Consider the following 57,671-nt stretch of genomic DNA (forward strand, 5'->3'; position numbering starts at 1 on the left):
ACCCCACCGCCGTTCAGCCCCCGCGCCATGTACGCCGTCACCGCCGACACCAAAAACGAAGACCTGCTGGCCAACGCCTGCGAAACCCTCGCCTCAGCGAAAACCATCGCCCAGGAATTCGCCGGACTGGTCAAGCCATCGCAACGCCGGACGCTGATGGGGATTGCGCAACTGATCATGCTCGGGGAATTGGCAGTGAATCGGGTGCTGGATAATCTGGAGTTGCCGCAGTAGCAGAGATTTGTGACAAGCCTTGAATGAGGCGATCTGGATGTTGACGTCTTCGCTGGCAAGTCCGCGAAGGCGACGTCACAGCCAAAACAAGTCTTCAGGCTAAAAAACGCCGCACCGCGCAATCGGGACGGCGTTTTTAATGCCGGTTACTACGCAGTTAATATCTGCTTGGGCGCAATATTGCCGAAGCCCAGTTGCTTGCCATTGACGTAGCGCGTACCCCGCAAAATCTGCTCACCTTCGACCTCAACGAAGTCCTCATCCATGTACATCAACACGACCTTGGTCACTGGCGCAATGATTCCCGGGACCGTCAGATCACTTTGCAGCAGATTGAGCGCCCAATGAAACTGGATGACCGGCAAATCTCCGATTTCGATCTGACCCGTGTCATCCAGGGATCTGAAGTCTCTGCGTGCAGTCACTCGGAGCTTTCGCCCGACCTGCTCAAACTCCGGTTTGCCATAACGCACCTGCCGATGAGGGCCGGTCGCCCATTGATCGTTGTAATAACTGGGCGAGGTAAAGAGTTCGAACAGCGCCTGATTATCGCGGATGTTTCCCGCTGCACTGAACAGGTAGTTGTAGGAATAGTGGTTAGCCAGGCCGTCCAGTTCAGGCCTGATCGCGTTGATCGGGTTGTCGAGATAATCCGGGATATAAGCATTGGCCATCTGTTTGAAATGGGTGAAATCCAAATCCATGTCGAAAGTGACGGTGTAACGGATGGCCCGCTCTTTCGGGTTATGTTCCAGTCGCCCTGACACATATTCCAGGCCCATGCCCTCGAGTTTTCGGTAAATGCGCTCTGCCATGATCGTACTCTCCTGGTTCGGTAAACTTGCGCCCCTATCTCGAGGTCATGGACAGGGGTCCGTCTACTGTAAGAGTTGACAGGTGGACGGCATTTCCAGACCAACGGTCTCTGGACGACGTAGCCAACCAAAAGATATCTGCAAAGCCACCGCTCATCGGAAATACTCGATCACCTGTCAGATCTGACAGTGGCAAGAATTTCTGCTTCCTGCATCAAATGGAGCCTTCCGAGGCAATCACTCGAACGCAGGAGACATCCCCATGAACTCAGTTTCAGCAGTCACCGATCCAGCGGCGCCAAAAGTACTTGAAGCACATGGCTCTGCGGGCGATCAACTTGACTTCGATCATGTCTATTTCGCCCAATACGTCACTGCTCAAGTTCCGCACTTCACCGGCATGGCCCGCGGCCATACGGTTCGCATCACTTGGGAAAACCCTCGGCACACCTACCACTCGCAGGTGATCACCGTGGGAACCCCTGGCACTATCGACATCCGCATTCCTCGCATGGAGGTGATCGATAGCATTGGCCACACGGTGAAGGTCTTTTACACGGTGCGTACGGCCCCGGGCACGACCTTGATTCCTTCGCGCTATTTGCTGCTGCACATTCTCCCTCAGCCATTCGATCTCTTGGCACCGACCCTGTCGAGTGATCAGAAAACTGTTAGCGTCAACTACTCAGGCATGACGACTGGCTATACGGTACGTGTGCGCGCTACCGCCAACACGCTATGGGAAAGTGATACGCGACCTGTTCAGGCAGGTGTCACACCAGTCTTTACACTTCCTTCTGACTGGCGAACAAACAATCGCGGCGCCGATGCCCTGATCAATTACACCGTGTACAAATCGGGAAGTGGTGAGCGGTTGATGTTTTCGAAGGTGTTGAGGGTGCGGGTAGGCGAGGCGGTTCCTGAGCCGATACTCTTTGAGAATTTTGATGGCCAACCCCACAGCAGCATTACCGTTGGCCAGAGCATCAGCATCCCGAGCATGACCATCACACTCACTTCCGGAGCGGGTACAACCGGCATTCAAACTTACGGTGGTCCCATAGCAGGGATGCTCACCGGCCCAGCTATCGTGACAAACGCTGGCAACGAGCTTCCGACAGGGCGACAACTGATCACGCTTAGCCTCAAATCAGCCTACTCTCGAGTCAGATTTGCATACACCTATCAACGCAACGCTGCGGAAATCGGTTTTTCCGACGATGCTGGATATGTGGGATCGAGAAACCTTCCTGCGGACGCTTCCAACGGCCATAAGTGGATTGACTTTTCTGCACCCTCCGGCAGGAAAATCACTTCAATTCAAATCGTCTCAAGGGACTGGTCTTACCTGGATCACTTTCAATTCTGGGTTTGAATACTGGCGTAGGTCTGATCCGGACAACTGGACAATCAAGCAGAAAAGGGGGACGGATTTATTTGACCAATGATTTAAACAGGGGGGCTTGGTCGAGGTTTTCTGCTGGCCGGATTAGCCCTTTCCCGAGCAAGCTCGCTCCCACAGGGAAACGCATTCCAAATGCGGGAGCGAGCTTGCTCGCGTAGGGGCCAGTGAAGTCAGCGCAAATCGCCTTTTAAACTCAGGCGTTTAAAAGACACCTTCAGACACGCCTTTCAGGCTACAAATTCTTGCGCCATTGCCTACAGCTACGCCAGAATCCGCCGGCTTGTGCGCTTTGGGGGCGGATTCTATTGTGGTCCGGTCGCTGACGAATCAGCGATCGGGTTTAGCGACTCGAACTCAAGTCAAAGGTGCATCGGCGTTCCAGGCTTCGTTGCGGATCTGTATGTTCGCGATTTCGTCATGGTGGCTGTATGCGGGAGACCTTCGGGTCTGCCGGGTGCCTTTGACCGGTTCGCTAACCCGCGTACAGCCGCCACCCTCCCTGTTTAGCGACAGGTTGTCGCGGCTCCATTTCAAAGGAGCTTCACCATGATCAAACCCACACCCAACCCACCCGAAACCGACCCCACCTCCCCCTACGAATCCCTCGACTCAAAAAAACTCCACCAAGCCGCCGACCGCGCCCTCGACCACTACCTCTGCCCACCCGGCTCCACCCCACCGCCGTTCAGCCCCCGCGCCATGTACGCCGTCACCGCCGACACCAAAAACGAAGACCTGCTGGCCAACGCCTGCGAAACCCTCGCCTCGGCTAAAACCATCGCCCAGGAATTTGCCGGACTGGTGAAACCATCCCAGCGCCGTACCCTGATGGGGATTGCGCAACTGATCATGCTCGGGGAATTGGCGGTGAATCGGGTGCTGGATAATCTGGAGTCGCCGCAGTAGGTCGGCGCAATGATCGTTCCCACGCTCCGGCGTGGGAATGCAGCCCGGAACGCGCTGCGGCCCATCCCGAGCCCAACGCGGAGCGCCGTTAGGCACTTCTACGCACAGAGCATGGGCACCGAACCGCAATGACCATTCATCTGAATACCGCTAACACCTGTCAGGTTTGACAGGTGCGCAATATCTAATTAAACGCTCTGATGATTCCTGCCCTTTCCCCCGCGCAGGAGTTTCACCCATGACCATAAACCAGACACCCCACAACAATGTCCTGGCGTTGAATCCACCCCGGGCTCCTGAAGCTACCAGGCCGGTGATCGGCGCAGATTATGGTGTGCCCATACACGTATACGACCTCAAACCCATGGGCCTGACCATCAAGGTCGACCCTCCGCTGGCCGGGACAGTGAAAGAAGGTGACGTGATTCGCCTGTGGCTGAACAACGCCCGTACCGACGCCATAAAAACCATCGGGCCGGGCGAGGAAAATGACATCCATACCCTGTATCTGCCCAAAGGTTTATTACTAAAGAATCGCCTCAACACGCTTGTTTTCACCATCACCCGCGGTAGCCAGAACGAGGGCACGTCAACACCCGAGCTGACCCTGTTGTATAACGACATCCGCCCCGGCATGCAGGATCAGACGCCCGGCGACCGCGCACATTCCGAATTGCATTTGATCCTGCCGGACGACGTGCGCTACGACGGCATTGATGCCGAGCGCGCGAAGGAAGGCGTGCAAGTGTGTTTCGCCTACCCCTACTGCCGGGCGCATGACGTGATCCGCTTGAACTGCAACGGCAAGGATGTCGTGCGCATTGTCGCCCCCGGTGAAGCGCCTGCCACCCCGTCTGCCGAGCGGACAACGATTTGCGTAATGGTCGGGGAAGAGGTGTTTCAGCAAGCGGGCGACAGCCCGAACTTTGTCTTTTCCTACACTGTCACCGATCAGCTCGGCAACGGGCCGGATGCCGACTCGCCATACTCGGGCACGGTTGAAATCGATGTGCACCTAAAGGAACCGCGACTGGTCGCCCCCGATCTGGCCGAAGATCCGGACGATCCGAGCGATGACCCAAGCACCATCGATCTGGCCAAACTTGGCAGTAAAGATCTCACCGCCCTGGTGCACGCCTTCGCGCCGACATGGCAGCCCAACGACAAAATCCGCGTGACCTACACCGCCACCAAACCAGCAGCCCCGGTCGTGACGCACATCGTTGAGGCCGATGTCGGGCGCATTCCGTTCACCTACAAACTGATGGTGCCCAATGCCAAAGTGATCGCCGGTAGTGTGGTGCGGGCGAAATATGAACTGGTACGCGGCGGCATCACTATTGCGACCTCCAAGACCACCACGGCCGATGTAATCGGCGGCAGCACCATTGTGTTGTTGCCCCCGTTTCTGGTGGCACCGGCCGTTGACCCGATTGATGTACTGGCCTATCCGAACGGGGTGACGGTACGCATCGAGTATCTCGGCGCTTTAAAAGGAGACCGTGCACGACTGGTGGAGGTCAATGCACCAGCGGGCTCGCCGCAATTTCCATTGGTGGAATTCAATGCCAACAAACGGGTGAATACGTTGTTGAGTCCGGCATTTCTGGCGGCACGGCATGGGAAAGTGATTGAGCTGCGGTGGAATTTGAATCGCGATGGGGGGCAGGCTGGAAAATCAGATTCGCTAAAGGTAAGCGTATTGAAGATTGCCGATGAGGATCAGCGCCTACCCACACCGATCATCATGGCGGCTATAGATGATTCCATACTGGATCTGACCAGCTTTATCGGGGATACACGGGTGCTGATCCAAAGCTGGCCCTTGATGGCGGCGGGGCAGAAACTCTGGATACGCTGTGAAGGAACAGATGCAAGCGGAACCGTTCTCACGGAGCACATTCATCAAGGCGTATCGGTGCCCAATACTGGCAATCAGGATGGGCTCCTCTCGCGTACATTCCTAGAAAAATTGGCTCATAATTCGAAAGTTTATATTTATGTATCTGTAAACTTTGATGGAGTAGCCAATGCGAACACAGCAGTGCGCTTTCCAATAAAGTCATATTGCGTCATAGCTGCAATCCTGTCTGAGAATTTTGATTTGGTAGCGGGTAAAACACTTTTACGCGGCGATAGTTATGATATACCCAGCATGCTAATCGAATATGTGGAAGGATCTCTTCCGTGCATAATTGGCCCCATTCCCGCTGGAATGCATTTCCCTGGGAAAATAGAAGGCAACGCACTATCTTTGCATTATGGCAGCCTCGGCCAACCTACAAAAGTTTCTCTAAAATTCAAAACACCATACACTAAGGTCTCTTTTTGGTATATCGTGGCCGATTGGAGCTTCAGCGTTGTCCTATATAATATAAATGACGAGATCCTAGACATACAAACAGCCCCGCCAAACAATGTCGAGCCTAAACTTATACAATTGATTGCTAGTGGCATCGCAAAAATTGAACTGCGCACCGCCGCCCATGACTATGTCATTTTTGATAATTTTTCTTTCACTACATGACTACAGAAAGAAAAGTACGCATTTTTTTCATTATGCCAAGAATAAATGTCCGTCACCTTTTCTGCCAGGAAAAGGGGACGGATTATTACGTTCAACTTTGGTTAAAGATGGAAAGAGAGAGCTTGGAGCGTGAATTTCGACTGACAGGAATGGCCCTTTTGCGTGCAGGCTGGCTCCCAGAGAAATGCACTCCAAATGTGGGAGTGAGATTGCTCGCGAATGGACAGCTAATTCCATATGAATCGTCGTTGATGATCGTTCCCACGCTCTGCGTGAAAACGCCTCAACGGACGCTCCGCGTCCAGCTTCGGAAGGGACGCGGAGCGTCCCGGGCTGCGTTCCCACGCAGAGCGTGGGAACGATCAGAAAAAACGCCGCCCCGTTGAATCGGAGCGGCGTTTTTTCGTTTCGGCGTTTTGCGAACGGTTGCTCAATACCGAAGGATTTTCACTTTTCCATTTTTGGTCCTGGGCAATTCGAACTCGACTTCGCCGCCCACTTTGACCTTCGCATGCAGGGCATCAGGCACTGGAATGCTGAACCGGTACTCTTTGGCCGTCAGAAAAAAACCCGTGGCTTCGGCAAAGGACAGGCATCGTCCCGAGGGCTTCGGCGTGATGGTGCCTTTGCCGGTTTTTTCATCGTAGCTGCTGAAAATACCTTTCATCATCGTGCTCCTTGCACTCGCTAGCCTGACCGCGCCAAGTTCGCGGTGCCACCTTGCATCAAACTGCAAAATCACGGCGACTGCACCTGTCAGAGTTGACAGTGAAAGGCTATCTCAGACCAATGGCTGCAAGGCAAGGTCAGGAATCCCGACGCAAATCCGGCGGAATCGGCAAATCATCCTTCAACGGATCCGGCCGCTTGCCCTTGCCCGCCTGGTGTTGGCGGATCTGGTAGACGTAGGCCAGCACCTGCGCCACTGCCAGATACAGCCCGCCAGGAATTTCCTGCTCAAGCTCAGTTGAGTAATAGATCGAGCGCGCCAGCGCCGGCGATTCAAGCAACATGACGTTGTTGGCCACTGCGATTTCGCGGATTTTCAGGGCGATGAAGTCGCTGCCCTTGGCCAGCAGCACCGGTGCGCCGCCCTTTTCCGAGTCGTATTTGAGTGCGACGGCGTAGTGGGTCGGGTTGGTGATGACCACGTCGGCTTCGGGAATCGCTGCCATCATGCGCCGCTGGGACATTTCGCGCTGGGTCTGGCGGATGCGTTGCTTGACCTCCGGGCGGCCTTCCTGGTCCTTGTGCTCGTCGCGCACTTCCTGCTTGGTCATCAGCAGTTTCTTGTGCGCTTCCCAGAGCTGCACCGGCACGTCGACGGCGGCGATGATGATCAGGCCGCAGGCCAACCACAGCGTGCTCCAGCCCACCAGCAAGACGCTGTGGATGATCGCCATGTCCAGTGGTTCGTGGGCGATGCGCAGAAGATCATCGACGTCGGCGGACAGCACCAACAGTGCCACACCCAGAGTAATCAAAAACTTCGCCAGGGCCTTGAGCAGTTCGACCACAGCCTTGAACGAGAACATGCGTTTGAGGCCGGCGGCCGGGTTCATCCGGCTGAATTTGGGCGCCAGCGACTTTGCCGCGAACAGCCAGCCACCGAGGGAGATCGGCCCGATGATGGCGGCGAGCAACAGGGTGATCATCACCGGCTGAATCGCCAGCAAGGCGATCAGGCCCGACTCCAGCAAGAACCGGCCCATCGCGCCTTGGTCCATGACCACTTCGCGGGACAGGGTGAAGTTCAGGCGCATCACGTCCATCATTTCTTGCGCGAGCATGCCGCCGAAGATCAGCAGCGCAGAGGCACCGGCCATCATCACGGCCAGAGTGTTGAGCTCTTTGGAACGGGCGATTTCACCCTTCTCACGGGAGTCCTTTTTGCGTTTCTCCGTGGGGTCTTCCGTTTTGTCCTGACCGCTTTCGCTCTCTGCCATGACTCAGCGCGCCCGTGCCAGTTCGCGTAGCAACTGCAAGGCCTCGCTGGCCAGCGGTTGATACTGGTTGAGAATGTCCGCGAGCCCCACCCAGACGATGAACAGGCCGAGCACCAAGGTCAGCGGAAAACCGATCGAGAAGATGTTCAGTTGCGGCGCGGCGCGGGTCATCACGCCGAAGGCGATGTTGACTACCAACAGTGCGGTGACGGCCGGCAACACCAGCAGCAGCGCGGCGCCGAGGACCCAGCCGAGCTTGCCGGCCAATTCCCAGTAATGCGCAACCATCAAACCGCCGCCGACCGGCAGCGTGGTGAAGCTTTCAGTGAGGACTTCGAACACCACCAGATGGCCGTTCATCGACAGGAATAGCAACGTCACCAGCATGGTGAAGAACTGCCCGATCACCGCCACCGAAACGCCGTTGGTAGGGTCGATCATCGAGGCGAAGCCCATGCCCATCTGGATCGCGACGATCTGTCCAGCCACGGCAAAGGCCTGGAAGAACAGTTGCAGGGAAAAGCCCAGTACGGCGCCCACCAGAATCTGCTCACCGATCAGCAGCAGGCCGCTGAGATCCAGCGGGCTGACGGCCGGCATCGGCGGCAGCGCCGGGGTGATGACCACGGTGATCGCCAAGGCGAAATACAGGCGCACGCGCCGCGGAATCAGGGTGGTGCCGAACACCGGCATGACCATCAGCATCGAGGCGACGCGAAACAGCGGCAACATGAACGACGCCACCCAGGTGCTGATCTGGGTGTCGGTCAGCTGAAGCAGCGATTGCATGGCTTAGCCGATGACCATCGGAATGTTTTTGTACAGCTGGATGATGTATTCCATGAACGTCTGCACGATCCACGGACCGCCGATGATCAGGGTCACCAGCATCACCAGCAGACGCGGCAGGAAGCTCAGGGTCTGTTCGTTGATCTGCGTGGCGGCCTGGAACATCGACACCAGCAGGCCGACCAGCAGGCTCGGCACCACCAGAATGGCGACCATCATGGTGGTCAGCCACAGGGCTTCACGAAAGATATCGACCGCGACTTCCGGCGTCATGGCGAAACACCTCCAAAACTGCTGGCCAGTGTACCGATGATCAGCGCCCAGCCATCGACCAGCACGAACAGCATGATCTTGAACGGCAGCGAAATGATCAGCGGCGAGAGCATCATCATACCCATGGCCATCAGCACGCTCGCGACAACGAGGTCGATGATCAGGAACGGAATGAAGATCATGAAGCCGATCTGGAAGGCGGTTTTAAGCTCGGAGGTCACGAACGCCGGTACCAGAATGGTCAACGGCGCCTGATCCGGGCTGGCGATGTCGGTGCGCTTGGACAGGCGCATGAACAGCTCCAGATCGCTGGTGCGGGTCTGCGCGAGCATGAAGTCCTTGATCGGCACCTGAGCCTTTTCCACCGCTTGCTGGGCGGTGAGGGTTTCCGCCAGATACGGTTGCAGCGCGTCGTTGTTCACCCGGTCGAACACCGGCGCCATGATGAACAGCGTCAGGAACAGCGCCATGCCGGTGAGGATCTGGTTCGACGGCGTCTGTTGCAGGCCGAGGGCCTGACGCAGGATCGAGAAGACGATGATGATCCGCGTGAAGCTGGTCATCAGGATGACCGCCGCTGGAATAAAGCTCAGCGCGGTCATGATCAGCAGGATCTGCAGACTGACCGAATATTCCTGCGCGCCGTCGGCATTGGTGCCCAGCGTGATCGCCGGGATCGACAACGGATCGGCGGCGAACGCCAGCGGCGCGGCCAGCAACAGGAGCAGCGTCAAGACGATGCGGAGCGCACCCATTACTTCGTATCCTTTTGGTCCTTGCCAAGAATCTTCAGCAGATGCTGAGCAAATTCCGGCGTCGCTTTTTCGCTGGCAGTGGGGACTTCGACCGGCTCTTTGAGCACGTGCAGCGCGGTGATGGTGCCGGGGCTGAGGCCGAGCAGAATCTGCTCGTTGCCGACCTGCACCAGCATCAAGCGGTCACGCGGACCGAGCGCGCGGGAACCGATCAGCTCGATCACCTGGCCCTTGCCCGCCGGCCCCGCCTGTTGCACGCGGCGCAACAGCCAGGCGAGGAAGAAGATCAAGCCCAGCACCAGCAGCAAACCGAACACCAGTTGCGTCAACTGACCGGCCACGCCGCTGTTGACCATTGGCGCGGTGGCGGCAGGCGCGGCAGTGGTTGCGCTCGGCTCGGCAGCCAGCACGCTCAACGGCCATGCCAGCAGCACCCAGAGAAACCTTTTCACTCAGCGCAGCTTCTTGATGCGTTCGCTTGGGCTGATCACGTCGGTCAGGCGGATGCCGAACTTCTCGTTGACCACCACTACTTCGCCGTGGGCGATCAAGGTGCCGTTGACCAGCACGTCGAGCGGCTCACCGGCCAGACGATCGAGCTCGATCACCGAACCCTGGTTGAGTTGCAGCAGGTTGCGGATGTTGATGTCGGTGCTGCCGACTTCCATGGAAATCGACACCGGGATGTCGAGGATCACGTCCAGGTTAGGACCGTCGAGGGTCACCGGATCGTTGTTCTTCGGCACGCTGCCGAACTCTTCCATCGGCAGACGGTTGGAGCTGGAAGTGCCTGCGTCGGCAGCCAGCAGTGCATCGATGTCAGCCTGGCCGGCATCACCGGTTTCTTCCAGGGCCGCAGCCCATTCATCGGCCAGTGCCTGGTCGTCCTGCGCGTTCATATCGTCGTTCATCATGTGTCCTCGGCGGGCAACAATTCGGTTAAATACGGGGGTGAAAAGCGCCGCCTCAGCGACGCTCGATCGGCTCGATCACCTGCAACGCGAGGTTGCCTTTGTGCGAGCCCATCTTGACCTTGAAGGCCGGCACGCCGTTGGCGCGCATGATCATGTCTTCCGGCATCTCGACCGGGATCACATCGCCCGGTTGCATGTGCAGGATGTCGCGCAACTTCAACTGGCGGCGGGCTACGGTGGCACCGATCGGCACGTCGACATCGAGCACGTCCTGGCGCAGGGCGTTGACCCAGCGCTCGTCCTGATCGTCGAGGTCGGACTGGAAACCGGCGTCGAGCATCTCGCGCACCGGCTCGATCATCGAGTACGGCATGGTCACGTGCAGATCGCCGCCACCGCCATCGAGTTCGATGTGGAAGGTGGAGACCACAATCGCTTCGCTCGGGCCGACGATGTTGGCCATGGCCGGGTTCACTTCCGAGTTGATGTACTCGAAATTGACTTCCATGATCGCCTGCCAGGCTTCCTTCAAATCGACGAAAGCCTGTTCCAGCACCATGCGCACTACGCGCAGTTCGGTCGGGGTGAACTCACGCCCTTCGATCTTGGCGTGACGGCCGTCACCACCGAAAAAGTTGTCCACCAGCTTGAACACCAGTTTGGCGTCGAGGATGAACAGCGCGGTGCCACGCAGCGGTTTGATCTTGACCAGGTTGAGGCTGGTCGGCACGTACAGCGAGTGCACGTATTCGCCGAACTTCATCACCTGCACGCCACCGACAGCCACGTCCGCCGAGCGGCGCAGCATGTTGAACATGCTGATGCGGGTGTAGCGGGCAAAGCGCTCGTTGATCATTTCCAGCGTCGGCATGCGTCCACGGACGATGCGATCCTGGCTGGTCAGGTCGTAGCTTTTGACACTGCCGGGTTCGGCAGCATTATCGGTCTGTACCAGACCATCATCGACGCCATGCAGCAGCGCATCGATTTCATCCTGGGACAGCAGATCCTGCACGGCCATGTCGTGTTCCTACTGCAGTACGAAATTAGTGAAAAGCAACTGTTCGATGACCACTTTGCCCAGTTCTTTCTGCGCCACTTCCTGGACGCTGGCGGTGGCCTTCTGGCGCAACATCTCTTGTCCGACCGGGGTCGCCAGTGTGGCGAAATCCTGACCGGAGAAGAGCATCACCAGGTTGTTGCGGATAACCGGCATGTGCACTTTGAGCGCGTCCAGATCGGCCTGATTACGCGCCAGCATGGTGATGCTAACCTGCATGTAGCGCTGACGGCCGTTCTGGTTGTAGTTGGCAACGAAGGCCGGCGCCATCGGCTCGAAAATCGCCGCCTGCTTGCCGACCGGCGCTGCTTCAGCGGCCTCGGCAGGCTTGCTCTGCGCGCCGTGCATGAAGAACCACGTCGCCCCGACGGATGCACCAATGGCTACCAGCAACGCCAGCACGATCACGATGATCAGCTTGAGTTTGCCTTTGGTTGCGGGGTCTTTTACTGCTGCAGCTTCGCTCTTCGCCATGCCAATAATCCGTCACTAATCGGGGGTTTCACAGTCGCACGGCAAGGCAAGAGCAAGTGTTATGCCAGAAGTGTCGGAGGTCGAGAACGACGCTAAAGTCAAAAACACCCTCACCCCAGCCCTCTCCGGGAGGGAGAGGGGGCCGACCGAGATGTAATGGGGCTGGACATCGACCTGCACAACCGAGGTGATTGCAAGTTCAGGGCGGGAATCAACAGGTCGCCGAATGTCGAACGGATTCAGCGATGCTCGTTCAGGTCGGCGTAGTTCTTCAAGATTCCCCAATCGGTCCCCTCTCCCTCTGGGAGAGGGCTAGGGTGAGGGGGCTCTTGATTTGATCAGGCGTAATAGTCGACCGCGCTGGTGCCGATGACGCTGGTGGTCTGCGCGGCAACTTCCGCCACTGTAGCCGGTGCCAATTCTTCATCCACCGAATCAAGACGCCCACCCGCCGCGCTGGTCCGGCCACTCTGCCCCTGCTGCGCCTGCTCCTGACCTTGCTGCCCCTGCCAGCCACGGTTCTGGTCGGCGACGTTGACGTCGACCTGGCCCATGCCCTGCTGGTTGAACATGTCGCGCAGGCGGTGCATCTGGCTGTCGAGCGCTTCACGCACGCTCGGATGCGCGCTCATGAAGGTGACCTGGGTCTGCTGATCGGGAACCATGTTCACGCGGATATCCAGGCGCCCCAGCTCCGCCGGCTGCAACTGAATGTCGGCGGCCTTCAGGTTGACGCTGGACAGGTACATGACGCGGTTGACCACTTCTTCGGTCCAGCCGCTCTGGTGCATGGCGATCGGCTGATTCACCGGCAGCGCATTCGCGGTTTTCGGCGTAGCGGCCTGGGTCAGTGCCGCCAGACGGTTGGCGAAGTCGTCGACGCGGGTGTCGCTGGTCGCGGATTTCAAATCTTTCAAACCATCGTCGATCAACCCGCTGAAAGCTTGTTCGCCGCCCTGACTGGTGCTGTCCTTGTCGGCCTGCACGTCGAGCATGCTGGCCATGCCGGCGGCGAAGTTCTGCGCGGCGGTCAACTCGCCATCGGCCTGAGCCTGAGCAGGCGAGGCTTTCGGTTGCGCCTGGCTGGCGGCAGAAATATGCCCGCCCTGCTCCATCGCCATGCGCACGGCCGGCAGGGAATCGAGCGGGTCGGCTGTCGGATCAAATTCGCTGTCGGTAGCCGCCGGATCTTTGACCATGCCCGACACGACCGCCAATGCAGGCGTTTCGGTTTCCGGCTGGGCTGGGGTGGCGACTGCCGGGACCTGCACCACAGGCGCTGCCACCAACGGCTGAACGACTTGCGCCAAGGCCGGATCAAGCGCCGGATCTACAGGCGCGGCATCGGCCACAGGGGTTTGTAACGTTTCAGTGGTGTCATCGGCAGTGGCAGTCGCGTCGTCGCTCGTCGCCGCTTTGTCGGCAGGCAACGCTTTGCCGCTTTCGGCAACTGCTGGCTCGGGCGCGGCAGACTGGTCTTTGCCAATATCCTTTTTGCCGCTGCTGTCAGCGACTTTATCGCGTGCCGGCTTGACTGAATTATCGGCGCTTGCGGCAGGCTTGGCCGGCGCCTGATCGGCAAACACTCTGGCGAAGCTGGAAGCCTTGTCACCGGCGTCTGCGGCCATTGCCGACGATTTGGCAGAGGCGGCTTGCGCCTTGGCCTGAGCGGCGGTCTGAAGAAGAATGTTGGGGGTCGCAGGCATGACACGGTCTCCGCTGCACTGGGATCGTAGGTACAGTTGAGCAAGATGACTGCAAGTGCCGGGCCAGTTTGGCCAGACACTTGCGAAAAGCGCCGGGCGGCGACTTCAGTGGATGTGGGCGTGGTGCTTTTCGCTTTCGTACACCGGGCGTACTTCGGCGAATTCGGCATGGATATCGGCCACCAGTTGAGCGAGCGCTTCCGGACTTTTGTCCTTGGCATTCGACTCAAGGTCCTGGCACAACTCGGCCAGTCGAACCGCGCCCATGTTGCTGGCACTGCCCTTGAAGCTATGGGCTGCATCGGAAAGCGCTTTGGCGCTGGTGCTGTCCTGCAACTCGTGCAGGCGGCTTTGCGAATCTGCCAGAAAAGTCTCCAGCAATTCCGTATAGCCGTCCTCCATCACCTCGCGCAAAGTGTCGAGGACTTCGCGATCTACATGTGTGTCTGTCACTTGCTCACTCCTTGATCAAGAATGGGCGGATTATGCCTCAATCTCCCAGAAAAACTCCACGCTGGCACTACGACCCTGGTCAGACCAACTGGCGTTGCGCCCCAGTTGCCGGACCAGACCGATGCCGCGTCCCGACAAGCGGACGTTATCCACGGGCCGCTCCATGACCCGCGCCACATCAAAGCCCTTGCCGCTGTCCTCGACGCGGATGACCAGTCGCCCGCCCTCGCCTTGCGGCTGGACCTGCAGATGCACGCGCACGAAACCGTCTTGCAGCGCCTCCAGCCGCGCCGCGCGCATTTCATAGTAGCGGGCGAAACCTGCCGCATCGCGTTTAAGGCTGGAATCCAGCCCGAGCACGCCGTGCTCCAGGCCATTGGAATACAACTCGGCGAGCACGCTGTACAGCGCCCCGCTCTGCGCGCGCAGGCCATGCACCTCAAGCAGCAACTGCAAGAGGAACGGCAACGGATTGAAGCGCCTGAGCGTGGCGCCGCGAAATTCGAAACTGGCCGACCAGTCCAGCGGGCACGACTGGCCGCTGTCGGAATACACCGGCGCCGCGCCGTGCGTCTGCGCCGACTCAAGCAGACTGACCTCGACCATGCTCACATCATCACGGGCCTGTCCGCGAAAATCGCGCAGTGCCTGTTCGATATCCTCGAACAACCGATCCGGCTCGCGGTTCGCCGCAAACACCTGCTGCAAACGTTCGACACCGAACAACTGGTCATTGGCATCGCAGGTATCGATCACTCCGTCCGATAGCAGAAACACCCGATCATCGACGGCCATCGGATACACATCCGTACGGTCATCGAAGGCTTGCGCGCTGAGAATCCCCAGGGGCAAATGCCGCGCCGGCAAGGGCACGCGCTCGCCACTGGCCATGCGGTGCAAGTAACCGTCGGGCATGCCGCCGTTCCACACCTCCACCGAACGGCTCTGGAAACTCAGACTGAGCAACGTAGCGCAGCAGAACATGTCCACCGGCAGGATGCGCTTGAGCTTGGCGTTCATCTCACGCAGGGTTTCGGCCAGGCCGTAGCCTTTGGCGGTCATCCCATAAAACACTTCGGCCAGCGGCATCGCCCCCACCGCTGCCGGCAAGCCATGCCCGGTGAAATCGCCGAGCATGACGTGCATGTCGCCGGACGGCGTGTACGCCGCCAGCAACAAGTCACCGTTGAACAGCGCGTAAGGCGATTGCAGGTATCGGATGTTCGGCGCGCTCAGGCAACCGGAATGCGCGACCTTGTCGAACACCGCTTTGGCCACGCGTTGTTCATTGAGCAGATAGTCGTGATGTCTGGCGATCAGATCGCGCTGCTGCAGGACCGTTGCCTGAAGGCGGCGCAAGCGATCCATCGCCTTGATTTTGGCGGCGAGTATCACTTGGTTGTACGGCTTCGCCAGAAAGTCGTCGCCGCCAGCCTCCAGACACCGAGCCAGCGCTTCACTCTCGGTCAGCGAGGTGAGGAAGATGATCGGCACTAATGCTTCACCCGCCAGTGCCTTGATCTGCCGCGCCGCTTCGAAGCCGTCCATCACCGGCATCAGCGCGTCCATCAACACCAGATCGGGCTGCTGCTCTTTGAACGTTTCGACCGCCTCGGCACCATTGGCCGCTGTGAGCACCTGATGGCCCTGACGGCGGACGATGGTCGACAGCAGCAGCCGGTCGGCGGCGCTGTCTTCGGCGATAAGAATGGTCAGCGGCTCTTGCGCCTGCATGGGCGTCAACTGATGTCGAAGAGTTTGTCGAAGTTGGAAATCGCGAGGATTTTCTTCACATCGGAGCTGCTGTTGACGACACGGATATCCGACTCGTCGCCACCGGCATGATCACGCAGCAAAAGCAGCATGCCCAGCGCGGAGCTGTCGAGGTAAGTAGCCTCTTTGAGATCGACCACGATGGATTCGGGTTTGTGTGGGAGCCGCTCGTACGACTCGCGAAATTCCTGATGGCGACCGAAATCGAACCGGCCTTTGACGGCGATGGTGAGCTTTTTCTGGTCTGGAGAGACTTCTGTAACGACTGACATTGACTGGCTTCCTTGTCATTGACGAACCTGTACAAGGTGTAGCACCTGGATAGGGTTGGGGCAAGGCGCAACGGTTGAACAAGTGTGGGATCGAGCCTGCTCGCGAAGGCGTTCTGGCAGTTGACTACAGGGTTGACTGACACGGCGCTTTCGCGAGCAGGCTCGCTCCCACAGAGTTTGGCGGTGTGATTTAGAAGGCATCACGCCGTGGCAAACGCTGTGACAGTTCATCGAGCAGCTTCTGCTCGCGCTTGTCTTCCAGGCGTTGCGCTTCATCACGATAGCGCTGCACCAGTTTGCGCAAACCCTCGACGCGGGCAAACGCCTGCTGCCATTCCTCACGCGCCTTGTCGAGCTTGTTCTGGTGCCAGACCAGGCTCTGCCGTTGCTGGTCGACGGCGGTGTCGAGTTGCGCCAGAAACCCCTGAAAACCCAGCAGCCATTGCCCGGTCACGCCAGTGCTGCCGCGCACGATCCACTGCTGCGAGTAATCCAGACGAAAGGCATTGAGGTCGGCCAGTTTGCTTTCGGCAACTTTGACCTGGCCCTGAAAGTAGGCGAGGCGCTGCACGGCGGCTTTCTCGGCCTTTTCGGCCATGTCCACCACCGGTGCCAGGCGCGCGGCGCGGCTGACGGCCATGGCCGGTTACCCGCCCGCCGCAGGGGCGAACAGGGTTTCCAGATAGGCCTGGCTTTCACCCAGATTGATTTTGTCGTTGAGGCCCTGGCGCTGATACCTGACCAACTGCGGTTGCAGGGAAATCGCCAGATCGGTCTCGCGATCGCCACCGGCCACGTAGGCACCGACGCTGATCAAATCACGGCTCTGCTGATAGCGCGACCACAACTGCTTGAAGTACTGCGCGCGCTGCATGTGATCCGGCGAAACCACCGCCGGCATCACCCGGCTGATCGAGGCTTCGATGTCGATCGCCGGATAGTGACCTTCCTCGGCCAGGCGTCGTGACAGCACGATATGGCCGTCGAGCACGCCCCGCGCCGAGTCGGCAATCGGGTCCTGCTGGTCGTCGCCTTCGGACAGTACGGTGTAGAACGCCGTGATGGATCCACCGCCCTTTTCCGCGTTACCGGCGCGCTCCACCAGTTTCGGCAGTTTGGCGAACACCGAGGGCGGATAGCCCTTGGTTGCTGGCGGTTCGCCGATGGCCAGAGCGATTTCCCGCTGGGCCTGGGCGAAACGGGTCAGCGAGTCCATCAGCAGCAGAACGTTCTTGCCCTTGTCGCGGAAATACTCGGCGATGCGCGTGCAATACATTGCCGCGCGCATACGCATCAGCGGTGCGTCGTCCGCTGGCGAGGCGACCACTACCGAACGTTTGAGGCCTTCTTCACCGAGAATGTGTTCGATGAATTCTTTAACTTCGCGACCACGCTCACCGATCAGGCCGACGACGATGATGTCGGCCTCGGTGAAGCGGGTCATCATGCCCAACAGCACCGATTTACCGACACCGGTACCGGCGAACAGACCCAGACGCTGGCCACGGCCGACCGTCAGCAAACCGTTGATGCAACGGATGCCGACGTCCAGCGGTACGCTGATCGGATCACGGTTGAGCGGGTTGATGGTCGGGCCGTCCATCGGCACCCAGTCTTCGGCCTTCATGCCGCCCTTGCCGTCCAGCGCGCGGCCGGCGCCGTCGAGGACACGGCCAAGCATGCTCATGCCCATCGGCAAACGGCCGGTATCGGCCAGCGGCACCACGCGGGCGCCCGGGGCGATGCCGGCGACGCTGCCGACCGGCATCAGAAAGACTTTGCTGCCGGAAAAACCCATGACTTCCGCTTCCACCTGGGACGGGTGGTAGCTGTCGTCATTGATCACCATGCAACGGGTGCCCATGGCGGCGCGCAAGCCTTCGGCTTCGAGGGTCAGGCCGACCATGCGCAGCAGCCGACCTTCAAGGATCGGCGCGCCGGCAATCTCGGTGGCCTCGGCGTAGGTGCTCAGGCGCTTGGCGAAGCTGGTGCGTTCAAGGCGCATCGCTGGCGTCCGCGCGCGGCTCGTCAGAGTCGACAGCCACTGGGGTGTCTTCGGGAATGTCCAGACTCAAGTCCGGCGTTGCCGGGTGCAGGGCTTGCTCGTGCAATTGGTCGAACAGCTTGGCCATGACCTGGGTCACCCGCGATTCGACGCTGGCGTCGATGCGGCTGTGTTCGGTTTCAACCCGGCAGCCGCCCGGCAACAGCGACTCGTCTTCAACGATGCGCCAGGTTTCTTCGTGGCGTTCGCGCAGGGCTTTGACCTGGGCGAAATCCTGCGGATTGACGTATAGGCGCACGTTTTCCACGCCCAGCGGCAATAGCTTGAGGGCATCGCGCATGACGTGTTCGATCTGCGTCGAATCGATGGCCAGTTCGCGCTTGATCACCTGCTTGGTGATGTGTTGCACGAGGTCGACCAGCGACTTTTCAATCTGCGTATCTTGCTCGGCGATCGGTTCGAACAGGTTGGCCATCAACAGCTCGAGGCTGGCGATTTTCGCCGCCAGCGCTGTTTCGGCTTCCTGACGCACCTTCAGCGTGGTGCTGTGAAAACCTTCCTTTTCGCCAATGGCGAAGCCCTCGTTGTAAGCCTCCTGACGGATGCTTTCGAGTTCTTCCAGGGTCAGTGGCTGGACTTCTTCCAGCGGCACTTCTTCCATTTCCGGCGGTTCGGGCTCCGGCTCCGGCTCGGGTTCCGGTTTCGGCGGGTCGAAGCTGGGCAGCGCCCAGGATTCGAAACCACGAACATCGCGGGCGCGGATCAGATCCGTCACAGACTCGTCAGGCTTATCCATGAGCTTAGATCATTTCCTCGCCGCCCTTGCCACCGAGCACGATCTCGCCGGCTTCGGCCATACGACGGGCAATGGTGAGGATTTCCTTCTGTGCGGTTTCGACGTCGCTGACGCGCACCGGGCCTTTCGCCTCGAGGTCGTCGCGCAACAGTTCGGCAGCACGCTTGGACATGTTCTTGAAGATCTTTTCCTTGACGCCTTCGTCCGAACCCTTGAGGGCCAGTACCAGCACGTCCGAAGACACTTCGCGCAACAGCGCCTGGATGCCACGGTCGTCGACGTCGGCAAGGTTGTTGAAGACGAACATGAGGTCTTCGATCTGACCGGACAGGTCCTCGTCGACTTCGCGGATCGAGTCCATGAGCTGGCCTTCGATCGAGCTGTCGAGAAAGTTCATGATGTCGGCCGCACGCTTGATGCCACCCAAGGTGGTGCGCGAGGCGTTCGAGTTGCCGGAGAACTGCTTCTCGAGAATCTGGTTGAGTTCTTTCAACGCTGCCGGTTGCACGGTGTTCAACGACGAAACGCGCAGGATGATGTCCAGACGCACTTTATGGTCGAAGTTGCCGAGCACTTCACCGGCCTGATCCGGGTCGAGGTACGCGACCACGATCGCCTGGATCTGCGGGTGTTCGTAACGGATGACGTCAGCGACTGCGCGCGGCTCCATCCATTTCAGGCTGTCGAGGCCGCTGGTGTTGCCACCGAGCAGGATGCGGTCGATCAGGCCGTTGGCCTTGTCTTCGCCCAGGGCCTGGGTGAGCATCTTGCGCACGTAGTCGTCGGAACCGACGCCGAGGCTGGTCTGATCGCCGACGATGTCGACGAACTCGCTCATCACCTGCTCGACCTGTTCGCGATGGACGTTGCCCATCTGCGCCATGGCCACGCCGACGCGCTGAACCTCTTTGGGGCCCATGTGGCGCAGCACTTGCGCAGCATCGGTCGAACCCAGGGACAGCAGCAGAATCGCGGCTTTGTCGACCTTGGTCAGTTTGACGGTGGCGGCTCGGTTATCACTCATCTGCGTTAATCCACTCTTTCACGACCTGAGCCACGCGACCCGGGTCTTCAGCTACCAGACTCTTGATTGCATTCAGCTGCGCGTCATAACCCTCGCTCGGGCTCGGCAACAGAATGCTCTGCGGACCACCGAGGCTCACGCGGTCGTTGGCCAGTTCGCCGTCCAGGCCGCCCATGCCACCGAGTTCCACGTCGCTGCCCAGACCGGCCAGCTCCTTGCCTTTGCCACCGCCGGTGATGTTGTTGAGCACCGGACGCAGCACACCAAACACCAGTACGAGGATGAACAGCACACCCAGCACTTGTTTGACGATGTCCCAGAACCATGGCTGGGAGTAGAACGGAATATCGGCAATCACTTCGCCACGCTCGGCGGAGAACGGCATGTTGATCACGCTGACGCTGTCGCCACGGCTGGCGTCGAAACCGACGGCGTCCTGCACCAGACGAGTGAAGCGCGCCAATTCGTCGGCGCTCCACGGCGCACGGCTGGTTTCACCGTTGGCCGGGTTGATCTTGACCTGATCGTCGACTACCACCGACACCGACAGGCGATTGAGACGGCCCTGCTGCTGCTTGGTGTGGCTGATCGAACGGTCGAGCTCGAAGTTCTTGGTCGATTGTTGACGCTTGTCCGCCGGGTACGGCGCGAGCATTGGCTGGCCGGTGGCCGGGTCCATGATCTGCTGACCGTTGGCGTCAACCAGTGGCTGACCCGGCTGGATCATCCCGGCCGGTGCGGCGGTGCCACCGGTGGTCTGCGGCGCCGAGGCAGGCGCCGGTGGCTGGTTGCTCAGGGCACCCGGCACACCTTGCGGACCATTGCTGGCGGTACGTTGTTCGTTGACCGACTGCTCGCTGCGCAACGCCGGTTGGTCCGGGTTGAATTGCTCGGCAGTCGATTCGACGGCACTGAAATCGACGTCGGCCGAAACTTCAGCCTTGTAGCGATCGTTGCCCAGTACCGGTTGCAGAATGTTGTGCACGCGCTGGGTGAGCATGCTTTCCATGCGGCGGCTGTAATCGAACTGCTTGCCGGCCATGGTCATTTCCGAGTTCTCCGCCTGATCGGAGAGCAGGTTGCCCTTCTGATCGACGACGGTGATCTGCGATTTGCTCAACTCGGGCACGGAAGTCGCCACCAGGTTGATGATCGCCACCACCTGACCCGGCTCCAGCGAACGCCCGCTGTACAGCTCGACCAGTACCGAAGCGCTCGGCTTGCGCTCGTCACGGACGAACACCGAACTCTTCGGAATCGCCAGGTGCACGCGTGCACCCTTGACGTTGTTCAGGCTGGAAATGGTCCGCGCCAGTTCGCCTTCGAGGCCGCGACGATAACGGGTCGCTTCCATGAACTGGCTGGTGCCCAGACCCTGTTCCTTGTCGAGGATTTCGAAACCGATGTTGCCGTCGCTGGGAGTGACACCAGCGGCAGCGAGTTTCATCCGCGCACGGGACAGGTCGTCGGCCTTGACCAGCAAGGCGCCGGAATTGGGTTCTACGTTGTAAGGGATGTCAGCGGCGGCCAGGGTTTCCATGACCTGCTTGGCGTCCATGCCGGCAAGGCTGCCGTACAGTGGACGGTAATCCGGCTGCTGCGACCACAGCACCACGGCAAAGCCAATCGCCACGCTCGCAGCCAGACCGACCAACAGGCCGACCTGACGCAGCACGGTCATCTGGGAAAGGTTTTCCAGAAAGGACAGGCCGAACAGCGGCGGTTTGCCGTCGATCGGGGTGGCCTTGGCCGGAACGTTATCAGCGACTGCTTCTGCCATGACTTATTTCGCCCTTAAACCGGCATCTGCATGATGTCTTGGTAAGCCTGGACCAGCTTGTTGCGCACCTGGGTCAGAGCCTGGAACGACACGCTGGCTTTTTGCGACGCAATCATGACGTCGGTCAGGTCGACACCGCTCTTGCCGATCTCGAACGCGTTGGCCAGTTGAGTCGACGCCTGCTGGGTATCGCTGACTTTATTGATCGCCTGACCGAGCATGTCGGAAAAGCTGCTGCCCGCGATTTCAGGGACAGCGGCAGTCGATTTACGCGCAGACATGGCATCCACTTTCATGGCCTGCATGTCCATCATCAACCGATTAAATTCAATACCTTGGCTCATGGTCTACTCTCTTGGGCGGCCCGCAATTTTTTGACACTCACTCGGCGGGTACACAGGTATTAGCAACAAGGGTGCCAGCTAGTGGGCACCCTTCTGAGAAAAGCATCTGGAATGTTTTGCAGCATCAATCAGGTGGCGAACAGATAGCCTTCGACGTCCATCCCGGCGTCGCGCATTTGCGCCAGTTTGTAGCGCAGAGTCCGCGGGCTGATGCCGAGCTTTTCGGCAGCTTCCTTGCGCCGGCCACGCTCAGCGCGCAGGGTGTCGATGATCATCTGAAACTCCCGGCGGCGCAGGTCATCGCCCAGGGCGCCGGAGGAGTCCGCCTCGATTTCCACCTCGCGGATCACCGGTGCCGGGACCGGCAGCGGCGCAAATGTCACCGCACCGCTCAGGCAAAAATCCTGCGGCTGAATCAAACCGCCCTGCTGCAGGATCAGCGCGCGCTGAATGGCGTTGTCCAGTTCACGCACATTGCCCGGCCACGGGTACGCGGTCAGACATGCTTGAGCTTCGGGGGACAGCTTCGCTGCTGCGTGCTTCATTTTATTGACGTGTTTGGCCAGCAACTTTTCCGCCAGCGGCAGGATATCGGCAGTGCGTTCGCGAAGTGGACGCCAGGCCAGAGGGAAAACCGACAAGCGGTAAAACAGGTCTTCGCGAAAACGCCCCGCCGCCACTTCGCCGGCCAGATCACGGTTGGTCGTGGCGACCACGCGAATATCCAGACTGATCGGCTTGCGCGCGCCCACTCGCTCCACTTCACGCTCTTGCAGAACGCGCAGCAACTTGGCTTGCAGGCCCAGGGGCATTTCGGAAATTTCGTCGAGCAGAATGGTGCCGCCGTCCGCCTGCTCGAACTTGCCGGCCTGCGAAGCGATGGCGCCGGTGAACGAACCTTTCTCATGACCGAACAATGTCGCTTCGAGCATGTTGTCGGGGATCGCCGCGCAGTTGATTGCGATAAACGGCTGGCTCGCCCGCCGCGATTGCTGGTGAATGTAGCGCGCCAGCACTTCTTTACCGGTGCCGGACTCGCCGGAGATCAACACAGTCGAGTCACTGCGCGCGACCCGTGCCGCCAATTCAAGCAACTGCGCACTTGCCGGCTCGACGGCGACTGGACCATCCGCTTCGCCAGCGTCAATGCTGCCCAAGGCATGGCGCGCCACCAGATCGAGCAGCGCTTTGGGCTCGAACGGCTTGACCAGATAATCCGCCGCACCCTGGCGCATCGCATCGACCGCACGCTCGACGGCGCCGTGTGCGGTCATCAGCAGCACCGGCAATTGCGGCTGGCGCGCGCGCAGCAACGCGAGCAATTGGTGACCGTCCATGCCCGGCATGTTGACGTCACTGACCACCAGGCTGAAGGCTTGCTGCGCCACGGCCGTCAGCGCTTCTTCGGCGCTGCCGACGGCGTGATAGTCGTGGCCGGCGAGGAGCAGCGTATCGGCCAGCGCTTCGCGCAACGAACGGTCATCCTCGACCAGCAACACCTTGATGCCCATGACGTTTATTCAACTCCCTGTGCAGCGGAAAAAAGTGGCAGGCTGACCTGCGCGCAGGTGCCGCGCCCGACTCGCGAGCGCAGGGTCAATTCTCCCTGATGCGCACGGGCCACCGCTTTGACCACGGTCAGGCCGAGGCCTGTGCCGGTGACTTTGGTAGTAAAAAAAGGCTCGCCGAGGCGCGCCAAAACTGTCGGCTCAATGCCGCTGCCGCTGTCACTGACACACAAGCGCAGGGTGTTGCCTCTGGTGTAGCAATGCACTTTCAGCCGCGCTTCGCCGGCGCTGGCCTGAATGGCGTTTTCAATCAGATTCAGCAGCGCGCCGACCAGTGTGTCGCGGTTGCACAGCAGCTCACCGGCATGGCTGTCGCACTGCCAGCGGATCGGCAGATCCTGCACATGGGTCAGCGCCGCTGCCTGCAGCGATTGCATCAAGGCATTGGGCGAAATGCGGTCGGTCAGCGGTAATTCACCGCGAGCGAACACCAGCATGTCGCGCACTTGATGTTCCAGTTCGTGCAGACGCTCTTTCAGGCGCCCGGCAAAGCGTTGCTGGGTTTCCACCGGCAATTGCTGTTCGGTCAAATGGCTGGCGTAAAGCAAAGCGGCGGACAGCGGCGTGCGAATCTGGTGGGCCAGAGACGCAACCATGCGCCCCAGCGACGACAAACGCTCATGCCGTGCCAGTTGATCCTGAAGATGCCGGGTTTCGGTCAAGTCGTTGAGCAGCACCAACTGCCCCGGCTCGGCATCCAGCGAGCGGGTGGAAATCGACAGACGTCGACCGTTTTTCAAGGAGATTTCGTGACCGTCGTCTTCACGGGGAGCGAAGCAGCGTGCGATCACATGGCGCCAGAGTTCGCCTTCGAGTGGCGAGCCGAGCAGATCGATGGCGGCCGGATTGGCTTCGCGTACCAGACCGTGGCCGTCGATGACGATGACGCCGCCGGGCAGCAGGTCGAGAAGGTTTTGCAGGCGATTGGCCAGGCGTTCTTTTTCCGCCAGTTCCTGCATGCGTTGGGCGCTGACCACGGCCAGCTCACCCTTGAGTTCGGTGACCCGCGCTTCGAGCAGGCTGTAGGAGTCGGTCAGCTGGCTCGACATCTGGCTGAACAGCTGGAAGGCCTGCTCAAGCCCCTGACGACTTGCCTGCTCTACGGACGAGGGTTGCCCCACGATATTGGAGGCAGAAGAGATCTGGGCGGCTTGGGGCATTGGGCTCTCTCGCTTGGCTGACCGTCAGTGAAACGGAACGTTGCGAGGGCTATAGCAATACCCGTGCCTAAAAAAAACCGCTTATAAAATGAAGCGCTTGAAAAACAGGCGTCAATCATCCGCCTGTTCATCTCCTCCAGCCCGGCTCATGCCGTACTTGCGCATCTTCTCGACCAGGGTGGTGCGACGGATGCGCAGACGTTCAGCGGCCCGTGCCACGATGCCATTGGCATCGTCCAGCGCTTGCTGAATCAGGCCTTGCTCCAGACCACCGAGGTAGTCCTTGAGATCGAGGCCTTCCGGCGGCAGCAGTGCACTGGCGCTGAAATCCGGCGTATGGCCGTTGATCGCCACGCGCTCTTCCAGATCGCTGCGCAGGCTGTCGACCATCTGCTCGTCTTCGTCGTCGACGTAGCGGAATTTCTTCGGCAACTCGACCACGCCGATCACCCCGTACGGGTGCATGATCGCCATGCGCTCGACCAGGTTGGCCAGCTCGCGGACGTTGCCCGGCCAGCCGTGACGGCACAGCGACATGATCGCCGCCGAGTTGAAACGGATCGAACCGCGCTTCTCGTGCTCCATGCGCGAGATCAGTTCGTTCATCAGCAGCGGGATGTCTTCGACGCGCTCACGCAGTGGCGCCATCTCGATCGGGAACACGTTCAGGCGATAGTAGAGGTCTTCGCGGAACGAGCCGATCTCGATCATGCTTTCGAGATTCTTGTGCGTTGCGGCAATGATGCGCACGTCGACGCTCTGGGTCTTGTTGCTGCCCACGCGTTCGAAGGTGCGCTCTTGCAATACGCGCAGCAGCTTGACCTGCATCGGCAGCGGCATGTCGCCGATTTCGTCGAGGAACAGCGTACCGCCGTTGGCCAGCTCAAAGCGCCCGGCACGGCTGGTGATCGCGCCAGTGAAAGCGCCCTTCTCGTGGCCGAACAGTTCGCTTTCGAGCAGCTCTGCAGGGATCGCCCCGCAGTTGACCGGCACGAACGGCGCGTCGCGGCGCTTGGAGTGGTAATGCAGGTTGCGCGCGACCACTTCCTTGCCGGTGCCGGACTCGCCGAGGATCAGCACGCTGGCGTCGGTATCGGCCACTTGCTGCATCATCTGCCGCACGTGCTGAATCGCACGGCTGGTGCCGACAAGACTGCGGAAAAGATTGGGTTCGCGATGACGGCCGCGTTCGCGGGCCTGGTCGTACATTTCGCGATAGACCTGGGCGCGGTGCAGCGAATCGAGCAATTTGCTGTAGCTGGGCGGCATTTCCAGGGTCGACAGCACGCGGCGACGCTGGTCTTCAGGCAGGTCAACGGAAGAATTATCGCCCATTAACAAAACCGGAAGGAACTCATCCCAGGTTGCGAGTGTCTTTAGCAAGCCCAAAAGCGCGCCAGGAGCATTGACGGTCCCGATCAGTACGCAAATGACTTCACGACTAGACGACAAAGAGCCGACAGCCTGCTGCCAGTCATGGCTGCCGCAGGGTAAATTTTCTTCGCCAAGAAAATTCAGAATCACCGCCAGGTCGCGGCGGCGGACGCTATCGTCATCGATCAGCAGAATTTTGGTTTCACGCCACATGCAATAGCAACTTCCCTAGTCAACTCAATGCCCGAAAAATAAGGCAAGCGAGACGCTTGCAGGACACCATGTGCCTGTAGACGCCCTAAACCTGATAATAGCCACTAGTTAAGTCAAAAAACCGTGCACAGTCAAATTTATGGCGCACATCTCTGTTTCAACTGACGGTTAATCAACCAAACAGATGGTAAACCTTTGCAGCCTTTTGCGCTTGGGTGATCTGCGACATCTCGTTGGCTATCGCCTGCCGCTCGCCCATTGCTACCTCGAGAAGCTCTTTGTAGACGAATAGCAGCTCCTCAAGGTTGTCGCGCAGTGCTACTTCGTCCAGCGAAGCTTCCGCCATGACGTCTTCCATGCAGGAACGGCAAGCCAGATCCAACTCACCAATGGCTTCCCAGTTTCGTTCGGCCAATGCTCCGACCAACGCTTCACGGGTATCGGCTATTCGCTGCAATACAAGACTCATGGTGCTCTCCTTCAGAACTGCGGAGCCGGCACAGGCGCGATGGCGTCCCAGCCTTCTTTTACCGTTGTCAGCAGACCGGCCACTTCATCGAGGACACGCGGATCACTGCTGATGTTGGCCTCGGCGAGGCGCTTCATCATGTAGATGTACAGGCCATCCAGATCGGCCAGTGCCTCGGCGTTGTTCTCAAGGTCGAGACCTTCACGCAGGCCACTGACAATGCCGATGGCCTTGCTGATCGCCGTGCATTTGGCGGGGATGTCCTTGCGCTCGATCGCGCCCTTGGCCTGAGCAATACGGGCCAGTCCACCTTCCATCAACATTTGCACCAGGCGGTGCGGGCTCGCTTCGGACGTCTGCGCATGGGCGCCGACTTTCTGGTACTGCCGAAGGGCTAACATCGGGTTCATGTTCTACCTCATTGCCACGTTGACTCGTATAACCAGTGTATCGCCAACCGGCCCGAAAACTTTAGATCAAAAGACAAAAACCCGGCGCACGCCGATAAAGCGTAGCCGGGTTTTTGTCGTTACTGACTGTTACTTCGCCGACTGCTGCGCATTCAGCGAGCTGAAGAACGACGTGATGTTGCTCGCCGTTGCCTTCATCTGGCCGACCAGCAAGTCCATGGCGTTGTACTTGGCGGTCAACGTCGTCGTCAGGTTGGCCACGCGCAGATCCAGCGCCGCCTGCTGCTTTTGCAGGCTCGATGTCAGATTAGTCAGGTTGGAACTGCGCTGATCGAGCAGCCCCCCAGTCTTGACGTACGGATCAACCGCCGCAGTCATACGCGCCAACAGACCATTCTTGGCATCGGTGCCGCTGAAGAGCTGCTGAACCTGGCCAGCCATGCCTGGGATTTCCATACGCTTGTTGAACACTGCAGTATCGAGCGTCAGCAAACCGGTTTTGCTATCGGTCAATACGCCCATCTGCGAGAGCACGGACAACTGGCCTGCTCCGCCCGCCCCTGGATCTGTCAACTGAGCACGCACGTCCGCCATCAACGAACGCGGCAGAGCGTCACCAGTGAAGGCTGCGGAAACGGTCAGATTGCCGTCGGCATCCGGCGTTGCCTTGGACAAGGTGTCGATGGTTTTCTTCAGGGTGTTATAGGAATCGATGAACGATTGCAACGATGTCTGGATGCCGGCGGTATTGGTCGCAACCGAAACGGTCGCTGGCGTTGCGACGCCATTGACCAAGGGACTGGCGGCAGTCAGGTTAAGCGTCATGCCGCTGATCGCACCGGTCACGGTATTGGTCTTGCTGGTAACGGCCAGGCCGTCGATGGTCAGACTGGCATCCATCGCCAGCTTACCGACGGCTCCGGACGCACCGGCCGCCGGGCTGCTGCCCATTTCCTGGGTGCCATCGATCTCCAGACCAGCGATCCCGCTGACCTTCAGGTCCATGCCGGCACCCGTCTTGTTCGAGCTGAGCACCAGTCGCGACGAACCGGTGCTGTCGGTCACGATGTTGGCCGAAATACCGTTGCTGGCCTGTGCGGTGTTGATCGCATCGCGCGTGGACTGCAAGGTGGCATTGGCCGGAATCGCGACATTGTAATCAATGCCATTCTGACTGATTTTCAGAGTACCACTCGGAATGGCACTGGCGGCCCCGCCGGCGAAGGCGGCACTGGCGACTTTCGAGCCGGTGGCCAGATTTTTCACAACGACGCTATACGTACCCGGTACGGCGGTTTTATCCGATGTGGCACCGACAACAGTCGGCGTGTCCGAAGTCGCAGTAAAACCGGCAAACGCCGGGCTCGTTGCCTTGTTCAGATCACCCATGGCTTTCTGATACGCAGCCAGTGCACTTTTCAGCGAACCGACACCGGAAATCTTCAGGCTGTTGGTTTTGGTCGCAGTATCGATCTGCGTCTGCTTGGCAGACTTGTCGGCGTTGACCAGCGCGGTCACGATCGCGCCGATGTCCAGGCCGGAACCCAGTCCGGAACCCGGTAGAATTGGACTTGCCATGTGCATCTCCCTTCAGATTGTTGCCATTCTTTTGACCGTTACACGCGTCCTGAGAACGAACAAACACTATTCATGCCATTTATCAGACTTTGGCGTCGAACAATACATGACTTGCATTGGCGAGGCTGTCGGCCAGTTTGAGGGCTTCGGCGGAAGGAATCTGTCGAACGACTTCACCCGTCTCGCTCGCGATCACCTTGACGATGACCTTGCCGGAATGCTCGTCGATCGAGAACTCCAGATTACGCTTGATCGACTGGACGAACTTTTCTATCTCTTGCACCGCCAGTTTCAACTTGGCGCCGTCCGCATCCTGATCCTTGGCAGCGACCGGCGCTTCAGTCTTTTGGACTTTAGGCAGCTCTGACGGTTTGTCAGCAACCGGTGGCACTGGCTTGGGAGCCGGATAAGACACGTTAAGCTTTACGCTCATGTCCATGCCCATCACCTCTTAACGTAAAAAAGCGAGAGAGCACGACAAGCGCACTCCCCCGCTTAAACTCATTCCGAAATTACTGAAGCAGCTTCAGTACAGCGGAAGGCAGTTGGTTGGCTTGAGCCAGTACGGAGGTCGAAGCTTGCTGCAGAGTCTGCTGCTTGGTCAGGTTAGCAGTTTCAGCGGCGAAGTCGGTGTCCTGTACACGACCCTGAGCAGCGGTGGTGTTTTCAGTGATGTTCTGCAGGTTCTGGATGGTGCTGGTCAAACGGTTTTGCGAAGCACCCAGGCTGGCGCGGGTTGCACCGATGTTAGCGATAGCTGCGTCGATTGCAGTGATCGCGCTGTCGATGGCGACGGCAGCGTCAGAAGGGCTGGCGCCAGTCAGTACAACAGTGCCGCTGCCAACCGACAGGCTGACGGCGTCGAACTTGGAGCTCAGTACCAGGTCGATGTGGTTAGCCGAACCGGTGTTTGCGCCCACTTGCAGGGTCACAGTGCCAGCCGAACCGTCCAGCAGGTTTTTGCCGTTCAGGTTGGTCGAAGCCGAGATACGGGTGATCTCGTCGGACATCTGAGCGAATTCAGCGTTGGTAGCGGTCTGGTCAGCAGTGCCGTTGGTACCGTTACGGGCTTTAACAGCCAGTTCACGCATACGCTGCAGGATGTCGGTAGTAGCTTGCAGAGCGCCTTCAGCGGTCTGGGCAACGGAGATACCGTCGTTGGCGTTCTGGATGGCCTGGGTGTTACCGCGGATCTGCGAAGACATACGGTTGGAGATCTGCAGGCCAGCGGCGTCGTCTTTGGCGCTGTTGATTTTCAGGCCGGAAGACAGGCGCTGCATCGAAGTGGACAGAGCGTCGGAAGCGCGGTTCAGGTTTTTCTGAACGTTCAACGATGTGGTGTTGGTGTTTACTGTTAAAGCCATGACGAATTCCTCGTTGGTTGGGTACTGCGGCTTCCGGCCCTGGCAACCGCCGGGTATGGCCTAGAGAACCTTCGTAATAGTTATCGTCGGGATTGCAGGTTGCTTGAGGGCTTTTTGAAAAAATTTTGCCATCACCACGCCACCCCCGAGAAAACAAAGACTTAGCAGCACATCCAGCGCGAAAAAATGACGTCATAAAACCGCCTGTAACGCAAAGCCGCGGGCCAGCGCTGCGCAGCGGCTCAGCGCCCGGCGTTTTCCAGCAATTCAACCAACTCGTATTCCATGTAGTCAGCCAGCCCCAACCAATCCTGGCGTTCCTGACAGTTGAGCATCTGCATCAGCACCTGTGCCCACATCTGCTGAACATCCACCGCGGCAGACGCCAGGCATAGTTGAGCCTGTTCGAATACATCGACCATCGTCAGCGCCGCCTCAACGTCACGCCCAAGGCGAAACAACGCCGCACACTGACGACACTGATCCTGACACTGACCCAGCGCACTCATTGCACGAACTCCGGATTGAAAGCGGTCCCGGCAATCAATGCGCCGGCGCGGCTGCTGTTGAGAAATTCGACCTTTGGATGCGCAGCGATATAACGCTCGAGCACACACAGATAGCCGCGAAAATTCAGCTGAGTGCTGACGCGCTGACCGTGGCCATCGCGCACCCAGTGCCGCGCCTGATTCACCGGTGGTCCGAGATCGCCGTCATTCCAACCGGCGTGAGTCTTGTTCATCGGGAAAGCGAAGTCAGCGCCAAACAGGGTGATACGCTCGGAGCCCATCTTCACCGCAAGATCCACCGCCGGATGAATCACGCTGCCGCCGACGTGCAGCTCGCCGCGTGGATACTGTTCTTTCAGCTCGGCATAGATCGGGCTGACCGAATAGCCGCCATAGCGCTTGCCCTTCCATGCCTTCAATACCTGCGGGTCGCTCATCGGCAGGTACACCAGCGTAATGCCGTCAGACGTATCGAAGGGCAGATGCCGAAAGCCGATGCGCTGATCGATGCTCACCACCAGATCAGGCACGATGCCATGTTCGCGCAAAGGTCGATAAGCGGTATCAACACAGATGAACAACGGCCGCTCGGCAAGCTGACGGATCGCCGCCAGACGTTCGAAATGCTGCTCCAGTGTCGGCCCGGTGGCGATCACGTAGATTTCACGTCCAGCGCAACTGCCGAACAGCTGCGCGACATCGTCATCGCCAAGCAACACCGGTAGACATTCCTGCAAGCGTTGCCGGATTTCTGGCGACTGCGGATCGAAATCGCGATTGTTGAACGTCAGGTGCACTTCATTGATCAGCCGGTCGCGGATCTTCGCGTTGAAGTCATCGGCCAGCAGCATCTCGGCCGGCAAGGCAAAGAATGGCGTGAAGAAGTCAGGATGATCACCGGCGTAAAACAGTTCGACCCGAGGATCCTGCAGCCACTGGCGCTGATCGAGCAGTTGCAGTACCAGCGCGAACAGCGCGCCGTTGAGGATGTGCACGTACAGTTTTTCCAGGTCTGCGCGATCGAGCAGCACGCCGGGCAAATCGCCCAGGCCGGTGCCATAGACATGCAGATGCGGTTTTGCCGGCAGGCTTGCCGCCTGAACCTGCGCCTCATGCAGACGATCATGGCGACTGGTCAACTGAATGCCGTCAACGCTCAGCGTCGAGCCCAGCCCTTGCACGAGTTCGGCCTGTACGGACGCGCTGTCTTCAGCCATCAATCGCTCGAACAGCGCCGACCAGCGCCGTTGCAACACCTCGGCATTGGCTTGGAAAAACTCGCTCATGGCGCCTCGCGCTCCTTCTCGGGCAAAAAAATAGCGTTCAAGGTTAACCTTGAACGCTATTTTTGTATCAGTGCTTTTTGCTCGGGCTTACGGACGATAAATGATCGCCGAGCCCCATGACAGGCCCACACCAAAACCGCTCAGCGCAACGCGCTGCCAGTCGGAATCAAGCACGTGTTTTTCCAGCAGCAGCGGAATGCTCGACGACACGGTGTTGCCGGTTTCGACCATGTCCTTGATGAACTTCTCCGGCTCGCCTTCGAAGCGTCGCGCCACGGCGTCGACAATCGCCGCGCTGCCCTGGTGAATGCAGAATGCGTCGATGTCATCGGCCTTGAGATTGGAATCGTCGAGCAACTCGTGCAGGTGCGCCGGGACTTTCAGCAGAGCGAAGTTGAAGACCTGACGACCGTTCATGAAGAACACGCCGTTGCTGACTTTCAAGTGCGGTGCGCCGGAACCGTCGGTGCCGAACTTGGCCTTGCCCAGCGCCCAGGTCGGGTTTTCGCCCATCCACGTAGCGGTGGCGGCATCGCCAAACAGCATGGTGGTGTTGCGGTCTTCCGGGTCAACGATTTTCGAATACGGGTCAGCGGTGATCAGCAGGCCGTTCTTCAGGCCGGCGGCTTCCATGAAGCCCTTGATCGCGTAGATGCCGTAGACGTAACCGGAGCAGCCCAAAGAGATATCGAACGCTGCGACATTGGTCGGCAGGCCGAGTTTGTCCTGGACGATTGCTGCTGTGTGCGGCAGGCCTTCTTCGTCACCGTTTTGCGTGACGACAATCAACGCGTCGATCGATTCACGCTTCAGTTCAGGATTGCTGGCGAACAGCGCATTGGCCGCTTCCACGCACAGGTCGGAAGTTTCCTGCTCAGCGTCTTTGCGCGGCAGGAACGCCGAACCGATCTTGCCAAGGATGAACTCTTCATCCTTTTCGAATTTTGCACCTTGTGCGTAATTGTCCACGCCGGCTACAGGAACGTAGCTCGCAATGCTTTTTATGCCAATCATTACGGCTTCCCAATAAAAAACAGCCCAAAACCACCGCTCGCAAGGATTCGAGGGGCGCCGACAAACAGAAAACGGCCGCCACGACGGGCAGCCACGGGAAGCGCAAAGGGCTATCACTGGAACCGCAAAACGGGCCAGGCGCCATCTCCCCGGTCAATACAATACAGTGAAGATGCGCGTTATGACTCGCAGGTCACGCTATTTTGCCGAATCGATGGCAGATTGGCCTATTCGACCAGCGACCAATCCAGCGGCGTACCGCGCTTGATCGCGGTGCGCGCACGGCGTCCGAGGACGGCTTCGGTGTGCTTGGGCGGCAGACCGAGACCGGGACGAATGGCGCGCAGATTGTCGCCAGTAAAGGCTTCACCGGCGGCCATGTCAGCGGTGACATACAGCGAGCGGCGATAGACCAGCGACTTGCACTCGGCCTCGGTCGGACCGTACTGAACACGCCCCATCGCCTGCCAGGCACGCTCGGTTTCGACGACCAGACTGGCCAGCTCCGCAGGCTCCAGGGAGAAACTCGCGTCCACGCCACCGGCCGAACGATCAAGGGTGAAGTGTTTCTCCACCACCGTCGCTCCCAGCGCCACTGCGGCCACCGACACGCCAACGCCCATCGAATGATCTGACAGCCCCACCTCGCAACCAAACAGCTCGCGCAGATGCGGGATCGTGCGCACATTGCTGTTGAGTGGCGTGGCCGGATAGGTGCTGGTGCACTTGAGCAACACCAGATTCTTGCACCCGGCCTCGCGTGCGGCACGCACGGTTTCATCCAGCTCAGCAATACTCGCCATGCCGGTGGAGATGATCAGTGGTTTGCCGGTCGCTGCCACTCGACGGATCAACGGCAGATCGGTGTTTTCAAAACTGGCGATCTTGTACGCCGGCACCTCGAGGCCTTCGAGAAAATCCACCGCGCTGTCATCGAACGGTGTCGAGAACGCGAGCATCCCCAACTCCTTGGCCCGAGCAAAAATCGGCGCGTGCCACTCCCACGGTGTGTGGGCTTTTTCGTAGAGATCGTAGAGCGACGTGCCGGCCCACAGACTGCCCGGATCCTTGATGAAGAATTCACCTTCAGCCAAATCCAGGGTCATGGTTTCGGCGGTGTAGGTTTGCAGCTTCAAGGCATGCGCCCCGGCCTTGGCCGCCGCCTCGACGATTTGCAGAGCGACGTCGAGAGACTGGTTATGGTTGCCGCTCATCTCAGCAATGATGAACGGCGGCGCATCGGCACCGATGGTGTGCTGGCCAATCTTGAAACTAGACATGCGAGTGATCCTTCAAAACACGGCTGAACGCGCAGGTCTCTTGAGTGAACCCGGCGTCGCGGAAGACTTTCAATGAAGACTGATTGGCCGGCATGACCCGGGCAGTGATGCGTGTCAATTGTGGCCAGTGCGCAGCGACAAACGCTTCGCCACGGCTGAGCACCGCCCTGCCCCAACCGAGGCCGAAACGCCCTTCCAGCAGATAGATCGACACTTCGGCTTCGAACCCGCGCAAGTCGTAACGCAGCACCCCGACCGGGCCGTCGTCCGCCTCGGCGATCAACAGCAACCGTTGCGGATTGCGCAGGGTCGCTGTCAGCCAGTTCAGATGCTGAGTCCAATCGATCACACCGGTTTCCAGCGACCAGCGCCGTACCGCTTCAGCATTGCGCCCATCGAACAGCAACTGCGCATCGTCCAGCGTCGCCGGGCGCAGTTTCAGCACCACGCCGGCCAGCGCCGCCGCGACGCGTGCGGCACCGCGCCCGTCGACCAGTTGCCGCGAGCGCTCGGCGAGGCTGCGGCGTAGAAAATGATTGTTCACGACGAAGCCGACCGCATCACGCAACTGCTCGACGCTGACCTGCTCGCGAGCCCCCATGAACACATGCGCACCGGCAGCGGCCATGACTTCGCCGTTGGCCTGCTGATTGTTCGCCACGGCGATGCAGATGGTCGGCAAACCCAGCGCCGCGCGCTCCCAACTGGTGCCACCGCCAGCGCCGATAAACAGGTCGGCCTCAGTCATGCGCTGATGGAAATCACTGACGAAACTGTGCAGGCGCCAGTTCGGTCGCGTCTCGGCCAACGCTTGCATCTGCGTCCACGCCGGGTTGTCGGCGCCAGCGACGAAATCCACCTGCAACTCAGTGAAATCAGCCAGCGCCAGCATCGCATGGTGAGTCTGCCTCGCCGCGTCGAAACCGCCGAAATTCACCAGCACGCGCCGGGCCTTCGGTTTGATCTCGATGGCCTCGCAGTCGAATTCTTCGCGCAACATGGCGTAGCGCGGGCCGAGCAAGGTGCGACAGCCTGGCGGCAGCAGCGGCGCGTAGTTTTCACTCAAGCCAGAGAGGTTCTGATTGAGCAGCAGATCGACGCTGTAGCGCCGCGTGGCAAGATCATCCACGGCGGCGATTCGATGCGCCCAGCGCCGGGCAGCGGTTTGCCAGTGATGATCGAGGCCGTAATGGTCAACGATGATCCAGTCGAACGGTGCCTGCCCGTCCAGCAGCAGGCCTAGTGCATCAATGTCGAACTGCCACGGCAACATCGATTCGATGGCCTGCAGCGGGTCTTCATCACGATAGCGCTCGGGCAGCGCGAAGGTCTCGAAGCCTTCGGCATTCAAGGCTTCCAGTCGATGCCCGGGCAAACGCCGACAGGCGAATGCGACATGACTGCCCTGCCCGCGCAGCACCCGCGCCAAGGTCAGGCAGCGGGCAATGTGGCCGCTGCCAATGGTTGGCGAGGCGTCGGCGCGGATCAGCACCCTCATCGCAGCTCTCCGCCGGCCTTGAGCGCCGCGTAAAGGTATTCGGCGCGCTGCCAGTCTTCGGGGGTGTCGATATCCTGGACCAGATATCGCGGCAGAATCACCGGCAGGCTGGCTGGCGAATACAGCACATCATCGCGCAACCATGCCGCGCTGCGGCCCCAGTAAAACTGCCCGGCATCCTGAAACGCCTCGGGCAAGTCCTGCGAACGAGTATTGCGAAACTCGGGATACAACGCCGTCAAGGCGCCGTCCCCGTCGACTGTCAGTGCACGTTGTACCGGAAACGCGAAATCGCAAACCGAGAATGCAAATGATCGATGCGGATGCTGCTCCAGCAACTCCAAACCCTGACGCAGATAACGTGCCTGCAACAGCGGCGCAGTGGCGTAAATGCAGCAAGCGAAATCGAAGGACGGCAACTGCTGCAGTGCGTGCACGATGACCGCCGCAGTGCCGGTGAAATCATCGGCAAGTTCCGCCGGGCGCATGAACGGTACCTGCGCACCGTGCGCCCTCGCGATGTCGGCAATTTCGGCATCGTCGGTGCTGACCACGACCTGCTCGAACAAACCTGATTCCAGCGCTGTGCGGATCGAGCGGACAATCATCGGCACGCCCACGAACGGCAAGAGATTCTTGCGCGGGATACGCTTGCTGCCGCCACGGGCAGGGATGATTGCGACGTTGCTCAAGGGCGTTTTTCCAACAGGAACCAGGTGATGTCATCGGCCGGAAATTGCCGATCACGGTGATAGACGAAGCCATAGTCGAGCAGTTGCAAATCGGCATAGCGATCAAGCATTTCCCCGGCAAAATCGCGCTTGAACAGCTTGCCGCTGTTACCGCGGTAAGCGATTTCCATCGGTGCCGGATTGTAGTACTCGGCGATCAGAATGTAGCGCTGGCTCAGCTCGTACATCTGCGCATAGGCGCGCGGCAACAGCTCGGGAGCCAGATGGATCAGCACGCCTTTGCTCAGTGTCAGATCGTAGCGGCGCTCGACAGGAAAATCGAACAACGAGCCGTGCCAGATTTGCGCGATGTCCAGCGCCTGCGCCTGCACGCACGCGCTTTCGTTGATCTCGACACCGAACAGTTCGCAACGCGGCAATAACTGACGCAATGCCTGCAAATTGTTGCCGGCGTTGGTACCCAGCTCCAGCAGACTGTCGACGCGACCCGCGCGGCTCAGCGCTTTGGCGAAAAACCCTAGATTGCCCGCCACCAGCGCCTGGCCGACATTGCGCTCAACGTAATGGTTGCCGAACTCACCCTGCCAGAATCTTTCCTGCTCGCTCAGATCGCGCATACACAGTCTCGTCTACCGCCGCAGCGGTCATCGTTCGGTCAGTCGCCGCAGTTGCTCGACTACATGATCCTGCTGCTCATCGCTCAGCAAGGGGTACAGCGGCAAGCTGATGGCTTGAGCGTAATAGCGTTCAGCCTCGGGAAAATCGCCCTCGGCAAACCCCAGACCCTGATAGTAAGGCTGCAAGTGCACGGGAATGTAGTGCAGATTCACGCCAATACCGGCCGCGCGCAAACCTTCGAAAACCTGGCGGTGACTGAGGCTGAAGCGCTCGGTCTGCAAGCGAATCACATACAGGTGCCAGGCAGACTCCGCCTCTTCCTGCGGGCTCGGCAACGTCACCGGCAAATACGCCAGCAAGCGATCATAGCGCGCCGCCAGTTCCCGGCGCCGGGCGACAAACTCATCCAGTTTGCCCAGCTGTGACAGTCCCAGCGCCGCTTGCAGATCGGTGATCCGGTAATTGAAACCCAGCTCAATCTGCTGGTAATACCACGGTCCGTGGCTCGGCTCGGTCATGTGCTCGGGATCGCGGGTCATGCCGTGGCTGCGCAGCCGTCGCAGACGTTCGGCCAGCGCCGGGCGATTGGTCAGGACCATGCCGCCTTCGGCGCTGGTGATGATTTTCACCGGGTGAAAACTGAACACCGTCATCGCCGCGAAGTCGCCACAACCGACTGGACGCCCGGCGTAACTGGCGCCCACCGCGTGCGAGGCGTCTTCGATCACGGTGAAGTTGTAGCGCACGGCGAGATCGGCAATCTTGCGCATATCGCAGCTCTGCCCGGAGAACGCGACGGCGACGAGGACTTTCGGCAGCATGCCGTCGCGTTCGGCCTGTTCCAGCTTCGCTTCAAGGGCAAAGGCGTCGAGGTTCCAGGTCAGCGGATCGATGTCGACGAAATCAACCTCTGCGCCGCAATAGCGCCCGCAGTTGGCCGAAGCCAGAAACGTATTCGGCGAGGTCCACAAGCGATCGCCCGGCCCCAGGTCAGCGGCCAGACAAGCAATGTGCAGCGCCGCCGTGGCATTGCACACCGCCACGGAAAAATCGGCCTGGCAACGCGCGGCCATGGCCTGTTCGAAGCGTTCGATGGTCGGCCCCTGGGTCAGCCAGTCCGATTGCAACACCTCGACCACCGCATCGATGTCTGCCTGATCGAGGCTCTGCCGACCGTAAGGAATCATACCGACAGCTTCGCGTGCAGATCGGCGATCTGCCCCACTGAAAGGAAATGCGGGTTGGTGTCCGAGCGATACTCGAAATCCTCGTCCACGGCACGGCCACGCTCACCGAGTTTATCGACGGCGAAATCGACGTCGACGCTGGTAAAACGAATCGACGGCTGAATCGTGTAATGGTCGTCAAACTCAAGGGTCATGCGCGCATCGTCCAGCGGCACCATCAGTTCGTGCAGCTTCTCACCGGGACGAATGCCGACGTTCTTGTGCGGCAGATGTTCAGCCATGCCGCGCGCCAGATCGACGATGCGGATCGACGGGATCTTCGGTACGAACACTTCGCCGCCGTGCATGCGCGCGAAGCTGTCGAGGACGAACTGCACGCCGTGGTCGAGGGTGATCCAGAACCGCGTCATGCGCTCGTCGGTGATCGGCAATTCTTGCGCGCCTTCAGCAATCAGCTTGCTGAAAAACGGCACTACAGAGCCGCGCGAACCGGCGACGTTGCCGTAGCGCACCACGGCGAAACGGGTCTGCTGCTCGCCAGCAATGTTGTTGGCGGCGACGAACAATTTGTCCGAAAGCAGCTTGGTCGCGCCGTACAGATTGATCGGGCTGGCCGCCTTGTCGGTGGACAGCGCGACGACTTTCTTTACGCCGTTATCGATGGCGGCCGCGATGATGTTTTCCGCGCCGTTGACGTTGGTGCGAATGCATTCGGTCGGGTTGTACTCCGCCGCCGGCACCTGCTTCAACGCGGCGGCATGCACTACGTAATCGATGCCGCGCATCGCCTGACGCAAGCGCTCGGCGTCACGCACGTCGCCGATGAAATAACGCATGCACGGTGCATTGAACGTCTGCTGCATTTCGTATTGCTTGAGCTCGTCGCGGGAGAACACCACCACGCGCTTGGGCTGGTATTGCTCCAGCAAGCGACGGATGAAGTTGCGCCCGAACGAGCCGGTGCCGCCGGAGATGAAAATCGATTGTCCGTTGAACATGTTGTAGTTCCTGTCGGCCTGCTCAGGCGAGCAACTGCGCCCAATTGATCGAGGCGTTTTCGCCCAGAGTGAAACCTTTACCACTCAAGGCCAGGTTGGCGTTGTACGCCGGATCCTGGGCAAAGGCGTCGGGCCATTTTTCACGCAACGCCGCCAATGCTGCTGGCGCCTGTGGCAGCTCGCCGGTGTGCAGCACCTGCACCAGTGGCGTCCACACGGTGAGGTAACCGGCCTGACCGGCCTTCAGGCACAAATCGACATCAGCATAGCCGTCAGCGAAGGTCGCTTCGTCGAGGCCGCCAAGGGCATTGAACAGCTCTTTGCCAACCATCAGGCATACCCTGGAGACGGCCGAATAATTCTGCTCGACAACCAGCCGCTGCATGTAGCCCTCGGCCTTGTGTTGCTCGCCGATGAAAGGCGAACCCACGCCTTCGTTCAGACCAAGAATCAGACCGGCATTGGCGACTTTGCCATCGCGATCGACGAGTTTGGCGCCGACGATGCCGACCTCAGGACGCTGGGCATGGTTGAGCAGCGAATCGATCCAGTTCGGATTGACCACTTCGCTGTCCGCGGCCAGCAGCACCAGGTATTCACCCTGCGCCTGTTCGCTGGCGGCGTTGTACAAAGCGACTTCGCTCAGCGGCTGGTCGGCACGCAACACGTTGACCTTGGCGTGGCGCAGCGTTCCCAGCCAATCGTTGACCGCTGCCGACTGCTTGCCGTTGGCCGCCAGCAGCACTTCGTAGCGGCTGTAACGGGTTTTGAGCAGCACGCCCTCCAAGCAGCGGCGCAGTGCCGGCAAATCATCGATGACCGGCACAATGATCGAAACCAGTGGCTGCTCAGTGTGGCGATAATCGATCTGCCAGGTACCCGGCGCCGCCGAAGTGACTTTGGCCTTGTAGCCGCGATTGCCCAAGTGACGCAGCAACGCCTGACGCTCGTGGGCGTTTTCTTCCAGAGGCGCCTGCTCGGTGATCAGCAGCGGCTCGTCGAGATGCGCAAGACCGTCAAGTCCGCCCTGTTCGATGATGCGCAGCAACAGATCGAATTCCAGCGCCTTGCTGAAGTCGGCCTGATAGCCACCGGCCTCGAGCAGGACTTCACGACGGATCAGCCAATGCCGCGCCATCAGCGACGGCACGCTTTGCAGCAGATCCAGGTTGAAACCGGGGCGGAATACGGCGACCAGTGCGCCGTTTTCCTTGCGCTGGATTTCATCGGTGGCGACCGCACGCACACTCTCGGCACCCATCAGTTCAAGGCTGGCGCGCAACAGGCCGCTAGCGGTGAACTCATCACCGGCCTGAGCCAACATCAACCAGTCGCTTGGCGACTGCTGAGCGCTCTGGTTGAGTTTGTCGACGAGATTGCCGGGCGTGACACGGACAAAGTGCAGGGTGTTCTGCGCAGTGGTCGCTGCCGGTGCTTCACCAGTGGTGAACACGACAATCCTGAACGCTTTGCAGTGCCCCTCGACCAGGCTGTCGAGCGACACCTGCAACTTGTCGATGTCGTTGTCCAGATCAAGCAGGAAGATACCGAACTGCTGACCACCACCTTCGGCAGCCACGTGTTGGCTGATCGAATCGAGCTGCTCGATGGCAGGCGCACGTGCAGCCAGCCAATTCAACAAACGTCCCGATTGCATCTTGTCGAACGTGACCTGATGATCGTCGACCGTCAGCGCCTCGAGGCGGGCGACCCATTCATGCATGGCTTGCGCCGCCGTCTCGTCACCAAGCACGTGCAGCTGCGCGGCCAGACGCTTGGCAACCACCTGGTTGAACGCATTCAGATCATGCGCCTGCCACAACCGGTCGACCACGCTCTCCGGCGTATCGTTATTGCGCGCCTGGAGCAGATGCGCCTGACGCGTCCATGTGCCTTCCAGCCCCTCCAACTGGAGGCGACCCGCCGGCAGGGTGTGCATCATGAATTCAAACTGTTCCAGAAGATCGAAAAACGCCTGGTTGTAGAACGGCATCTCAACGTACTGCAGTGGGCCGAAGCGCCGATCAGGCCGCCGCAATTGCTGATTCCAGGTCGACTCGAAAATCAACTCGGCAGTCAGCGCCCGGCGGACCGCCAGACTCTCGGCCATCGCCGCAAAGCTCTCCAGAACAAATGCCTTGGCCTGCCCTGCATCGAGGTTCTGGATACCGGTCGGCAGCGAGACGAGGAATTCGGCAAACGCCTCTCGTTCGGCGACCGACTTGCCATCAACATAGGTCAGCGAGTGATACACGTCGGTATTGTGTTCGGAAACGCAGTAGTTGATCTCGCGTACCACATAGGGAATCGGCAGGATCCGTGCCTTGGCGCTCGCCAGCAGGAAATACACGTGCCCGATTTCCTGCCATTGGAAATTGGTCCCCGGCGGCAATGACGAGTGCCAGGTTTTCATCAGGTCGGTACGGGTCACCGCGTAGAACGGCGGGATGTACTGACTCATGTAGTCAATGACGCGATCCTGCGCCCGCTCGGACGAATAGTCTTCCTGAACCTTCTTGTCCCGGCGGTAGTAGTTCACGCCATCGGCCTTCGCCAGGTACATCAGGCAATAGCCGTGGCACATGCCATAGTCACGATTGGCCTGAAGAAAGCCGACAGACTCGCAGAGCGAATCGAACACGATGAAATCGTCATCCGCCGCCAGCACCATGTATGGCGTGCTCAGTTGCTCGACGCCATAGGCCAGTTTGGCCTGCATCCCCCAGTAGGCAAATTGCGGTACATGATGATAATCGACGGCGGAGAAATCGCCTTCCGGACGTTCCGGCGTGGAATCCAGCACCATGATTCGGCAGGGCAAGCTGCTGTAATACTTCACCGCACGGCGCAGGAACGCCGGCCGATTGTGAGTAATCAGCACCACCGTCAACAACTCGTTGAGCGGTAGCGTCAGTTCAGAACTGTACTTGCCTTGCATAACTTCTCTCCACAACCGGCGACTCGCCGAAACAACGCTGGGTAATGTTGCGAATTAACGAACGCGGCGCAGATAACCGTCCGGCGCCACGGTGATCAGCAGTTTGTTCTGCATCTGCCGATCGATCTCGAAATCCTTGTTCTCTTCCAGGTATTTCCACACGGCGGTTTTCGGGTTATCGCCATGACCCCACGGGCGATCCGGAAAAAAGTCCGCCGGCATGTCTTCAACCACGGTGTCCATCACCACGCAGTAGCTGCCCACCGAAACCAGCGGCGCGTACAAGCGCAGCTCCTCGAGTACGTGGTCGTGGGTATGGTTGGAATCGAGGACCAGAATCACTTTCTTGCCCTCGGCGATCGCGCGGACTTTCTGCGCGGTCGCCTCATCGATACTCGAACCTTCGATCATCTGGATGCGCTTGGCCATCGGGTGACTTTCGATGGCTTCACGGTTGTGCGGGCGAATGTCGAGGTCGATGCCCAGCACTTCGCCGTGGCCCTGCAGCTCCAACAGCGAGGCGTAATAGATGATCGAACCGCCGTGGGCAATGCCGCATTCAATGACCAGGTCCGGTTTGACCTGCCAGATGATCTCTTGCATGGCCATCATGTCTTGCGGCAACTGGATGATCGGACGGCCCATCCACGAGAAGTGGTAGCTGTATTTATGGCGGGCCGATTCGTTGAAGAAATCCCGGGCCAGTGCTACCACTTTCTGGTCCTCACCCTGGCGCGCGATCTCTTGTTGGCATTCGGCTTCGAAGGCTTTGTGGATGTTGTTTTCGGTCATCTTAATAATCTCAAGGGTCACTGAAACGAAGCGCTGTCGACGGCGTGATAGACGTAGCGTGCGCCAGTCATCCGCTTGATTTCTTCGAGGTAGTTGGAATTCATCACAAACAGATGGGCGCCTGCAGGCAGCGCATCCATGGCCTCTTGCGGCGAGGACACCCGCACGCCACTGAGCGGCAGGTAACGGCCCTGCTTGGCCGGGTTGATGTCGACGACGCGATCTACCGCCACGCCGGCGCGCTGCAAGGCCAATGAATAAATCACGCCCTTGGACGAAGCGCCCCAGATGGCCGAGCCCTGTGCCGGCGCGGATTGAATGATCTGCACGGCGCGATCAAGACTGGCGGTGAAGGTGGTCGACAGCGTCAGCAACGACGGCGTCTCGACCGGCGCCCGTTGCAGCGTCGAGAGATCGGCAACGATGTACAGATATTGGCCACCGAACAGATGCCCGGCCTCGAGCACGGTGCCGAACATTGCGCGCAAGTCGGCGAGACGGAAGTAATTGACGTGCTCATAGAACACGTCGAACCAGGCATTGTGCTCGACGATCCAGTCAAAGCACGGCACTTCGATATAAATCTGCCCGCCCTGATTGGCTGCAGCCATTTGCGCGAGAAACGCCAACGGATCGCTGATGTGCTCCAGCACATGGCGCAACACAATTGCGTCCGCCGCCAACCCCAGCTCGCGGGTGAACGGTGCCTTGATCACGTCAGGATTGTCACCTTCATACGAAGGGTCGATCCCGGTAATGGCGTAACCTTTGCCCCGCAGCATCTCAAGGAAATAACCTTTGCCGCAGCCGACCTCAATCAGGGACTGGCCCTTGAAGTGCCGGGCGAGGATCGCTTCGACGGCATTGAGGTGCGCCTGAAACTGCACCGAGTGCGCCTGTTCGTTCTGATAGTCGGCGTCATAGCTCAGCTTGTCGGCATCGAAGGCCTGGTTGAAGATCAATCCGCTTTGGCTGTCCTGTACCAGAACAATGTCTGCCGCCCCTGAGGCCCGCGCCTCTTCGGCGCTGGCAAACGTGCGGTTCTGCAATACCGGCAGTCCGGTCGCGCGATAAAGCTCATGCAGCATGTTCCTGCCCCTTCAGTTGCGAGATTCGCTGAGCATCACCCCAGAACGCCATTGGCTCATGGGCGGAATAACCGTAATGGCCCAGATTCAACTTGATCGTCGACTGGCGTTCGCGGACACGCTGTTCAACCAGCGCGCGTACGGAAATCGGCTGGCCGCTGCAGCAGTTGGTGACGCCGTCGACATCAGGCCGGCCGATCAGCGAAGCCAATTGCGCGGCCGCCTCGGTAATCTGCAGATAATCACGCAACTGGTCGCCCATCGACATATTGAACTGCGCCTCACCGCCATCGATGGCGCGGTCGAGGCTGGCCAGCAGGCTGTTGCTGTTCTGCCCTTCGCCATAAAGGTAAAACAACCGCGCCCATTGCAGGGTGAACGACTGCTCGCGCTGCAATGCTTCAAGGAACAGGCGCAAGGTGTGCTTGGCCAGACCGTAAGGCGTGCAAGGCTGGGGCAAGACCGACTCGGCCAACCGGCCGCTTTGCAAGCCGTATTCAAAGCAAGTCCCGGTGACCAGCACCTGGCTCACCCCTGCCACGACCGCACGCTTGAGAAACGCGTAATCGGCCGGCAGGTTGCGTTCGAAATGAAACAGCGCCTGATAGTTAGGCAGGCCGCTCCAAGCCAGATGCGCGACGACATCCACGCCATCAACCAAGCGCTCGACATCAAGGTCTGGCGCATGCAGATCGGCGGCGACAAATTCCACCTGCGCGAACCACGGCAAACTGCGAGCCGAGTCGAGGGTGCGCGCAACCGCACGCACTTTGAAGCCTTTGGAAAGCAAAGCGCTGATCAAGTGGCGACCGACGAAGCCGGTGGCGCCAGTGACCAGCACAGTGGTGGTGGTCGCCGTCAAAGCTCGACTCCCTGAAACTGTTTGTCGAGCAGCGGATGACTGGAATCCTTGGCTGACAAATTCTTGACGGGCAGCGGCCATGAGATCGCGAGTGCCGGATCAAGGGCCGACAAACCCGCTTCATGCTCCGGTGCGTAATCGGCATCGGTGAGGTACAGCACTTCCGATTCATCGGTCAGTGACTGGAAGCCGTGGGCAAAACCGGCGGGAATCAAAAAACTGAGGCCATCATCGGCGCGCAGTTCTTGCGCATGCCACTGCAAATACGTTGGCGATTGCGGCCGCAGGTCGACCGCCACATCCCAGACCGCGCCGCGCACACAAGTGATCAGCTTGGATTCGGCATAACCGGCTTTCTGAAAATGCAGACCGCGTACGCTACCTTGGCCCAACGTGCGCGAATGATTGATCTGGCGGATCGCAAAAGGACGTCCCTGGACGGTCAGACGACTCTGGCAGAACAGCCGGGCGAACCGCCCGCGCTCATCGCAGAAGACTTTCTGCTGGATGAGGTACAGGCCCTCCAATGGCGTTTTCTGCAAGGTGTAATCGCTCATGAACGCTCTCTGTACAGATTCAATTGGTTCAAGGTCACGGCGCGCATGTCATCGCCGTGTTGCCACGCCAGATGCCAGCCAAGGGTGTGCGTCAGGCATTGTTCCAGCGTCCAGCGCGGCTTCCATCCAAGCACCTGCCGCGCGCGGCTGCTGTCCAGACGCAGCAGACCGGCTTCGTGCAGCTCACTCGGTTCGATACGTAGACCGCGGGCCTGCGGCCAACGGTTGGCGAGCAGTTCGACCACTTCACCGACGCTGCACATGTCGGCCTCCCCGGGACCGAAGTTCCACGCACCGGCGTATTCCGGGCCGTACTCGTAGAGCGCAGCAGCCAATTGCAGATAACCGGCCAGCGGCTCCAGCGCGTGCTGCCATGGACGCACCGCTTGCGGGTAACGCAGGGTCACTGGCTCGTCGGCGGTCCATGCCTTCAATACGTCGGGAATCAGTCGTTCTGGCGCAAAATCACCACCGCCCAGCACATTGCCGGCGCGTGCGGTCGCCAGGGCCAAACCGTGCTCGGCATGTTTGTCCGCCGGAAAAAACGACGCGGCGTAGGACTGCGCGAGCAACTCGCAGCAGGCCTTGCTGCTGCTGTAAGGATCGTGCCCACCAAGGGCTTCGTCTTCGCGGTACGGCCACAGCCATTCCTTGTTGGCGTAGACCTTGTCGGTGGTCACCAGCACGCAGGCGCGCACGCCGCCGACCTGACGAATCGCTTCGAGCAGGTTCAGCGTACCCATGACATTGCTTGAATAGGTGCCGAGCGGATCGCGATAGCCTTCGCGCACCAGAGGCTGGGCCGCCAGATGCAGGACTATTTCCGGCTCGGTCTCGGCGATGATTTCCAGCAAGGCGCCGAGGTCACGCAGATCGCCGCGTTGATCATTGATGCCTTCGTGCACGCGCGCCAGTTCGAACAGGCTCGGCTCGGTCGACGGATCCAGAGAAAAACCGCTGACTTGCGCACCAAGGCTTTGCAGCCACAGGGTCAGCCAACTGCCTTTGAATCCAGTGTGTCCGGTGACCAGGACGCGTTTGCCACGCCAGAACTCCGCACTCAGGCCCATTGCTTCCATGGGGCCTCCCCGCTCTGCCACAGCGCTTCGAGATGGTTCTTGTCACGCAGGGTGTCCATGGGTTGCCAGAAGCCCGAATGCTCGTAGGCATGCAGCTGTTCCAACTCAGCCAGTTGCATCAACGGCTCGGCTTCCCAGCTGGTCGCATCGCCGGCGATGTAAGGCAGCACCTGCGGTGACAGGACGAAAAAACCGCCATTGATCCAGCCGCCGTCACCTCGCGGTTTCTCGGTGAAACCCATGACTTGGTGGCCTGTGCGTTGCAAAGCACCGTAACGACCTGGAGGCTGTACGGCCGTAACGGTCGCGAGCTTGCCGTGCGCTTCATGAAAACGGATCAGAGCGCCGATATCGATATCCGAGACGCCGTCGCCGTAGGTAAAACAAAAGGCTTTCTCGTCCTTGAGATAAGGCGCAGTGCGCAAGAGCCGGCCACCGGTCATGGTTTCTTCGCCGGTGTCGACCAGCGTGACGCTCCACGGCTCGCTGTAATTCTGGTGCACCTCCATGCGGTTCTCGCGCATGTTGAAGGTGACGTCGGAGGTGTGCAGAAAGTAGTTGGCGAAGAAGTCCTTGATCGCATAGCCCTTGTAGCCCAGGCAGATGACGAAGTCGTGGATCCCGTGGGCGGAATACTGCTTCATGATGTGCCAGAGAATTGGCTTGCCGCCGATCTCGATCATCGGCTTGGGCTTGAGGTGCGACTCTTCACTGATGCGCGTGCCGAGACCACCCGCCAAAATTACTGCCTTCATCGTCTCCCCTCTTGTTCTTCACCGGGCTGCGCATGGCTTTGTTGAGCGTAGCGGGCCTTGCGGCGACACCTTTTGCCGTTCCGGGCGCAAGTGCAATGACCGCAAGCGCTCGTTTTATGGCGATTTGAGGGGGACTTGCAGGAAACGCGCCAGCTCAGAGTCGAGGCGGTGGGGAACGGGCTGAGGATTTTGATTGAGGGCCTATCCGTTATTGCGGGTGCTGCCGCTGGCGGTTTCACCCTTACAGCAACAGCAACACCGCAGAAACGGATATTCACCCACCCCCCGAGAGCCTGGTCAGCCCAAAGGCCGCCAAGCCCAAAAACAAAAAAGGGATGAATCCAAAGATCCATCCCTTACTTCAACGATGCGCAAAAACTACCCGAACAGCGCAAACCCGTCACCACCCACCGGCAGCTCATACATCTGACCATCGGCCGTCTGAACATGCTCGATGGTCGCAAACCCCGCATACCAGTCCACCAGCCGCACACCGTTGTCCGGCACGCCACTGCTACCATCATTGGCACTGTGCAGATAAACGTCATCGCCAACACGGGTCACGCTCAACTGACTGGCGTCAGCGATCGTGTTCAGAATCAGCGTGTCGTTGGCATCCAGCCCTTCATCCTTGATGGTCACCAACGCAGACGTGTCCACCACATAGGTATCATCGCCCTGCTCGCCAAACCCGCTGCCGCCCAGGCCCGACGGGCCGGCGCCGCTGAAGATCAACACGTCGTTGCCCTGCCCACCATAGGCCACGCCTCGCCCGAGGGTAATGTTGTCATTGCCTTCATCGCCACTGACCCAGGTAAACAGACCATCGCGCGCAGCTATGATGACGTCATCGCCCGAGCCACCGAACAAGGTGTCGGACTGCCCGGCTGCATCGAGACCGGACGCCAGACCACCGTAGATATGATCGTTGCCATCGCCACCCTGAATCTGGTCGTCACCACCACCGCCTTCAATGACGTTGTCGCCCCACTCACCTTCCAGAACATCATTGAACTGGCTGCCGCGCAGGCCTTCGATGTCGATGTAGACGTCATGGAAGGCGATACCGCTCTGCGCTCCCCATTTCAGCGAGGCGCTCAAGCCTTCAGCACTGTCGTCATAGCTGACGATGTCGATACCGGCGCCACCTTCAAAGTTATCGGCCCCCGCCCCGCCCAGCAGCACATCATTCCCGGCCCCGGAAACGATCGTGTTGTCCCCGTCATTGCCGTAACCGGTGAAATCGCTGCTGCCGGTATAGGTCAACCGCTCAACGAACGCACTCAGCCTCAACTCGGACAGGCTGGTGTACACATGATCGGTACCACCCATGAAGCTGTCGTCTTCTTCGACAGTCACACCGGTGCTGTTGATCGTATAAACGTCATCACCGATACCGCCAGCCACCTTCACACCACTGGCATTGACGACAAAACGATCGGCGCCTGAGGTACCGATAACCTCTTCCACGTTGAGCAGTGTGTCACCAGCGAGGTTGCTGCCATTGCCGATCACGACATTGGCTACGTCGAAGGCGTAGCGGTAATTCACAGTGTCGTAGCCCTGCGCACCATCGATACTCATCGAGTCCTTGTGACGATAAATCACATCATCGAAGCCCGAGCCCTGAAGCGCCTCGATGCCGGTGAACATATCGCCATAGGCGATGGTCAGGCCGTCGTAGTTGGCGAAGTCTTCGACTCGCACCCCTTCAAGGCTGTCGCTGTAGCTGACGGTGTCGTAACCGTCTCCCCCGAAGAAATGATCGGCACCATCACCACCCCACAGCCAGTCGTTACCGGCACCCGCGATGATCTCGTTGTCGGTGTCGCTGCCGTAAGCCTTGAAATCACCGGTACCCGTGAAGGTCAGCTTCTCGACGAAGCCAGCCATCTTGATGCTGTTGAGGCTGGTGCGCAGTTCGTCATAGCCACCCCAGTCTTCCTCGACGATGGTCACGTCTTCGGCGCTGACGATGTAGACATCGTCACCGCTGCTGCCTTCCAGCGTCACGCCGGCTACCGAACTGCTGAACGTATCGTTGGAAAAGGTGCCGACGATCTTCTCAACGGATATCAGCGTATCGAGCTTGCCGTCGGGGCCGGTGACGGTGGTCGCACCATCGGCCAGTTCGACGTTGATTCCAGAGGGTATTGCGTAGTAAATCGCGGTGTCGAAGCCGTCACCGCCATCAAGCTCATCCGATCCCGTACTTGCCAGCAGGACATCATCCGACTCCAGTCCATAGAGTTGGTCATTGCTGTCGGTGCCCAGCAGGACGTCCGCTTCACTCGTTCCATTCACGACTGTCATCACATCTTCCTTGCGTTGTTGTTGAAACCGGATCCGTCAGTGTGGGCATTGCCTGTCCAGCGCGCATTCCCTCGCCTGATCGACTCGAACAAATCGTTGAGACCTGTAAAAAAGACGACCCGAGAGATCGCCTTTCAATGAAGCCTTGCGACAGATCAATCCGCCAGCCAGCCATACTCCCAATGCCGCAGGTTATCGCCGCGCAGCACGTAGTCGCGCAGCACCACCTCTCGCAATTCATCGCCCATGCGATAGCTGGCATCCGGGTCAGCCAGATGCATACGGATCGCTTGCAGCCATTCATCGGTCGTGTTGGTCTTGACCCGTGTGCACGGCAAGTAGCCGCGATAGGCCTCGGTGTCGGTGCAGACCACCGGGTAGCCGCAGGCGCCGTATTCCAACAGGCGCAGGTTGCTCTTGCAGTCGTTGAAGATGTGGAACTCGAGCGGAGCCAAAGCCAGATCAAGGTTCAGGCTGGCCAGTTTTGCCGGATACACATCCAGTGGAATCACACCGTGAAATTCGTGCATGTACGGCAGCAAGTCATCCGGGCACATGCCGAAGAACACCCAGTCGACTTCGTTGGCCAATTCACGCACCACGTCGGCGATCACGGCCAGATCGCCGTGGTGACTGGTCCCGCCCCCCCAGCCGACACGGGGCTTTTTCGAGGTGCGACGCTGGCTGCGCAGGTGTCCCCACAAGTCCTGAGCCAACATGTTCGGCACCACGCGTATGTCGTGGTGCATGTCCGACAGCGCGTTGGCCAGCGGCGCGGTTGAAACGACCACGCGATCGCACAGGCCGATCGCTCGGCGCACCATTCGCTCCATGTCCGACTTGCCCGGCATGTTGCGGATATGTGCATTGCGATGGGGAACGTCGATGACATAGTCGTCGAGTTCGAAAATCCGTCGGGCATTGAAGAACTTCTTCAGCGGCGGGATCTCATCAATGGCGTGCTCTGAGTAGCGCCCCTGCAGGACAATCACATCGGGCGCCTGCCGCTGGATATCGATGATCGACGGCAAGCCGTAACAGATGCGCCCTTCCACGCGGTTGGCCGCTTCCAGTTCGATCATCGGCTGGCTCATGCGATAGTGACCGATGGCTGAAGCGTTGATCGGAACCGCGAGCACGTTCGGCAGTTGCGCCTTGGAGAACGCGCTCCAGCCAGTACGCAGGCCCGGTTCAAGGCTGAAGTTGCTGGCGCCAACGCCCTGCAACGTCAGGTTGACGTTATAGGCCGGGTCGCGCGCAACCAGTGGCAGCCAGCGTTGATAGAAGGTGTCCTTCTCCTCGGCGTGCTGCGCTTGCTCTTGCTCCGTCGCCGCGATAACCGGCTGCGTACCCACCGCCAGCACGGCGTGCGGGTTCATCACCACCAGATAACCGTCGCGGCCAATGCGTAGGCACAGATCCACGACACTGAGCGTTTGCTTGAAATCCTGCTCATCAAGACCGCCGGCCGCTTCGAATACCGATTTGCGAATCATCAGGCAGTCGCCACCGACCGCGCTCAGATCATGCACAGCTTGCAGTCGGTGCATATACCCGTCCGACTGCATCGGCTGGCCGTAGAACGGCAGTCCCGCCGGCCCATTCAGCCCCAGGATGAGACCGGCGTGCAGCACGCCACCGTCCGGGTTGAACAGCTTGGCGCCCACCACCCCGACTTCAGGGCGTTGTGCATGATTGAGGAGCTCATCGAGCCAGTCGGCCTGGGTGATTACCGCAAAGGCGTTAAGCATCAGCACGTACTCACCGCGCGCCTGGCGCGCGGCGAAGTTGTGCACAGCGGCGGCATCGCCCTTTTGCGCATACCGCAGCACGCGAATCCGGTCGCTGCCCAACTGCGCCATGCCGTCCAGCCACGCCAGCGCTTCGGCGCTTTCGCTGCCGTTGTCGACCAGGAGCAATTCGTACTCGGTGTAGGCGGTTTTCTCCAGCAGCGTTTCGACACAACGCTGCAAGGCGGCAGTCTGGTCCTGAGTGACGATGATCACCGACACCAGAGGGCGCTGCGCGTGACGGTAGTCGACACGATTGAGCAGCCCGTTCTGGCGGATTTCATGAGCAATGCCGAGGCGCTGCAGATGAGCCTCGAGAATTCGCCGACTTTGCTCCACCACGCCAGGCTCGGTGAGCCATTGCGACAGGTCGAATTTCGACTCCAGCAATACCTCGGCGATATGACCGACAACCTGCAGGCCATCGCTTTCGACCATCCGCCAGAGCATGTCGTGTGGCGCCAGTTCGGCGAACGTTGGCGCAAATCCACCGAGGGCGAGGAAGCGTTCGCGCTGGAATGCCAGCGCTCGGCCGACGTACGGATAACTGCGCATGAGGTCGAGGTTGAAGTCCGGCTTGAACGCCGGTTCCGCCGATTCGCCGTCGCGCACGCTGCCTTCATCACTGTACAGACACGTCAGCGACCGCGAATGCGCGATGCGATCGGCCATCACCAGCAATGCCGGTGCCACCGGGCGATCTCCCGGTTGCAGCAGATAGAACCAGTCGGCGCCTTCGAGTTGCGGCAACAGCGTATTGATCTGCTCCAGACCGTCATCTTGCAACGGCATGTGGAACACGCGATCCTGCAACACTGCTTCGGTACAGGCTACGGACAGTACCAGCACCAGCTCCGGTGGATAGTCCTGTGCAGCGAGCGCTTGCAGGGTGCGCTCGAGACCGTCGCGGCTACCCTGCGCATCGATGACGATCGGCACGATCCTCGGCTGCTGCGGCCAGCCAGCAAGCGTTTCCGGCAACCATTGGCGCTGCGTCTCGGTCAGCACCCGACACGCCAGCCACTGCGCATAGAGCTCGCCGAAACTGAAGCTGTCGACACCCACACCCAGCTCCTGGCGGCTTTGCTTGGTGCCAAGGGTACGGCTCAGCGGCAGTTCTTCCCAAACGCGAGGCGACTCGTCGGCGCTCGTCAGTCGCACGTAGCGAACCCAGCCCTTTGCGGGCGCCGACTCGCCGCTGCGCACTTTGAGCATTTGCGAAAGCCACTCGCGCTCAACCTCGGCAGCATCCTTCATCGGTTGCTGCGCGCTCAGGCGCTCAGGGTAAAGTCGCTCGGCGCTCAGGACATTGTTCGACGTCACCATGTTGCCGCGCCGCAACAGACACACGTACAAGGCAAAATCCAGGGTCGCGACGAAGCATGCACCTGCTTCAGTCAGAGCGGGCAACAATTCGGCGACATCGGCACGCCGGAACAACGCACTGCTGAAGCCGCCGAGGACGTTGACCGGGAATTTTTCGAAAATGCTCAGCACATCGTCGCCTTTGAGCAAGGCGCTCACGGGTGATAGCGAGCTGTTTTCCAAACGGGCCGGCAGAATGATGTCGTTGGCGTCCCACAGCAGCCGCTGAGCGATCACCAGACTGACTTCTTCGCGCTGTAACTCATGGGCTTGCTGTTCGATACAGGCCGAATACAGCAGGTCATCGTCACACAGGAATTTGATGAACTCGCCGCGCGCCTGTTCGAGGCAGGCTTTCAGGTTGCCCACCAGCCCGAGCGTCTGTGGATTGCGAACGTAGCGCACCTGGGCCCCGGTTTGCTCCATCACCAAGCTGACGATGTCCTTGATCTCCTCACCACGACTGTCATCGCACACGACGATGTCGAGATTGCTGTAAGTCTGGCTGACGGCACTGTTCAGCGTGCGCTCGAAAAAGCGCGGATTGAAAGCAGGGATGGCAATGCTGACGAGAGGAAGTGAATTCACGGCGGGCTCACAGGCGGTACGAGCCCGCTCGCAAAAACGAGCCCTTGATACCGCAAAAAATCATTAACAGAGGCACAACGTTGGCGGGCGCTCACGCACCCGCCAATCATCAGATCTTGTTGAACAGACCCAACTGACTGATCTTGCTGAACGCCAGTTGCGCGGCTTGCAGCATGGTCTGTTGCAGCGTCAGGCGGGTCATGACTTCAGCCGGATCGGAATCACGAATCGAACCCTGGGTCGTGCTGTTCGCCGTGGTCAGGCTGTCGTTGGTGATGGTCTGCATGTCCAGCGCCTGGCCGCGGGCACCAATGGTGGTGACTGCGGTGCCGATCTGGTTGGAAGCGGCATCGATGTTGCCGAGGCCCGCCTCCATCGCGCCCTGCAATTTCTGCTTGGCAACCGGATCGCCATCAACTGGCGTGTTCAGCGCGGTGATCATCTGGCCCAGGGTGTCGAGCACGTTCTGGGTCTGGTGATTGTTCGGCTGGATCGAGAACTGATCGCCTGCGGCCGGCGTGTTGCCCAGCGCGAAGGTCACACCGGCAGCGGTGGCGTTACCGCCGGCAACCGTGCCCGAAGAAACCGGCTTGCTGTCGGCGGTCACTGGCGCGGCATACAGATCGAAATCGGTGGCGCTGGTGAACTTGAGCACCGCGCCGCCCTGCGGGAAAGCTGCGGTGTAGGCTGCCTGATCGGTGATGGTCGAACCGGTGATCACGCTGGTCGACGGGTTACCCGGATTACGCGTGGTGGTGAACGAGTCCGGCGAGGCCGACAGCTGAAAACTGTGCCCTGCGATAACGGCGTCCGGGTTGGTATCGCCGGCCTTCAGGTTGACGTTCAGCTTGAGGTCGACGCCGCGGAAACTGACGGTCTGATTGGCGCCGCTGCTGTTGCTGATCAGGCCGTTCTGGCTGGCCTCGGCGGTCACATCGTTGCCCAGCGCATCGGTGATTTTCAGCTGGGTGCTGCTGACGAAATCGATGGTGTACGGCTGCCCGGCAGTGAACTTGGCATCGTAAGTGGCGGCAGTGCCGACGGTGCCGTTGGACAGCACGACACGGCCGTCATCGACGGCTGGCGCGGTCATTTTGGTGTTGGTGCGGCCGGTGTTGATGGTCTGCTGGAACGCGTCCCAACCGGTGGTGTTGGTGCCCACGGTCATGCCGTCGCCGATGCCCAGATCGATGGTGGTCTGGTCGCCGTTGTAGCTGAACGTGCCGTCAGAATTCTTCGAGTACGGCGCGGTATCGGTTTTCGAACCGGAGAACAGGTAGTTGCCGTTGGCATCCTTGGCGTTCATCAGGCCCAGCACCTGCTGCTGGATCTCACCCAGTTCCGAGGCGTACGCCTGGCGATCCTTGTCGGTGATCGTGCCGTTGTTCGCGGCCAGCGCAAGTTCCTTGGCCCGTGCCAACGCCGTGGTGATCGAATCCAGCGTGGACTCCTGCACGTTCAACGCACTTTTGGTGGTGTTGACGTTGGTCTTGTACTGATCGAGCATCGCCGCCTGCTGGCCCAATTGCAGCAAGCGCCCGGCACCGATCGGATCATCGGCGGCAGTGTTGATGCGTTGCAGGCTGCTCGCCTCGCTCGCGGTGGCGACAGCCTTGTTGAAGTTACGCTGATAATCCGAAGCTTGCGTTCCGTAATACTGGGCGGTGGAAATGCGCATGAATTACGACTCCTTAAAGGCTGTTGATCAGCGTGGCGAAAGTTTCCTGCGCAGCTTTGATGATCTGCGAAGACGCTGTGTAGTACTGCTGGTACTTGACCAGGTTGCCGGTTTCTTCGTCCAGGTTGACCCCGGAAAGCGAATCGCGGGCACCCTTGGCGTTCTCCAGAATCGCCGTGGTTGCGGCGCTGTCGGACTTGCCTTGGGCGGTCTTGGTACCGACGTTGGTCACCAGGGTGTTGTAGGCGTCGGTCAGGCTGATGCCCTTGCTCGCCGAACCGGTGTCCACGGTCTGTTTGGTTTGCAATGCGACCAGTGCCTGGGCGTTGCGGTTGTCCGAAGACGCCGCGCCGGTCAGGTTCATGGTGAAGGTTTCACCCGTCTTCGGCGTGCCGCCGACGGTGGTCTGCACGGTGAAGGTCTTCTGCACGTTCGGCGTGACGGTAGTGTCCATCACCGGGTTGCCGCTGGCATCGACGATGCCGACTTTCAGATTCAGCGTGTTCGACTGGCCAGGCACGATGGTACCGGTGCCAATGGTCGCGCCCTTGGCGTCGACCAGGTTGTACGATTGGCTGCCGCCGCTGGCTGCGCCGAACACCAGTTTGACCGGCGTCGAATTCTTCAACGCTGCCTGCATGTCAGCCTGGGCGGTCGGGTTGTAGATGTCGATCTTGTCGCTGAGCGTCGGCTGGGTGTAAGTGCCCAGACCGTTGGCGCTGGCGACGCCGGTCAGCGGACCGGCCGCAGCGACTTTCTTCGGATCGGTCAGGACCGTCTGAATGCTCGCCGCGGCGTTGCGGGTCGGCGTGACTTTAAATGAGTCACCCGCGCTCAGCGCGCCGCCATTCAAGGCCAAGGTGAAACCGTCGATCACTGGCGGCGGATTGGTCGTGGTGCTGAATGCGCCCAGATCGGTGCCGTCGGAACGCTTGACGGTGTAATCGGTGGCGCTGGTGAAGGTCACCTGATAATCGCTGGTGGTCAGCTTGCCGGTGTCCTTGATGGTCACATCGAGGTTGCCCGAACCGGCGCTGTTGCCATCCTTCGCAATGCTGCGCTGACTGATCAGGGCGGCACTGTTGATGTTGTTGAAAATCGCCGCGCCGAAGTCACCGTTCTTGTCGATGCCCTGGGCTTGCTGGCTGTTGATCTGATCGGCAATCACCAGAGCGACGCGACCGAGCTCGTTGAGCGACGGGTCGAGGACTTCCTTGCGATAGGTCAGCAGACCGCCGATTTCGCCACCGCTGATCACCGAAGTAATGTCGATGGTGCTCGAACCGCGATCCATCTGGATCGACATGCGCGACGGGTCGGTCTTGCTCGCAACCATGCTCAGGCTGTTGGTGGTGTTGCCGATGACCAGCGGCTGACCGCTGCCGACATAGATGTCGAAGCTGGTGCCGCGCTCGACGACCTGGGCACCGGTCAGCTCCGAGAGCTGACGCACGGCTTCGTTACGGCTGTCGAGCAGGTCGTTCGGCGCCCCGCCACTGGTGGAGATTTCGCCGATCTTCTGGTTGAGATTGGCGATCGCCGTGGCGAGCTTGTTCACCTGGGCGGTCATGTCGCCGAGGCTGCCGTTGATCGTGGTGTTCTGATCGTTGAGCTGCTTGGCCAGGGTATTGAAGCGGCTGGTCAGCGCCTGCGCGCCGGTCAGCACCGACTGACGCGAAGTGTCATCGGTGGCCGACGTCGATACGCCCTGCATCGAGGTGAAGAATTTCTGCAGCACACCGGTCAGGCCGGTGTTGGTGTCCGACAGCATGGCGTCAAGCGGCGTCGCCTGCTTGAGGAACGCGGCCGATTCGCTGTCCAGCGAAGTCGCGGTGTGCAGCTGCGATTCCAGGTACGAGTTGTACACTCGGCGCACGTCAGCCAGGGTCGTGCCCGTGCCGATGAAAACGCTGCCGTACTGCTGCGAGGACTTGGTGCCCTGCACGGTTTGCTGACGTGAATAACCGGCGGTGTCGACGTTGGCAATGTTGTTGCCTGTCGTAGCCAGAGAGGACTGGCTGGCCGACAGTCCCGACATCCCGATATTGAGCAAACTCATGGTTCAGACCTTATTACCTGGTGCCTTATAAAGGCGTGGTGGAGACACCCGCCGCAGCGTAGTTTTCAAAACTGTTCATCTGCTTGGCAATTTGCGAAATCTTCGTCGCGTAGTTCGGGTCGGTGGCGTAACCGGCCTTCTGCAACTCGCGTACAAACTGTTCTGGGTTATCGGCCGACTTCAGCACTTCTTGATAGCGATTGTTGCTCTGCAGCAACGTCACCAGATCGTGGAAGCTGTCCTTGTACGAGGCGTAGGAACGGAACTCGGCCGTCTCCTTGACCATCGCGCCATTGCGGAACTCGCTGGTGATCGCGCGGGCCGAATCGCCCTTCCAG

Annotated in this window: 53 protein-coding genes (1 of these 53 running past the window's edge); 4 read left to right on the forward strand and 49 right to left on the reverse strand. The window is 59.7% G+C overall.

Going from position 1 to position 57,671, the window contains the following annotated elements:
- Positions 1-234 (forward strand): DUF6124 family protein (locus tag V8J63_RS20030; RefSeq protein ID WP_442963534.1); only part of this gene is annotated, 234 nt, incomplete at its 5' end.
- Between the two features lie 149 nt (positions 235-383).
- Here V8J63_RS20030 and V8J63_RS20035 read toward each other — a convergent pair.
- A complete protein-coding gene (locus tag V8J63_RS20035) occupies positions 384-1,049 on the reverse strand; it encodes a hypothetical protein (protein ID WP_336464541.1) in 666 nt (221 codons plus the stop codon).
- A 262-nt stretch (positions 1,050-1,311) separates the two neighbouring features.
- Between V8J63_RS20035 and V8J63_RS20040 the strand changes: the two genes are divergently transcribed.
- The 3 genes from V8J63_RS20040 (at position 1,312) to V8J63_RS20050 (ending at position 5,887) form a co-directional block, all read left to right on the forward strand.
- Positions 1,312-2,424: a hypothetical protein gene (locus V8J63_RS20040; protein ID WP_336464542.1), complete on the forward strand. Its 1,113-nt coding sequence runs from the start codon at positions 1,312-1,314 to the stop codon at positions 2,422-2,424.
- Positions 2,425-3,000: 576 nt separating this feature from the next.
- Positions 3,001-3,360: a DUF6124 family protein gene (locus V8J63_RS20045; RefSeq protein WP_336464543.1), complete on the forward strand. Its 360-nt coding sequence runs from the start codon at positions 3,001-3,003 to the stop codon at positions 3,358-3,360.
- 238 nt (positions 3,361-3,598) lie between these two features.
- On the forward strand, positions 3,599-5,887 hold the full coding sequence (locus tag V8J63_RS20050; protein WP_336464544.1) for a hypothetical protein: 2,289 nt from the start codon (positions 3,599-3,601) through the stop codon (positions 5,885-5,887).
- Between the two features lie 430 nt (positions 5,888-6,317).
- Here the strand turns inward: V8J63_RS20050 and V8J63_RS20055 are convergent, their stop codons facing one another.
- The 48 genes from V8J63_RS20055 to flgJ form a co-directional block, all read right to left on the reverse strand.
- Positions 6,318-6,554 (reverse strand): hypothetical protein, encoded by a 237-nt coding sequence (locus tag V8J63_RS20055; protein WP_122611575.1) that lies wholly within the window; start codon positions 6,552-6,554, stop codon positions 6,318-6,320.
- Between the two features lie 139 nt (positions 6,555-6,693).
- Entirely contained in the window at positions 6,694-7,833 is a 1,140-nt protein-coding gene (flhB, locus tag V8J63_RS20060; protein ID WP_076566597.1) for a flagellar biosynthesis protein FlhB, read from the reverse strand.
- A gap of 3 nt (positions 7,834-7,836) precedes the next feature.
- Entirely contained in the window at positions 7,837-8,622 is a 786-nt protein-coding gene (fliR, locus tag V8J63_RS20065; RefSeq protein ID WP_336464545.1) for a flagellar biosynthetic protein FliR, read from the reverse strand.
- 3 nt (positions 8,623-8,625) lie between these two features.
- The gene (gene fliQ / locus V8J63_RS20070) at positions 8,626-8,895 is read right to left on the reverse strand and encodes a flagellar biosynthesis protein FliQ (protein WP_016771067.1); all 270 of its coding nucleotides are present in this window, start codon (positions 8,893-8,895) and stop codon (positions 8,626-8,628) included.
- Positions 8,892-9,650 carry a flagellar type III secretion system pore protein FliP gene (fliP, locus tag V8J63_RS20075; protein WP_071171446.1) on the reverse strand — a complete coding sequence of 253 codons (759 nt, stop codon included), beginning with the start codon at positions 9,648-9,650 and terminating at the stop codon, positions 8,892-8,894. Before fliP ends, fliQ begins: the two co-directional genes overlap by 4 nt.
- Positions 9,650-10,102, reverse strand: coding sequence for a flagellar biosynthetic protein FliO (fliO, locus tag V8J63_RS20080; protein WP_024012109.1), 453 nt, complete (start codon positions 10,100-10,102; stop codon positions 9,650-9,652). The genes fliP and fliO overlap by 1 nt, the downstream gene beginning before the upstream one ends.
- Positions 10,103-10,561 (reverse strand): flagellar motor switch protein FliN, encoded by a 459-nt coding sequence (gene fliN, locus V8J63_RS20085; RefSeq protein ID WP_016771070.1) that lies wholly within the window; start codon positions 10,559-10,561, stop codon positions 10,103-10,105.
- Positions 10,562-10,616: 55 nt separating this feature from the next.
- Positions 10,617-11,585 carry a flagellar motor switch protein FliM gene (fliM, locus tag V8J63_RS20090; RefSeq protein ID WP_003222890.1) on the reverse strand — a complete coding sequence of 323 codons (969 nt, stop codon included), beginning with the start codon at positions 11,583-11,585 and terminating at the stop codon, positions 10,617-10,619.
- Positions 11,586-11,594: 9 nt separating this feature from the next.
- Positions 11,595-12,098: a flagellar basal body-associated protein FliL gene (fliL, locus tag V8J63_RS20095; protein WP_016771071.1), complete on the reverse strand. Its 504-nt coding sequence runs from the start codon at positions 12,096-12,098 to the stop codon at positions 11,595-11,597.
- Between the two features lie 338 nt (positions 12,099-12,436).
- The gene (locus tag V8J63_RS20100; protein WP_336464546.1) at positions 12,437-13,804 is read right to left on the reverse strand and encodes a flagellar hook-length control protein FliK; all 1,368 of its coding nucleotides are present in this window, start codon (positions 13,802-13,804) and stop codon (positions 12,437-12,439) included.
- Positions 13,805-13,909: 105 nt separating this feature from the next.
- Positions 13,910-14,257 carry an Hpt domain-containing protein gene (locus V8J63_RS20105; protein ID WP_197891262.1) on the reverse strand — a complete coding sequence of 116 codons (348 nt, stop codon included), beginning with the start codon at positions 14,255-14,257 and terminating at the stop codon, positions 13,910-13,912.
- A gap of 30 nt (positions 14,258-14,287) precedes the next feature.
- Positions 14,288-15,991, reverse strand: coding sequence for an ATP-binding SpoIIE family protein phosphatase (locus tag V8J63_RS20110; protein ID WP_269670127.1), 1,704 nt, complete (start codon positions 15,989-15,991; stop codon positions 14,288-14,290).
- 5 nt (positions 15,992-15,996) lie between these two features.
- Entirely contained in the window at positions 15,997-16,302 is a 306-nt protein-coding gene (locus tag V8J63_RS20115; RefSeq protein WP_016771075.1) for an STAS domain-containing protein, read from the reverse strand.
- A gap of 190 nt (positions 16,303-16,492) precedes the next feature.
- The gene (gene fliJ / locus V8J63_RS20120) at positions 16,493-16,942 is read right to left on the reverse strand and encodes a flagellar export protein FliJ (RefSeq protein ID WP_016771076.1); all 450 of its coding nucleotides are present in this window, start codon (positions 16,940-16,942) and stop codon (positions 16,493-16,495) included.
- Positions 16,943-16,948: 6 nt separating this feature from the next.
- On the reverse strand, positions 16,949-18,307 hold the full coding sequence (gene fliI, locus V8J63_RS20125; RefSeq protein WP_016771077.1) for a flagellar protein export ATPase FliI: 1,359 nt from the start codon (positions 18,305-18,307) through the stop codon (positions 16,949-16,951).
- The gene (fliH, locus tag V8J63_RS20130) at positions 18,297-19,103 is read right to left on the reverse strand and encodes a flagellar assembly protein FliH (protein WP_136492203.1); all 807 of its coding nucleotides are present in this window, start codon (positions 19,101-19,103) and stop codon (positions 18,297-18,299) included. The genes fliI and fliH overlap by 11 nt, the downstream gene beginning before the upstream one ends.
- 4 nt (positions 19,104-19,107) lie before the next feature.
- A complete protein-coding gene (gene fliG / locus V8J63_RS20135; protein ID WP_016771079.1) occupies positions 19,108-20,127 on the reverse strand; it encodes a flagellar motor switch protein FliG in 1,020 nt (339 codons plus the stop codon).
- Positions 20,120-21,907 carry a flagellar basal-body MS-ring/collar protein FliF gene (gene fliF / locus V8J63_RS20140; RefSeq protein WP_071171439.1) on the reverse strand — a complete coding sequence of 596 codons (1,788 nt, stop codon included), beginning with the start codon at positions 21,905-21,907 and terminating at the stop codon, positions 20,120-20,122. The genes fliG and fliF overlap by 8 nt, the downstream gene beginning before the upstream one ends.
- A 14-nt stretch (positions 21,908-21,921) precedes the next feature.
- Complete coding sequence (gene fliE / locus V8J63_RS20145; protein ID WP_016771081.1) at positions 21,922-22,251, reverse strand: flagellar hook-basal body complex protein FliE; 330 nt, start codon at positions 22,249-22,251, stop codon at positions 21,922-21,924.
- A gap of 128 nt (positions 22,252-22,379) precedes the next feature.
- Entirely contained in the window at positions 22,380-23,762 is a 1,383-nt protein-coding gene (locus tag V8J63_RS20150; RefSeq protein ID WP_122880896.1) for a sigma-54-dependent transcriptional regulator, read from the reverse strand.
- 5 nt (positions 23,763-23,767) lie between these two features.
- On the reverse strand, positions 23,768-24,979 hold the full coding sequence (locus V8J63_RS20155; protein WP_130889176.1) for a sensor histidine kinase: 1,212 nt from the start codon (positions 24,977-24,979) through the stop codon (positions 23,768-23,770).
- A 111-nt stretch (positions 24,980-25,090) separates the two neighbouring features.
- Positions 25,091-26,566 (reverse strand): sigma-54 dependent transcriptional regulator, encoded by a 1,476-nt coding sequence (locus tag V8J63_RS20160; protein WP_016771084.1) that lies wholly within the window; start codon positions 26,564-26,566, stop codon positions 25,091-25,093.
- A gap of 172 nt (positions 26,567-26,738) precedes the next feature.
- Positions 26,739-27,035 carry a hypothetical protein gene (locus V8J63_RS20165; RefSeq protein WP_016771085.1) on the reverse strand — a complete coding sequence of 99 codons (297 nt, stop codon included), beginning with the start codon at positions 27,033-27,035 and terminating at the stop codon, positions 26,739-26,741.
- A gap of 11 nt (positions 27,036-27,046) precedes the next feature.
- Positions 27,047-27,445 carry a flagellar export chaperone FliS gene (gene fliS / locus V8J63_RS20170; RefSeq protein WP_024012101.1) on the reverse strand — a complete coding sequence of 133 codons (399 nt, stop codon included), beginning with the start codon at positions 27,443-27,445 and terminating at the stop codon, positions 27,047-27,049.
- A gap of 129 nt (positions 27,446-27,574) precedes the next feature.
- A complete protein-coding gene (fliD, locus tag V8J63_RS20175) occupies positions 27,575-29,023 on the reverse strand; it encodes a flagellar filament capping protein FliD (RefSeq protein ID WP_130889177.1) in 1,449 nt (482 codons plus the stop codon).
- A gap of 82 nt (positions 29,024-29,105) precedes the next feature.
- Positions 29,106-29,462 (reverse strand): flagellar protein FlaG, encoded by a 357-nt coding sequence (locus V8J63_RS20180; protein ID WP_024012099.1) that lies wholly within the window; start codon positions 29,460-29,462, stop codon positions 29,106-29,108.
- Between the two features lie 73 nt (positions 29,463-29,535).
- On the reverse strand, positions 29,536-30,387 hold the full coding sequence (locus V8J63_RS20185; RefSeq protein WP_073472782.1) for a flagellin domain-containing protein: 852 nt from the start codon (positions 30,385-30,387) through the stop codon (positions 29,536-29,538).
- A 242-nt stretch (positions 30,388-30,629) separates the two neighbouring features.
- Positions 30,630-30,896, reverse strand: a complete 267-nt coding sequence (locus V8J63_RS20190) for a hypothetical protein (protein WP_122611582.1) — start codon at positions 30,894-30,896, stop codon at positions 30,630-30,632.
- Positions 30,893-32,182: a motility associated factor glycosyltransferase family protein gene (locus V8J63_RS20195; protein WP_336464547.1), complete on the reverse strand. Its 1,290-nt coding sequence runs from the start codon at positions 32,180-32,182 to the stop codon at positions 30,893-30,895. Before V8J63_RS20195 ends, V8J63_RS20190 begins: the two co-directional genes overlap by 4 nt.
- A gap of 87 nt (positions 32,183-32,269) precedes the next feature.
- Positions 32,270-33,196, reverse strand: a complete 927-nt coding sequence (locus V8J63_RS20200) for a ketoacyl-ACP synthase III (protein ID WP_016771093.1) — start codon at positions 33,194-33,196, stop codon at positions 32,270-32,272.
- Positions 33,197-33,423: 227 nt separating this feature from the next.
- The gene (pseI, locus tag V8J63_RS20205) at positions 33,424-34,476 is read right to left on the reverse strand and encodes a pseudaminic acid synthase (RefSeq protein ID WP_130889178.1); all 1,053 of its coding nucleotides are present in this window, start codon (positions 34,474-34,476) and stop codon (positions 33,424-33,426) included.
- A complete protein-coding gene (pseG, locus tag V8J63_RS20210; RefSeq protein ID WP_336464548.1) occupies positions 34,469-35,974 on the reverse strand; it encodes a UDP-2,4-diacetamido-2,4,6-trideoxy-beta-L-altropyranose hydrolase in 1,506 nt (501 codons plus the stop codon). The genes pseI and pseG overlap by 8 nt, the downstream gene beginning before the upstream one ends.
- A complete protein-coding gene (pseF, locus tag V8J63_RS20215; protein WP_125925356.1) occupies positions 35,971-36,666 on the reverse strand; it encodes a pseudaminic acid cytidylyltransferase in 696 nt (231 codons plus the stop codon). Before pseF ends, pseG begins: the two co-directional genes overlap by 4 nt.
- A complete protein-coding gene (locus tag V8J63_RS20220) occupies positions 36,663-37,283 on the reverse strand; it encodes a pseudaminic acid biosynthesis-associated methylase (protein WP_125917834.1) in 621 nt (206 codons plus the stop codon). The genes pseF and V8J63_RS20220 overlap by 4 nt, the downstream gene beginning before the upstream one ends.
- Positions 37,284-37,310: 27 nt before the next feature.
- Positions 37,311-38,471 (reverse strand): UDP-4-amino-4,6-dideoxy-N-acetyl-beta-L-altrosamine transaminase, encoded by a 1,161-nt coding sequence (gene pseC, locus V8J63_RS20225; RefSeq protein ID WP_125925355.1) that lies wholly within the window; start codon positions 38,469-38,471, stop codon positions 37,311-37,313.
- On the reverse strand, positions 38,468-39,469 hold the full coding sequence (pseB, locus tag V8J63_RS20230; protein ID WP_125925354.1) for a UDP-N-acetylglucosamine 4,6-dehydratase (inverting): 1,002 nt from the start codon (positions 39,467-39,469) through the stop codon (positions 38,468-38,470). The genes pseC and pseB overlap by 4 nt, the downstream gene beginning before the upstream one ends.
- 22 nt (positions 39,470-39,491) lie before the next feature.
- A complete protein-coding gene (locus V8J63_RS20235; protein ID WP_125925353.1) occupies positions 39,492-42,407 on the reverse strand; it encodes a glycosyltransferase family 2 protein in 2,916 nt (971 codons plus the stop codon).
- A gap of 54 nt (positions 42,408-42,461) precedes the next feature.
- Positions 42,462-43,199 carry a cephalosporin hydroxylase family protein gene (locus V8J63_RS20240; protein WP_125925352.1) on the reverse strand — a complete coding sequence of 246 codons (738 nt, stop codon included), beginning with the start codon at positions 43,197-43,199 and terminating at the stop codon, positions 42,462-42,464.
- 17 nt (positions 43,200-43,216) lie between these two features.
- Positions 43,217-44,287 (reverse strand): class I SAM-dependent methyltransferase, encoded by a 1,071-nt coding sequence (locus tag V8J63_RS20245; RefSeq protein ID WP_125925351.1) that lies wholly within the window; start codon positions 44,285-44,287, stop codon positions 43,217-43,219.
- Positions 44,277-45,149 carry an NAD-dependent epimerase/dehydratase family protein gene (locus V8J63_RS20250; protein ID WP_232245474.1) on the reverse strand — a complete coding sequence of 291 codons (873 nt, stop codon included), beginning with the start codon at positions 45,147-45,149 and terminating at the stop codon, positions 44,277-44,279. The genes V8J63_RS20245 and V8J63_RS20250 overlap by 11 nt, the downstream gene beginning before the upstream one ends.
- Positions 45,146-45,706: a dTDP-4-dehydrorhamnose 3,5-epimerase gene (rfbC, locus tag V8J63_RS20255; RefSeq protein ID WP_073472805.1), complete on the reverse strand. Its 561-nt coding sequence runs from the start codon at positions 45,704-45,706 to the stop codon at positions 45,146-45,148. The genes V8J63_RS20250 and rfbC overlap by 4 nt, the downstream gene beginning before the upstream one ends.
- Entirely contained in the window at positions 45,703-46,785 is a 1,083-nt protein-coding gene (rfbG, locus tag V8J63_RS20260; protein ID WP_122611595.1) for a CDP-glucose 4,6-dehydratase, read from the reverse strand. Before rfbG ends, rfbC begins: the two co-directional genes overlap by 4 nt.
- Positions 46,767-47,540, reverse strand: a complete 774-nt coding sequence (gene rfbF, locus V8J63_RS20265; protein WP_039761130.1) for a glucose-1-phosphate cytidylyltransferase — start codon at positions 47,538-47,540, stop codon at positions 46,767-46,769. The genes rfbG and rfbF overlap by 19 nt, the downstream gene beginning before the upstream one ends.
- Positions 47,541-47,918: 378 nt before the next feature.
- Positions 47,919-49,853 (reverse strand): calcium-binding protein, encoded by a 1,935-nt coding sequence (locus tag V8J63_RS20270; RefSeq protein ID WP_125925349.1) that lies wholly within the window; start codon positions 49,851-49,853, stop codon positions 47,919-47,921.
- Between the two features lie 155 nt (positions 49,854-50,008).
- On the reverse strand, positions 50,009-53,596 hold the full coding sequence (locus tag V8J63_RS20275) for a glycosyltransferase (protein ID WP_336464549.1): 3,588 nt from the start codon (positions 53,594-53,596) through the stop codon (positions 50,009-50,011).
- A 109-nt stretch (positions 53,597-53,705) separates the two neighbouring features.
- Positions 53,706-55,274, reverse strand: a complete 1,569-nt coding sequence (locus V8J63_RS20280; RefSeq protein ID WP_130926653.1) for a flagellar hook-associated protein 3 — start codon at positions 55,272-55,274, stop codon at positions 53,706-53,708.
- A gap of 13 nt (positions 55,275-55,287) precedes the next feature.
- The gene (gene flgK / locus V8J63_RS20285; RefSeq protein WP_336464550.1) at positions 55,288-57,333 is read right to left on the reverse strand and encodes a flagellar hook-associated protein FlgK; all 2,046 of its coding nucleotides are present in this window, start codon (positions 57,331-57,333) and stop codon (positions 55,288-55,290) included.
- Positions 57,334-57,358: 25 nt separating this feature from the next.
- Positions 57,359-57,671, reverse strand: the end of a protein-coding gene (flgJ, locus tag V8J63_RS20290; protein WP_336464551.1) for a flagellar assembly peptidoglycan hydrolase FlgJ. Its footprint extends 1,004 nt past the window's final position; 313 of the gene's 1,317 nt are visible here — the last part of the coding sequence; the start codon falls outside the window, past its right edge; it ends in the stop codon at positions 57,359-57,361.

This window comes from Pseudomonas sp. CCNWLW23, from assembly GCF_037095675.1.
Lineage (GTDB): Bacteria > Pseudomonadota > Gammaproteobacteria > Pseudomonadales > Pseudomonadaceae > Aquipseudomonas > Aquipseudomonas atacamensis.

Bases quoted from the DNA above. Each gene is read 5' to 3' on its own strand.
- V8J63_RS20035 (WP_336464541.1), bottom strand. From the start codon at position 1,049: ATGGCAGAGCGCATTTACCGAAAACTCGAGGGCATGGGCCTGGAATAT.
- V8J63_RS20040 (WP_336464542.1), top strand. From the start codon at position 1,312: ATGAACTCAGTTTCAGCAGTCACCGATCCAGCGGCGCCAAAAGTACTT.
- V8J63_RS20045 (WP_336464543.1), top strand. From the start codon at position 3,001: ATGATCAAACCCACACCCAACCCACCCGAAACCGACCCCACCTCCCCC.
- V8J63_RS20050 (WP_336464544.1), top strand. From the start codon at position 3,599: ATGACCATAAACCAGACACCCCACAACAATGTCCTGGCGTTGAATCCA.
- V8J63_RS20055 (WP_122611575.1), bottom strand. From the start codon at position 6,554: ATGAAAGGTATTTTCAGCAGCTACGATGAAAAAACCGGCAAAGGCACC.
- flhB (WP_076566597.1), bottom strand. From the start codon at position 7,833: ATGGCAGAGAGCGAAAGCGGTCAGGACAAAACGGAAGACCCCACGGAG.
- fliR (WP_336464545.1), bottom strand. From the start codon at position 8,622: ATGCAATCGCTGCTTCAGCTGACCGACACCCAGATCAGCACCTGGGTG.
- fliQ (WP_016771067.1), bottom strand. From the start codon at position 8,895: ATGACGCCGGAAGTCGCGGTCGATATCTTTCGTGAAGCCCTGTGGCTG.
- fliP (WP_071171446.1), bottom strand. From the start codon at position 9,650: ATGGGTGCGCTCCGCATCGTCTTGACGCTGCTCCTGTTGCTGGCCGCG.
- fliN (WP_016771070.1), bottom strand. From the start codon at position 10,561: ATGAACGACGATATGAACGCGCAGGACGACCAGGCACTGGCCGATGAA.
- fliM (WP_003222890.1), bottom strand. From the start codon at position 11,585: ATGGCCGTGCAGGATCTGCTGTCCCAGGATGAAATCGATGCGCTGCTG.
- fliL (WP_016771071.1), bottom strand. From the start codon at position 12,098: ATGGCGAAGAGCGAAGCTGCAGCAGTAAAAGACCCCGCAACCAAAGGC.
- V8J63_RS20100 (WP_336464546.1), bottom strand. From the start codon at position 13,804: ATGCCTGCGACCCCCAACATTCTTCTTCAGACCGCCGCTCAGGCCAAG.
- V8J63_RS20110 (WP_269670127.1), bottom strand. From the start codon at position 15,991: ATGCAGGCGCAAGAGCCGCTGACCATTCTTATCGCCGAAGACAGCGCC.
- V8J63_RS20115 (WP_016771075.1), bottom strand. From the start codon at position 16,302: ATGTCAGTCGTTACAGAAGTCTCTCCAGACCAGAAAAAGCTCACCATC.
- fliJ (WP_016771076.1), bottom strand. From the start codon at position 16,942: ATGGCCGTCAGCCGCGCCGCGCGCCTGGCACCGGTGGTGGACATGGCC.
- fliI (WP_016771077.1), bottom strand. From the start codon at position 18,307: ATGCGCCTTGAACGCACCAGCTTCGCCAAGCGCCTGAGCACCTACGCC.
- fliH (WP_136492203.1), bottom strand. From the start codon at position 19,103: ATGGATAAGCCTGACGAGTCTGTGACGGATCTGATCCGCGCCCGCGAT.
- fliG (WP_016771079.1), bottom strand. From the start codon at position 20,127: ATGAGTGATAACCGAGCCGCCACCGTCAAACTGACCAAGGTCGACAAA.
- fliF (WP_071171439.1), bottom strand. From the start codon at position 21,907: ATGGCAGAAGCAGTCGCTGATAACGTTCCGGCCAAGGCCACCCCGATC.
- fliE (WP_016771081.1), bottom strand. From the start codon at position 22,251: ATGAGCCAAGGTATTGAATTTAATCGGTTGATGATGGACATGCAGGCC.
- V8J63_RS20150 (WP_122880896.1), bottom strand. From the start codon at position 23,762: ATGGGCATCAAGGTGTTGCTGGTCGAGGATGACCGTTCGTTGCGCGAA.
- V8J63_RS20155 (WP_130889176.1), bottom strand. From the start codon at position 24,979: ATGCCCCAAGCCGCCCAGATCTCTTCTGCCTCCAATATCGTGGGGCAA.
- V8J63_RS20160 (WP_016771084.1), bottom strand. From the start codon at position 26,566: ATGTGGCGTGAAACCAAAATTCTGCTGATCGATGACGATAGCGTCCGC.
- V8J63_RS20165 (WP_016771085.1), bottom strand. From the start codon at position 27,035: ATGAGTCTTGTATTGCAGCGAATAGCCGATACCCGTGAAGCGTTGGTC.
- fliS (WP_024012101.1), bottom strand. From the start codon at position 27,445: ATGAACCCGATGTTAGCCCTTCGGCAGTACCAGAAAGTCGGCGCCCAT.
- fliD (WP_130889177.1), bottom strand. From the start codon at position 29,023: ATGGCAAGTCCAATTCTACCGGGTTCCGGACTGGGTTCCGGCCTGGAC.
- V8J63_RS20180 (WP_024012099.1), bottom strand. From the start codon at position 29,462: ATGGACATGAGCGTAAAGCTTAACGTGTCTTATCCGGCTCCCAAGCCA.
- V8J63_RS20185 (WP_073472782.1), bottom strand. From the start codon at position 30,387: ATGGCTTTAACAGTAAACACCAACACCACATCGTTGAACGTTCAGAAA.
- V8J63_RS20190 (WP_122611582.1), bottom strand. From the start codon at position 30,896: ATGAGTGCGCTGGGTCAGTGTCAGGATCAGTGTCGTCAGTGTGCGGCG.
- V8J63_RS20195 (WP_336464547.1), bottom strand. From the start codon at position 32,182: ATGAGCGAGTTTTTCCAAGCCAATGCCGAGGTGTTGCAACGGCGCTGG.
- V8J63_RS20200 (WP_016771093.1), bottom strand. From the start codon at position 33,196: ATGATTGGCATAAAAAGCATTGCGAGCTACGTTCCTGTAGCCGGCGTG.
- pseI (WP_130889178.1), bottom strand. From the start codon at position 34,476: ATGTCTAGTTTCAAGATTGGCCAGCACACCATCGGTGCCGATGCGCCG.
- pseG (WP_336464548.1), bottom strand. From the start codon at position 35,974: ATGAGGGTGCTGATCCGCGCCGACGCCTCGCCAACCATTGGCAGCGGC.
- V8J63_RS20220 (WP_125917834.1), bottom strand. From the start codon at position 37,283: ATGCGCGATCTGAGCGAGCAGGAAAGATTCTGGCAGGGTGAGTTCGGC.
- pseC (WP_125925355.1), bottom strand. From the start codon at position 38,471: ATGATTCCTTACGGTCGGCAGAGCCTCGATCAGGCAGACATCGATGCG.
- pseB (WP_125925354.1), bottom strand. From the start codon at position 39,469: ATGTTCAACGGACAATCGATTTTCATCTCCGGCGGCACCGGCTCGTTC.
- V8J63_RS20235 (WP_125925353.1), bottom strand. From the start codon at position 42,407: ATGCAAGGCAAGTACAGTTCTGAACTGACGCTACCGCTCAACGAGTTG.
- V8J63_RS20240 (WP_125925352.1), bottom strand. From the start codon at position 43,199: ATGACCGAAAACAACATCCACAAAGCCTTCGAAGCCGAATGCCAACAA.
- V8J63_RS20245 (WP_125925351.1), bottom strand. From the start codon at position 44,287: ATGCTGCATGAGCTTTATCGCGCGACCGGACTGCCGGTATTGCAGAAC.
- rfbC (WP_073472805.1), bottom strand. From the start codon at position 45,706: ATGAGCGATTACACCTTGCAGAAAACGCCATTGGAGGGCCTGTACCTC.
- rfbG (WP_122611595.1), bottom strand. From the start codon at position 46,785: ATGGAAGCAATGGGCCTGAGTGCGGAGTTCTGGCGTGGCAAACGCGTC.
- rfbF (WP_039761130.1), bottom strand. From the start codon at position 47,540: ATGAAGGCAGTAATTTTGGCGGGTGGTCTCGGCACGCGCATCAGTGAA.
- V8J63_RS20270 (WP_125925349.1), bottom strand. From the start codon at position 49,853: ATGACAGTCGTGAATGGAACGAGTGAAGCGGACGTCCTGCTGGGCACC.
- V8J63_RS20280 (WP_130926653.1), bottom strand. From the start codon at position 55,274: ATGCGCATTTCCACCGCCCAGTATTACGGAACGCAAGCTTCGGATTAT.
- flgK (WP_336464550.1), bottom strand. From the start codon at position 57,333: ATGAGTTTGCTCAATATCGGGATGTCGGGACTGTCGGCCAGCCAGTCC.